Origin of the sequence: Arachnia propionica (assembly GCF_003932785.1) — a bacterium.
GTDB classification, from domain to species: domain Bacteria; phylum Actinomycetota; class Actinomycetes; order Propionibacteriales; family Propionibacteriaceae; genus Arachnia; species Arachnia propionica_B.
Genome location: NZ_RQYT01000001.1, coordinates 169,428 through 227,098, shown reverse-complemented (window position 1 = coordinate 227,098; position 57,671 = coordinate 169,428). Strand labels below are relative to the sequence as shown.

Annotated in this window: 53 protein-coding genes and 1 riboswitch (2 of these 54 cut by a window edge); of the genes, 41 read left to right on the top strand and 12 right to left on the bottom strand. The window is 69.3% G+C overall.

The features are described 5' to 3' along the window. The 11 genes in view from EII35_RS01045 to EII35_RS00995 are tightly spaced (at most 57 nt apart) and all read left to right on the top strand, a layout consistent with a single transcriptional unit that may run on beyond the window. Positions 1–497 carry the 3' portion of a helix-turn-helix transcriptional regulator gene (locus EII35_RS01045; protein ID WP_125226600.1) on the top strand. 172 nt of this gene lie to the left of the window's left edge, so only the last 497 of its 669 coding nucleotides appear in the window; its start codon lies beyond the left edge, outside the window; it ends in the stop codon at positions 495–497. 4 nt (positions 498–501) lie between these two features. Next, positions 502–1,941 carry a Fe-S cluster assembly protein SufB gene (gene sufB / locus EII35_RS01040; RefSeq protein ID WP_125226654.1) on the top strand — a complete coding sequence of 480 codons (1,440 nt, stop codon included), beginning with the start codon at positions 502–504 and terminating at the stop codon, positions 1,939–1,941. 38 nt (positions 1,942–1,979) lie between these two features. Continuing rightward, a complete protein-coding gene (locus EII35_RS01035; protein ID WP_260464964.1) occupies positions 1,980–3,149 on the top strand; it encodes a SufB/SufD family protein in 1,170 nt (389 codons plus the stop codon). Then, a complete protein-coding gene (locus EII35_RS01030) occupies positions 3,146–3,475 on the top strand; it encodes a non-heme iron oxygenase ferredoxin subunit (protein ID WP_125226599.1) in 330 nt (109 codons plus the stop codon). The genes EII35_RS01035 and EII35_RS01030 overlap by 4 nt, the downstream gene beginning before the upstream one ends. A 5-nt stretch (positions 3,476–3,480) precedes the next feature. After that, on the top strand, positions 3,481–4,239 hold the full coding sequence (gene sufC / locus EII35_RS01025; protein WP_125226598.1) for a Fe-S cluster assembly ATPase SufC: 759 nt from the start codon (positions 3,481–3,483) through the stop codon (positions 4,237–4,239). 23 nt (positions 4,240–4,262) lie between these two features. Beyond that, a complete protein-coding gene (locus EII35_RS01020) occupies positions 4,263–5,492 on the top strand; it encodes a cysteine desulfurase (protein ID WP_125226597.1) in 1,230 nt (409 codons plus the stop codon). Further along, entirely contained in the window at positions 5,489–5,929 is a 441-nt protein-coding gene (sufU, locus tag EII35_RS01015) for a Fe-S cluster assembly sulfur transfer protein SufU (protein ID WP_125226596.1), read from the top strand. Before EII35_RS01020 ends, sufU begins: the two co-directional genes overlap by 4 nt. Beyond that, positions 5,929–6,309: a metal-sulfur cluster assembly factor gene (locus tag EII35_RS01010; RefSeq protein ID WP_125226595.1), complete on the top strand. Its 381-nt coding sequence runs from the start codon at positions 5,929–5,931 to the stop codon at positions 6,307–6,309. The genes sufU and EII35_RS01010 overlap by 1 nt, the downstream gene beginning before the upstream one ends. 51 nt (positions 6,310–6,360) lie before the next feature. Continuing rightward, complete coding sequence (locus tag EII35_RS01005; protein WP_125226594.1) at positions 6,361–7,650, top strand: DUF308 domain-containing protein; 1,290 nt, start codon at positions 6,361–6,363, stop codon at positions 7,648–7,650. 57 nt (positions 7,651–7,707) lie between these two features. Then, positions 7,708–8,538 carry an alpha/beta fold hydrolase gene (locus EII35_RS01000; protein WP_221739640.1) on the top strand — a complete coding sequence of 277 codons (831 nt, stop codon included), beginning with the start codon at positions 7,708–7,710 and terminating at the stop codon, positions 8,536–8,538. Between the two features lie 38 nt (positions 8,539–8,576). Then, entirely contained in the window at positions 8,577–9,434 is an 858-nt protein-coding gene (locus tag EII35_RS00995; RefSeq protein ID WP_125226593.1) for a hypothetical protein, read from the top strand. On the opposite strand, the gene EII35_RS00990 is transcribed toward EII35_RS00995, so the two are convergent. From EII35_RS00990 to EII35_RS00980, 3 genes are read right to left on the bottom strand one after another with little or no spacing between them, the layout of a single operon-like run. After that, positions 9,378–9,680, bottom strand: coding sequence for a hypothetical protein (locus EII35_RS00990; protein WP_125226592.1), 303 nt, complete (start codon positions 9,678–9,680; stop codon positions 9,378–9,380). The two genes, EII35_RS00995 and EII35_RS00990, sit on opposite strands and share 57 nt — an antisense overlap. 10 nt (positions 9,681–9,690) lie before the next feature. After that, positions 9,691–10,953: an RING finger protein gene (locus EII35_RS00985; protein WP_125226591.1), complete on the bottom strand. Its 1,263-nt coding sequence runs from the start codon at positions 10,951–10,953 to the stop codon at positions 9,691–9,693. A gap of 22 nt (positions 10,954–10,975) precedes the next feature. Then, positions 10,976–12,157 carry an SHOCT domain-containing protein gene (locus EII35_RS00980; RefSeq protein WP_125226590.1) on the bottom strand — a complete coding sequence of 394 codons (1,182 nt, stop codon included), beginning with the start codon at positions 12,155–12,157 and terminating at the stop codon, positions 10,976–10,978. A 127-nt stretch (positions 12,158–12,284) separates the two neighbouring features. Between EII35_RS00980 and EII35_RS00975 the strand changes: the two genes are divergently transcribed. The 3 genes from EII35_RS00975 (at position 12,285) to EII35_RS00965 (ending at position 16,492) form a co-directional block, all read left to right on the top strand. After that, positions 12,285–13,883: an ABC-F family ATP-binding cassette domain-containing protein gene (locus EII35_RS00975; RefSeq protein ID WP_125226589.1), complete on the top strand. Its 1,599-nt coding sequence runs from the start codon at positions 12,285–12,287 to the stop codon at positions 13,881–13,883. A 97-nt stretch (positions 13,884–13,980) separates the two neighbouring features. Next, on the top strand, positions 13,981–15,408 hold the full coding sequence (locus tag EII35_RS00970) for a phosphoglucomutase/phosphomannomutase family protein (RefSeq protein ID WP_125226588.1): 1,428 nt from the start codon (positions 13,981–13,983) through the stop codon (positions 15,406–15,408). A gap of 106 nt (positions 15,409–15,514) precedes the next feature. Next, a complete protein-coding gene (locus tag EII35_RS00965) occupies positions 15,515–16,492 on the top strand; it encodes a YveK family protein (protein ID WP_125226587.1) in 978 nt (325 codons plus the stop codon). Here EII35_RS00965 and EII35_RS00960 read toward each other — a convergent pair. Together EII35_RS00960 and EII35_RS00955 are read right to left on the bottom strand one after the other, a co-directional pair. Continuing rightward, the gene (locus EII35_RS00960; RefSeq protein ID WP_125226586.1) at positions 16,473–17,852 is read right to left on the bottom strand and encodes an O-antigen ligase family protein; all 1,380 of its coding nucleotides are present in this window, start codon (positions 17,850–17,852) and stop codon (positions 16,473–16,475) included. The genes EII35_RS00965 and EII35_RS00960 overlap by 20 nt on opposite strands. Before the next feature lie 36 nt (positions 17,853–17,888). Then, positions 17,889–18,704: a putative RNA methyltransferase gene (locus EII35_RS00955; RefSeq protein WP_125226585.1), complete on the bottom strand. Its 816-nt coding sequence runs from the start codon at positions 18,702–18,704 to the stop codon at positions 17,889–17,891. A 38-nt stretch (positions 18,705–18,742) separates the two neighbouring features. On the opposite strand from EII35_RS00955, the gene fabG reads away from it, so the two are divergent. The 5 genes from fabG (at position 18,743) to EII35_RS00930 (ending at position 23,585) form a co-directional block, all read left to right on the top strand. Further along, positions 18,743–19,450 (top strand): 3-oxoacyl-ACP reductase FabG, encoded by a 708-nt coding sequence (gene fabG, locus EII35_RS00950; RefSeq protein ID WP_125226584.1) that lies wholly within the window; start codon positions 18,743–18,745, stop codon positions 19,448–19,450. 20 nt (positions 19,451–19,470) lie between these two features. After that, positions 19,471–20,241: an enoyl-ACP reductase FabI gene (gene fabI / locus EII35_RS00945; protein ID WP_125226583.1), complete on the top strand. Its 771-nt coding sequence runs from the start codon at positions 19,471–19,473 to the stop codon at positions 20,239–20,241. Positions 20,242–20,294: 53 nt separating this feature from the next. After that, positions 20,295–21,089, top strand: a complete 795-nt coding sequence (locus EII35_RS00940; protein ID WP_125226582.1) for an ABC transporter ATP-binding protein — start codon at positions 20,295–20,297, stop codon at positions 21,087–21,089. 82 nt (positions 21,090–21,171) lie between these two features. After that, positions 21,172–22,575: a class II fumarate hydratase gene (gene fumC, locus EII35_RS00935; RefSeq protein ID WP_221739639.1), complete on the top strand. Its 1,404-nt coding sequence runs from the start codon at positions 21,172–21,174 to the stop codon at positions 22,573–22,575. A 263-nt stretch (positions 22,576–22,838) separates the two neighbouring features. Beyond that, positions 22,839–23,585, top strand: coding sequence for an O-methyltransferase (locus EII35_RS00930; protein WP_125226581.1), 747 nt, complete (start codon positions 22,839–22,841; stop codon positions 23,583–23,585). Here EII35_RS00930 and EII35_RS00925 read toward each other — a convergent pair. From EII35_RS00925 to EII35_RS00915, 3 genes are read right to left on the bottom strand one after another with little or no spacing between them, the layout of a single operon-like run. Continuing rightward, positions 23,533–24,477, bottom strand: a complete 945-nt coding sequence (locus tag EII35_RS00925) for a bile acid:sodium symporter family protein (RefSeq protein WP_125226580.1) — start codon at positions 24,475–24,477, stop codon at positions 23,533–23,535. The two genes, EII35_RS00930 and EII35_RS00925, sit on opposite strands and share 53 nt — an antisense overlap. A gap of 10 nt (positions 24,478–24,487) precedes the next feature. Beyond that, entirely contained in the window at positions 24,488–25,891 is a 1,404-nt protein-coding gene (locus EII35_RS00920; protein ID WP_125226579.1) for an alpha/beta hydrolase, read from the bottom strand. After that, positions 25,888–27,063 carry a hypothetical protein gene (locus tag EII35_RS00915; protein ID WP_125226578.1) on the bottom strand — a complete coding sequence of 392 codons (1,176 nt, stop codon included), beginning with the start codon at positions 27,061–27,063 and terminating at the stop codon, positions 25,888–25,890. Before EII35_RS00915 ends, EII35_RS00920 begins: the two co-directional genes overlap by 4 nt. A gap of 48 nt (positions 27,064–27,111) precedes the next feature. Here EII35_RS00915 and EII35_RS00910 point away from each other — a divergent pair, with 48 nt between their 5' ends. Next, positions 27,112–27,900 carry a TrmH family RNA methyltransferase gene (locus EII35_RS00910; protein WP_125226577.1) on the top strand — a complete coding sequence of 263 codons (789 nt, stop codon included), beginning with the start codon at positions 27,112–27,114 and terminating at the stop codon, positions 27,898–27,900. Here the strand turns inward: EII35_RS00910 and EII35_RS00905 are convergent. Together EII35_RS00905 and def are read right to left on the bottom strand one after the other, a co-directional pair. Beyond that, positions 27,892–30,408, bottom strand: a complete 2,517-nt coding sequence (locus EII35_RS00905; protein WP_125226576.1) for an ExeM/NucH family extracellular endonuclease — start codon at positions 30,406–30,408, stop codon at positions 27,892–27,894. The genes EII35_RS00910 and EII35_RS00905 overlap by 9 nt on opposite strands. 89 nt (positions 30,409–30,497) lie before the next feature. Continuing rightward, complete coding sequence (def, locus tag EII35_RS00900; RefSeq protein WP_125226575.1) at positions 30,498–31,097, bottom strand: peptide deformylase; 600 nt, start codon at positions 31,095–31,097, stop codon at positions 30,498–30,500. Between def and EII35_RS00895 the strand changes: the two genes are divergently transcribed. After that, positions 31,096–32,058, top strand: a complete 963-nt coding sequence (locus EII35_RS00895; RefSeq protein WP_221739638.1) for a tyrosine recombinase XerC — start codon at positions 31,096–31,098, stop codon at positions 32,056–32,058. The two genes, def and EII35_RS00895, sit on opposite strands and share 2 nt — an antisense overlap. On the opposite strand, the gene EII35_RS00890 is transcribed toward EII35_RS00895, so the two are convergent. Next, a complete protein-coding gene (locus tag EII35_RS00890) occupies positions 32,053–32,955 on the bottom strand; it encodes a M23 family metallopeptidase (RefSeq protein WP_125226574.1) in 903 nt (300 codons plus the stop codon). The genes EII35_RS00895 and EII35_RS00890 overlap by 6 nt on opposite strands. Before the next feature lie 307 nt (positions 32,956–33,262). On the opposite strand from EII35_RS00890, the gene rpsB reads away from it, so the two are divergent. The 15 genes from rpsB (at position 33,263) to cobF (ending at position 47,967) form a co-directional block, all read left to right on the top strand. Beyond that, positions 33,263–34,105: a 30S ribosomal protein S2 gene (rpsB, locus tag EII35_RS00885; RefSeq protein ID WP_125226573.1), complete on the top strand. Its 843-nt coding sequence runs from the start codon at positions 33,263–33,265 to the stop codon at positions 34,103–34,105. Positions 34,106–34,136: 31 nt separating this feature from the next. Next, complete coding sequence (gene tsf, locus EII35_RS00880) at positions 34,137–34,946, top strand: translation elongation factor Ts (protein ID WP_125226572.1); 810 nt, start codon at positions 34,137–34,139, stop codon at positions 34,944–34,946. A gap of 97 nt (positions 34,947–35,043) precedes the next feature. Continuing rightward, the gene (gene pyrH, locus EII35_RS00875; RefSeq protein WP_125226571.1) at positions 35,044–35,757 is read left to right on the top strand and encodes a UMP kinase; all 714 of its coding nucleotides are present in this window, start codon (positions 35,044–35,046) and stop codon (positions 35,755–35,757) included. 34 nt (positions 35,758–35,791) lie between these two features. Further along, positions 35,792–36,346, top strand: a complete 555-nt coding sequence (frr, locus tag EII35_RS00870) for a ribosome recycling factor (protein WP_125226649.1) — start codon at positions 35,792–35,794, stop codon at positions 36,344–36,346. Then, complete coding sequence (locus tag EII35_RS00865) at positions 36,346–37,215, top strand: phosphatidate cytidylyltransferase (protein WP_125226570.1); 870 nt, start codon at positions 36,346–36,348, stop codon at positions 37,213–37,215. Before frr ends, EII35_RS00865 begins: the two co-directional genes overlap by 1 nt. A 1-nt stretch (position 37,216) precedes the next feature. Beyond that, positions 37,217–38,341, top strand: coding sequence for a dual-specificity RNA methyltransferase RlmN (gene rlmN, locus EII35_RS00860; protein WP_125226569.1), 1,125 nt, complete (start codon positions 37,217–37,219; stop codon positions 38,339–38,341). Positions 38,342–38,425: 84 nt separating this feature from the next. After that, complete coding sequence (gene gdhA, locus EII35_RS00855) at positions 38,426–39,763, top strand: NADP-specific glutamate dehydrogenase (protein WP_125226568.1); 1,338 nt, start codon at positions 38,426–38,428, stop codon at positions 39,761–39,763. A 69-nt stretch (positions 39,764–39,832) separates the two neighbouring features. Then, positions 39,833–41,008 (top strand): 1-deoxy-D-xylulose-5-phosphate reductoisomerase, encoded by a 1,176-nt coding sequence (gene dxr, locus EII35_RS00850; RefSeq protein WP_125226567.1) that lies wholly within the window; start codon positions 39,833–39,835, stop codon positions 41,006–41,008. Continuing rightward, positions 41,005–42,291 (top strand): M50 family metallopeptidase, encoded by a 1,287-nt coding sequence (locus EII35_RS00845; RefSeq protein ID WP_125226566.1) that lies wholly within the window; start codon positions 41,005–41,007, stop codon positions 42,289–42,291. The genes dxr and EII35_RS00845 overlap by 4 nt, the downstream gene beginning before the upstream one ends. Positions 42,292–42,440: 149 nt before the next feature. Next, positions 42,441–43,511 (top strand): nicotinate-nucleotide--dimethylbenzimidazole phosphoribosyltransferase, encoded by a 1,071-nt coding sequence (gene cobT, locus EII35_RS00840; protein WP_125226565.1) that lies wholly within the window; start codon positions 42,441–42,443, stop codon positions 43,509–43,511. Beyond that, positions 43,508–44,044 (top strand): bifunctional adenosylcobinamide kinase/adenosylcobinamide-phosphate guanylyltransferase, encoded by a 537-nt coding sequence (cobU, locus tag EII35_RS00835; protein WP_125226564.1) that lies wholly within the window; start codon positions 43,508–43,510, stop codon positions 44,042–44,044. The genes cobT and cobU overlap by 4 nt, the downstream gene beginning before the upstream one ends. Next, complete coding sequence (locus EII35_RS00830; protein ID WP_125226563.1) at positions 44,044–44,826, top strand: adenosylcobinamide-GDP ribazoletransferase; 783 nt, start codon at positions 44,044–44,046, stop codon at positions 44,824–44,826. The genes cobU and EII35_RS00830 overlap by 1 nt, the downstream gene beginning before the upstream one ends. After that, positions 44,823–45,785, top strand: a complete 963-nt coding sequence (locus EII35_RS00825; RefSeq protein WP_125226562.1) for a cobalamin biosynthesis protein — start codon at positions 44,823–44,825, stop codon at positions 45,783–45,785. The genes EII35_RS00830 and EII35_RS00825 overlap by 4 nt, the downstream gene beginning before the upstream one ends. Continuing rightward, positions 45,782–47,215, top strand: coding sequence for a cobyric acid synthase (locus tag EII35_RS00820; RefSeq protein ID WP_125226561.1), 1,434 nt, complete (start codon positions 45,782–45,784; stop codon positions 47,213–47,215). Before EII35_RS00825 ends, EII35_RS00820 begins: the two co-directional genes overlap by 4 nt. Then, positions 47,212–47,967: a precorrin-6A synthase (deacetylating) gene (gene cobF, locus EII35_RS00815; protein WP_125226560.1), complete on the top strand. Its 756-nt coding sequence runs from the start codon at positions 47,212–47,214 to the stop codon at positions 47,965–47,967. The genes EII35_RS00820 and cobF overlap by 4 nt, the downstream gene beginning before the upstream one ends. 16 nt (positions 47,968–47,983) lie before the next feature. Here cobF and cobN read toward each other — a convergent pair whose 3' ends face one another. Beyond that, positions 47,984–51,649: a cobaltochelatase subunit CobN gene (gene cobN, locus EII35_RS00810; protein WP_125226559.1), complete on the bottom strand. Its 3,666-nt coding sequence runs from the start codon at positions 51,647–51,649 to the stop codon at positions 47,984–47,986. A 30-nt stretch (positions 51,650–51,679) separates the two neighbouring features. Continuing rightward, a riboswitch (cobalamin riboswitch) is annotated at positions 51,680–51,786 on the bottom strand. Between the two features lie 58 nt (positions 51,787–51,844). Between cobN and purU the strand changes: the two genes are divergently transcribed. The 5 genes from purU to EII35_RS00785 all read left to right on the top strand — a co-directional run. Then, a complete protein-coding gene (gene purU / locus EII35_RS00805; protein WP_125226558.1) occupies positions 51,845–52,684 on the top strand; it encodes a formyltetrahydrofolate deformylase in 840 nt (279 codons plus the stop codon). Beyond that, positions 52,681–54,012: a hemolysin family protein gene (locus EII35_RS00800; RefSeq protein ID WP_395858208.1), complete on the top strand. Its 1,332-nt coding sequence runs from the start codon at positions 52,681–52,683 to the stop codon at positions 54,010–54,012. Before purU ends, EII35_RS00800 begins: the two co-directional genes overlap by 4 nt. Beyond that, positions 53,999–55,213 carry an aminoglycoside phosphotransferase family protein gene (locus EII35_RS00795; RefSeq protein ID WP_125226556.1) on the top strand — a complete coding sequence of 405 codons (1,215 nt, stop codon included), beginning with the start codon at positions 53,999–54,001 and terminating at the stop codon, positions 55,211–55,213. Before EII35_RS00800 ends, EII35_RS00795 begins: the two co-directional genes overlap by 14 nt. Positions 55,214–55,307: 94 nt before the next feature. After that, entirely contained in the window at positions 55,308–56,438 is a 1,131-nt protein-coding gene (locus tag EII35_RS00790) for a BMP family lipoprotein (protein ID WP_125226555.1), read from the top strand. Positions 56,439–56,593: 155 nt separating this feature from the next. Next, positions 56,594–57,671, top strand: the 5' portion of a protein-coding gene (locus tag EII35_RS00785) for an ABC transporter ATP-binding protein (protein WP_125226554.1). 470 nt of this gene lie beyond the right edge of the window; the window shows 1,078 of its 1,548 coding nt (coding positions 1–1,078); its start codon is at positions 56,594–56,596; its stop codon lies off the right edge, out of view.

Genomic DNA, 57,671 nt, shown 5'->3' with positions numbered 1-57,671 from the left:
GCGAGCAGCGGGTCTACGGCGGCCGTGGGCGCGGCCGTCCCTCCAAGGTGTTCTTCCTCACGGACGCCGGCCGAGCCGACTTCCACCAGGCCTACGACGAACTGGCCATCGTGGCCATCCGGCGCCTCATCGAGGCCGCCGGGCCCGAGGCCATGCACGAACTCGCGGCCGAACACGTTGACGAGATCGAGCAGCGCTTCCACGAGCTCCGGGCCGAGGACCCCTCCCTGTCGCCCATCGACGCCCTCACCCAGGCCCTCGGGGCCAACTACGCCCCGTCGATCAAGCCGGTCCGTTCCGGCGACCAGATCTGCCAGCACCACTGCCCCGTCGCCCACGTGGCGGCCGAGTACCCGCAGTTCTGCGAGGTGGAGACACAGCTCTTCTCCCGACTGCTCGGCAGCCACGTGCAACGGCTCGCCACCATCGCCCACGGCGACGGTGTCTGTACCACCCACGTCCCCAATCCCGTCATCCCGAGCAAGACTAGGAAGTGACCGTATGACGACCACCCACCAGGCCCCAGGACTTGGAGCCACGCAGGACGAGCACCTGGAGGCCCTCAGTGGCTACCAGTACGGCTGGCACGACTCCGATGCCGCCGGCGCCGCAGCCCAGCGTGGCCTGAGTGAGGCCGTGGTCGCGAACATCTCCGAGCTGAAGGACGAGCCCCAGTGGATGCGTGACCTGCGTCTCAAGGGACTCAAGCTCTTCGACAAGAAGCCCATGCCCACGTGGGGGGCCGAGCTCGACGAGATCGACTTCGACAACATCAAGTACTTCGTCCGCTCCACCGAGAAGCAGGCCCAGACCTGGGATGACCTGCCGGAGGACATCAAGAACACCTACGATCGGCTCGGCATCCCCGAGGCGGAGAAGGCCCGCCTCGTCGCCGGGGTCGCGGCCCAGTACGAGTCCGAGGTGGTCTACCACAAGATCAACGAGGAGCTGGAACGGCAGGGCGTGATCTTCCTCGACACGGACACCGCGCTCAAGGAGCACCCGGAGCTGTTCAAGGAGTACTTCACCACCGTCATCCCCGCCGGCGACAACAAGTTCGCCGCGCTCAACACCGCGGTGTGGTCGGGTGGCTCCTTCGTCTACGTGCCGAAGGGCGTCCACGTGACGATCCCGCTCCAGGCCTACTTCCGGATCAACACCGAGAACATGGGGCAGTTCGAGCGGACGCTCATCATCGTCGACGAGGACGCCTACGTCCACTACGTCGAGGGCTGCACCGCCCCCATCTACTCGTCGGACTCCCTGCACTCCGCCGTGGTGGAGATCATCGTGAAGAAGGGCGCCCGCTGCCGCTACACCACCATCCAGAACTGGTCCAACAACGTCTACAACCTCGTCACCAAGCGCGCCGTGTGCGAGGAGGGCGCGACGATGGAGTGGATCGACGGCAACATCGGCTCCAAGGTCACCATGAAGTACCCGGCCGTCTACCTCATGGGCGAGCACGCCCGGGGCGAGACCCTGTCCATCGCCTTCGCCGGCGAGGGGCAGCACCAGGACGCCGGGTCGAAGATGGTCCACTGCGCCCCCCACACCTCGTCGTCGATCATCTCCAAGTCCGTGGCACGCGGTGGGGGCCGCGCCTCCTACCGCGGCCTGGTCCAGGTCGAGGCCGGGGCACACCACTCCGCATCCTCGGTGAAGTGCGACGCCCTGCTGGTGGACAACATCTCGCGCTCCGACACCTACCCCTACGTCGATGTGCGGGAGGACGACGTGTCGATGGCCCACGAGGCCACCGTCTCCAAGGTGTCCGACGACCAGCTGTTCTACCTCATGTCCCGCGGCATGGAGGAGGACGAGGCGATGGCGATGATCGTGCGCGGCTTCGTCGAACCCATCGCGAAGGAACTCCCCATGGAGTACGCCCTGGAACTCAACCGGCTCATCGAGCTGCAGATGGAAGGTGCGGTCGGCTGAGCCCGGCCCCGAACAAGAAGACAAAGAGGAACAAGAAGTTGAGCACCACTGCTGCACCGAACGTGGCCGGCGCCGTCGAGACCGTCGCCTCCCACCTGCACCCCACCCCGTCCTGGGAGGTCGCCGATCACCCGAGGCCCACCGGGCTGGAGGAGATCTGGCGGTTCACCCCGCTGAAGCGTCTCGAGGGCCTGCTGGCCGAGGGGGGGACCCTGCCGGGGCTGACCTGGGAAGGAGAGACCCCGGAAGGGGTCGAGTTCACGCTCCTTCCCATCGACGAACTGCCGAAACTGGCGATCGAGCCCCCTGTGGACCGCGTCGCCGCTCTGGCCGTGGCCCGGAGCGCGGAGCTGGCGCTCATGCGCATCCCGGCCGAGACCGAACTGGAGCAGGCGAACGTCCACGTCGGCACCGGGAACGGAGGCGAGGCCGCCGAGGTCTTCGTGCTGGAGGTCGGGGCCAACGCCCGGGCCACCATCGTGTTCCACTACAAGGGATCCGGCTCCTACGCCGCCAAGTACGACATCCGGGTCGGCGACGGGGCCGAGATCAACCTCGTCTTCGTCAACGACTGGGAGGCCGACGCACGGCACGGTGGCCAGATCAGCCTCGAGGTCGGACGCGACGCCCGGGTGCGCACTGTCCAGGCCTCTCTCGGTGGGGACGTGATCCGGCTCCAGGAGAATGCCCGGTTCGCCGGGCCGGGCGGGGAACTCGAGCAGTTCGGCATCTACTTCGTCGACGCCGGACAGCACATCCAGCACCGCCTCTTCGTCGACCACAACGCGCCGAGGACCAAGTCCAACGTGGACTACCGGGGCGCGCTCCAGGGTGAGGGCGCCAACTCGGTGTGGATCGGCGACGTCCTGATCCGCAAGGTCGCCGAGGGCATCGAGACCTACGAGGCGAACAAGAACCTCGTGCTCACCGACGGCTGCCGCGCCGACTCGGTCCCCAACCTGGAGATCGAGACCGGCGAGATCGAGGGGGCCGGCCACAGCTCCACCACCGGTCGGTTCGACGATCTCCAACTGTTCTACCTGCGTTCCCGAGGCATCCCCGAGGCCGAGGCCCGACGTCTCGTCGTCCACGGCTTCTTCAACGACATCATCCGGCGCATCGGTGTCGCCGAGGTGGAGGAACGTCTGCAGGAGCAGGTGGAGAAGGAGCTGGCGCTGGCCGCGAAGCTGCTCGAGGAGCAGTCGTGACCTTCATCGCCGTCGCCGAGGTGGACGAGCTGGTGGATGACACCCCGCTCGCCATCGACGAGCACGAACTGGCCATCGTCAGGCACGAGGGCGAGTACTACGCCATCCACAACCTGTGCAGCCACGGCCATGTCGCGCTGAGTGAGGGCGACGTCGAGGGGGGCACCATCGAGTGCTATCTCCACGGCTCCCGCTTCGACCTGAGATCCGGGCAGCCGCTGTGCCTCCCGGCCACCGAACCCGTCCCCGTCTACCCGGTCAGGATCGCCGACGACCAGATCCTCGTCGACCTCGACCACCCCATCCCGAACATCCAGGAGTCCTGATACCCATGTCCAAGCTCGTCATCTCCGACCTGCACGTCGACGTCCTGACCGAGGAGGGTCCCAAGCAGATCCTCAAGGGCGTCAACCTCACCGTGAACCCCGGCGAGGTCCACGCCATCATGGGCCCCAACGGCTCCGGCAAGTCCACGCTCGCCTACTCCATCGCGGGTCATCCGAAGTACGAGATCACCTCCGGTTCGGTCACCCTCGACGGGGTCGAGCTCACCGAGCTGACCGTCGACGAGCGCGCCCGCGCCGGCCTCTTCCTCGCCATGCAGTACCCCGTCGAGGTGCCCGGCGTCTCGGTGGCCAACTTCCTGCGCACCGCCAAGACCGCGCTCGACGGTGAGGCCCCGAAGATCCGCACCTGGGTCAAGGACGTCGAGGCCGCGCTTGGCGGCATGCAGCTCGACAAGTCCTTCTCCGGACGTTCCGTCAACGAAGGGTTCTCGGGCGGCGAGAAGAAGCGGCACGAGATCGCGCAGCTGGAACTGCTCAACCCCAAGGCCGCCATCCTCGACGAGACCGACTCCGGCCTGGACATCGACGCCCTGCGCGTCGTCTCCGACGGCGTGAACCGGTACACCGCCCAGGGCGACCGCGCCGTGCTGCTCATCACCCACTACACCCGCATCCTGCGCTACATCGAGCCGACCTTCGTCCATGTCTTCGTCGACGGCCGCATCGTCGAGCAGGGCGGCAAGGAGCTGGCGGAACGGCTCGAGGTCGAGGGCTACGAGAACTTCGCCAAGCTGGCCCGCTGAACACCGAGGACGAGGTGAGGACGATGGGTTTCGACGTGTATGCGATCCGGGAGCAGTTCCCGGTGCTCAGCCGCACCGTCGGTGACCATCCGCTCGTCTACCTCGACTCGGCCAACACCTCGCAGAAGCCGCGCGCCGTCGTCGAGGCGATCAGTGAGCACTACCTCATGCACAACGCCAACGTCGCCCGCGCCATGCATCTGCTCGGGGCCGAGGCGACGGAGGCGTACGAGGGGGCCCGGGCCGCGATCGCGGCGTTCATCGGGGCCAGGCGCCCGGAGGAGGTCGTGTTCACGAAGAACGCCTCCGAGGCCCTCAACCTGGCCGCGAACACCCTCGGCTCCCGCCTGCGGGAGGGCGACGAGGTGGTGATCTCCGTCATGGAGCACCACTCGAACATCGTGCCGTGGCAGCTGGTGTGCGAACGGACCGGGGCGAGGCTCCGCTGGTTCGACGTCACCGACGAGGGCAGGCTCGACCTGGACGGCGACCCCGAACTCATCAACGAACGCACCAAGGTGGTCTCGATCACCCACGTGAGCAACGTGCTGGGCACCCGCAACCCCGTAGCGGAGATCGCCTCCCGAGCCCACGCCGTCGGCGCGGTCATGGTGGTCGACGCCTCGCAGTCGGCGCCCCACGAGCCCCTCGACGTGGCCGCGCTCGGGGCCGACCTGGTGGCCTTCACCGGGCACAAGATGTGCGGGCCGACCGGGATTGGTGTGCTGTGGGGCCGGATGGAGCTGCTGGAGAACCTGCCGCCGTTCCTCGGCGGCGGGGAGATGATCGAGGTGGTGGAGATGGAGCGCTCCACCTACGCCGATCCACCCCACCGGTTCGAGGCGGGCACCCCTCCCATCGCCCAGGCGGTCGGACTCGGGGCGGCCGTGAGGTGGCTGCAGGGTGTGGGCATGGCGGAGATCGCGGCCCACGAGCAGGAGATCACCGCCCACATGCTCGACCGGCTCACCTCGATCGACGGGTTGAGGCTGCTCGGCCCCACCGAGGCCGTCGAGCGGGGCAGCGCCTGCTCCTTCAACCTCGAGGGGATCCACCCCCACGACGTGATGCAGGTGCTGGACTCGCGCGGCATCGCGATCCGGGGCGGGCACCACTGCGCCCGGCCCCTGCACCGCAGGCTCGGGGCGCAGAGCTCCACCCGCGCCTCGGCCCACGTCCACACCACCCGCGAGGAGATCGACGCCCTCGCGGACGCCCTCGTGTTCACCAGGAACTACTTCGGAGCGCGATGAACCTCGACGAGCTCTACCAGACCATCATCCTCGACCACTACCGGGAGAAGCACCACAGCGGGCTCCGCGAGCCCTACGAGGTCGAGGTCCACCACGTCAACCCGTCCTGCGGGGACGAGCTGACCCTCAGGCTGCATCTCGACGGCGAGACCATCGCGGATGTCTCGTACGACGGGGAGGGCTGCTCCATCTCGCAGGCCTCCACCTCCATCCTCGGCGACCTCGTCATCGGCAAGGACGTCGACCACTTCTCCGGTCTCTACGACGAGTTCCTGGAGATGATGCACTCCAAGGGGACCATCACCCCCGACGAGGACCGTTTCGAGGACGCCATCGCCTTCGCCGGCGTCTCGAAGTTCCCGGCGCGCGTCAAGTGCGCCCTGCTCGCCTGGTCGGCCCTCAGGGACGCCGTCGCCCAGGCCTCCAAGGAGAACTGATGTACACACCGGAACCCCGCCCATCCGATCTCGTCAAGGACGAGCTGCCCGACGACGACGCCCCCCGCGCCCTCCCGACGGAGGAGGAGATCGAGGAGGCCATGAAGGACGTCGTGGATCCGGAGCTCATGGTCAACGTGGTCGACCTGGGCCTCCTCTACGGCGTCACCATCGACGAGGAGGGCAACGTCACCCTCGACATGACCCTCACGTCGCCGACCTGCCCGATGACCGACCGCATCGAGTACGACACCCGTTACGTCCTCGACGGGCTCGCCACCTCCGTGACCATCAACTGGGTGTGGCTGCCGCCGTGGACCCTGGAGATGATCACCGACGACGGCCGGGAGCAGCTGCGCGCCATCGGCTACAATCTCTGACCTGTCCTGCCGGGCACCGTGGGGTGCCCGAGTGGAGGAGGTGTGGGGCCCATGCCGTCGCCATCCGGTACCGCGACCACAGCGAGGGTTTTCCTCTGGCGCGGAGTCCTCTCCATCACCGTCGGGGCGTTGTTGATGCTCTTCACGACGACCCTCGCCGAGTTGGTCGTCAGGCTGTTCCTCCTGTACCTCCTGCTGTCCTCCGTCGTCGACGTCGTGCTGCGGCTGGTCGGTCGTCGCCGGGGTGAGGGGTCGGTGTGGGGGCCGCTGATCCGGATCGCCGTCGTGGTGGTGCTGGGCGGGTTGGAGTTCCTCTCCGCCATCCCGGTCCACCTGCTCGTGGTGCTGCTGGGAATCTATGAGCTGCTCATGGCCTTCATCAACGGGGTCACCTGGTTCATCCACCGCGACAACCGGGTCAGGCCGCGATGGCGTTACCTGTTCAACACCTGCTGGCTCACGGTGCTGGGGGTGGGGACGCTGCTCTCCCCGGTCGCGGGGACGAACCTCCAGCTGTCGTTGCTGGGGCTCTACCTCGTCATGCGTGGTGTGACGGACCTGCGTGACGCCATCACCTTCGACCACGAGTTCGAGGCGCGGAGGCGGGGGAGGAGGAACCGGGTCTCGCTCCCCATCGTCGTGGCGGCACTCGTGCCGCGCACGGCGCTGCGGAAGCTCAACGAGCTGCTGGCGGGCGACGAGGAGGACCCCGTCGCGGAGGGCGCGCCCCGGGTGCAGCGTCATGCCCCGACCCGGGAGGACGTGACCCCGGATCTCGAGGTGTTCATCCACGTGACCGAGTCCGGGTTCGGGGCGGTCGGACACGTGGACCTGGCCTACCGTGGCGCCGTCTGGTCCTACGGGAACTACGACGACCACTCGAGCCGCATGTTCGGGATGATGGGCGACGGGGTGCTGTTCACGGTGGAACGGGACAGCTACATCGAGTTCTGCAAGCGGGTGAGCGGGAAGACCCTGTTCGGCTACGGGATCGTCCTCGACGAGGCGCAGCGTGCCGCGGTGGAGGACCAGCTCGACTCGATCCGGGAGATGACCCTTCCCTGGGCACCCACGCCGGTGGAGCCGGGGAAGGAGACCTACGCCCACGACCTGGTGGCGCAGACCGGGGCACAGATGTTCAAGTTCCGCTCGGGCAGGTTCAGGACCTACTTCGTGTTGAGCACCAACTGCGTGCTCCTCGCCGACACGGTGATCGGCAGGACGGGCAGCGACATCCTGAACACCAGCGGGTTCATCGCGCCCGGGACCTATCAGGACTACCTGAACCGTGAATTCGCCAAACCCGGCAGCTTCGTCGTCAGCAGGGCCGCCTACCAGTGACCCCATCGGGTGCGCTCTCACGGTAATCTGGCTCCTGCCAGCAACGATACGGAGGCAATGATGCCGAAACTGACCACCCCCGACGGGGTCTCGCTCCACTACACCGACACCGGCACCGGACGGCCGCTCGTGCTCATCCACGGCTGGCCGCTGTCGGGGGCCGCCTTCGAGGCGAACGCGAAGGTCTTCGCCGACGCGGGCTACCGGGTCATCGCCTATGACCGCCGAGGCTTCGGCCGGTCCGACAAGCCGCAGGGGGACTACTCCTACACCACCCTCGCCGAGGATCTCGACGCGGTCATGAGCGGCCTCGACCTGAGGTCAGCGGTGCTGCTCGGCTTCTCCATGGGTGGGGGAGAGGTGGCCCGTTACCTCGCCACCCGGGGCTCGGGGCGGGTCGCCGGCGCCATCCTGTCCGGCTCGATCTGCCCGGCGCTGTGCATCACCGAGGACAACCCCGACGGGGCGATGCCGCTCGACGGTTTCCAGGGCATCGCCGACTCGGTCACGGCGGACCATCACGGTTTCGTCGAGCAGTTCTGCACCTGGTTCTTCAGCAACTCCGAGGGACTCACCGTCGACGCCGACACCCTGGCCGGGGCCGTGGCCATCGCCCGCCAGTCGGACCCGCACGCCGCGAGTGCCTGCGTCATGAGCTGGGCCACGGACCTGCGCGACGACTGCATGCGCATCGACGTGCCGCTGCTGGTCATCCACGGCGACGGCGACCAGAACGTCCCCCTGGCCAAGTCCAGCGCCCGCATGGTGGAGTACGCGCCGCAGTCGAAACTCGTCGTCATCGAGTCCGGACCCCACGGGGTCAACGTCTCCCACGCCGACCAGTGGAACCGGGCCGTCCTCGACTTCATGGACCAGATCGAGGGATGAGGATCCGACCCTGAGCGACGATCAGGAACGGGTGCGCCTTGGCGACGGATGACCTGTTCCCTCGCCCGCTGTTGGCGATGCTTGCGGCCGAACGGGTCCAAGGGGTTGAGATCCAGCGGTGGCAGGAGGCCTTGGGCGAGGTCATGGTGGAGGAGCTGCCGCCCATGGGGCCGGAACCCTTCGACCCTTGGGCCTGGCCGCAGCTGTCGGTCGATGAGGTGGTACCCGAACCAGTTCGGCGGGCATGGTCGCGCCCCTTCCAGCCCGCCTCCCAGGTGGAGCTGGCCACGGGGCCGCGCAAGGAGTTCCGACAGACGCAGCATCATCCAGTGGGGCAGGACGCCGTGAACTCCCGCTGGTGGACCACACCCGTCCACCAGGTCCCAGCCGCCGCTGCGGGTGAGGCCCCGCCGTATCGGATGTGCCTGAGGACGACGAGCGGGCCGTGGTACGGCGCACCGGCCGTGGAGTTCTGGGGAGCGGAGGACGCCTTCTTCGACCCGTGGCACCTGCTCGACCAGGAGGTGCCGTGGCGGCCGGTTCAGATGGGTTTCGCCCCGAGAGTCTTCGAGGTGGCCTCGGCCAAGGACTGGGTGCAGCTGGTCGAGGCGCAGCCGTGGTGGTTCCCGGAGGGCGGGGACAGCCTCCTGGGGGAGTGGTTCGCCGGGCACCGGGTCGTCGAACCGGACTGGGCGAGGGTGGCTCGCACCCACGACGCCGTCCACGTCACCCAGCTGGGCTACCTCGACTGTGCCTACGCTCCGATTCCCTGCCTGGGAGGGGGCACGACCCTGGCCGGGTGGGGGCCCGACGTCACCATCTGGCTCCGGGATCCCCGGTCAGGAGAACCAACCGAACCTGCCGCGGGCGGTGAGCCGCTGCCTGGGGTTGGCTGACAGCTGGCGCCCTTCCACCGAACTGTTACGGGTGCGACTGATGTGCCGGGAGTACTCGTCGTGCTGGACGATGTTCTCCAGCTCGATCCGGGTGCGGCTCTCGAACTGGTACGACTTGTCGGTGTTGCGGTAGCGGCGGTAGATGTAGGTGAAGAACATCACCGCCGACACCGGCCCGAGGGCCAGCGCGAAGAGACGCGGGTCCACGTCGCTCTCGATGAGGATCATCAGCTGCAACGGAATCATGGTGCACTCCTCACGACATCATCAACACGAACAACGTGACACCGATGGCGGTCCCCACCGCGAAGACCAGGAGGGTCATCAGGATCAGCACCGGCATGTTGATCGGGACCGAACCCATGACGTTGCCGTTCTGGCCGTTGACCGCGACGAAGTGCTTCAGCCCCTTGTCCTTCTGGTAGTACGAGTACAGCCAGATCGGCAGGTAGGCCGTCACCCAGCGCGACCCGTGGAGGTTGACGTGCTCGGTGTCCCACCGCACCCCCCGGTTGTACTGCCTGGTCATCTGGTCTGCCTTGGCCCGGGTGATGCTCAGCAACTTGTCGTTGACGACCCCGTTGAGTTCCGAGACGTTGACGTCGCGGGTCTCGCTGGTGAATCCCCGGAGGTAGTTCGGGTTGTAGCGCAGGGCTGATTTGACGTCGAACGGCAGGATCGCGTTGATGATGTTGTTGGTCTGCGACGGATCAGACATGTTGGCCCGCTCCGCATTCGACTCCAACAACAGGTCGTCGACGTTGAGGTCGAAGGAACGACCGACACTGTAGACGTCCGCGGCGTAGTAGGTGACGTAGGTGTTCTCGCCCTGTTTCTCGGTCCAGCGTCGCGTCAGGATCTCGCCCTCGCCGGTCACCGCACCGGAGGCATGGCCGTCGAAGACGAAGTACGGCAGGTACACCCCGACGACGTTCTCCGGCGCGAACTCACGCTTGAACCGCGGGTGGGCGTAGAACTTCCGCTCGTTCACGAACCCACGGATGATCTCGACGGCGTGCTCCTGCGGAACCAGGAAGGGCAGGATCGCGTCCGGGACCGCTCCGTTGGCGACCTGCGACCCCGCCGACAGGTAGGTGCGGCACCAGTGGCACCGGACCTGCCCCGTCTCGGCGGTGTTGATGACGACCTCCGCGCCGCAACCGGAACACTTGAAGGTCATCGTGGCCTGGTCGGCGACGAGGTCCTGGGCGGTGCGGGTCAGGTCGACGCCGCGCAGATCGCGGATGCCCCCGGTGAGGTCCACCTCGTCCTCGATGCGTGGCTCGTTCCACTGGGAGCGGCAGTTCGCACAGACCAAGGAGCGGTGGGCGATGACGTAGCGGATGTCGGAGGAACCACACGTCGCACACTTGATCGCGCCGCCCTGGGAGCCACGGTTCTCCGAGAGCTCGATGATGTCGGGCCCCTCGGGGCCCGGGGGCGGGGTGGGGGGCACCCCCGGGGGCTGGTTCGGTGGTGGCCAGTCCCCCGGAGGTGGGGTGAAGCCGGGCTGGTTCATGGTCAGGTACGTCCGTCGCCGGTCACAGACCGAGCAGGCGCTTCTTCAGCGCGTCGAACTCCTCCTGCGTGACGACCCCGGCGTCGAGGAGTTCCTTCATCTGCTTGAGCTTGGCGACGGGATCCTCCTCGGCGGGGGCCGCCTGCGGGGCTGGTGCGCCCTGTTGCGGTTGCTGCCCCTGCTGCGGGAATCCACCCAGCACGCCGCCCATCATCGGGACCCCCATGCCCATGCCCACGATGCCGCCGGTGCCGCCGTTCTCGCCTGCGGCCTGGATGCCGCGGGCCACCGACTGCTGGAGGAACGAACCGCCACGGTCCCCGCGCAGCGCATCGGCACGCTTGACGTCGGAGAGCAGGGCCTTGGTGTCCTCGTCGTACTCGATGGCGGCCAGGGCAACCCGCTTGATCTCGATACCGCGGCCCGTGAGCCACTGGTAGTTCTCCTCGAGGGCGGCGCTCAACGACTGGGCGAAGCCGACGGAGTCCTGCTGGATGCGGGTGATGCGGTTGCCCTGGGCGGGATCGTTGGTGTACTTCGAGAACGCCGCGGAGAGGGAGCCCACGACCTCGGTGAACAGCTGGTTGCCGACCGGGTTGTCCATGTCAGCCAGGTCGAAGGTCTCGTTGTTGGCGATGTGGTTCGCGGGAACGAGGGTGGAGACGAACAGGATCGGGTCCACGATCTGGAGGGTGTAGGAGCCGCGGGTCACGGCCCCGACCTGGGCACCCAGGTAGGCGTCATCCCAGTAGATCTCGGACTGGGTGCCGAACTTGTTGTCGGGGATCTCCTTGAGGTTGACGAAGAACACCTGCTGCTGCGAGCCGGGGCGGCCGCCGTACTTGAACCGCTCCCACGTGTTCTTCACGATTGAGCCCCAGACGCCGCCGTCGGCGAACACGGACTTCGCGTTGGGGTCGTCGCTGTTGAAGATGAAGCCGCCGGCCTCCGCGACGAAGCCGGTCATCCGACCGTCCTGGAAGGTCATGAGGCCGTATCCCTCGGGGACCACGATCTTCGACCCGTTGGAGATGAGGTTCTCCGATCCCTTCGTGTTCGAACCGCGTCCTGCGTTCCGCCCGGAGTTGACCCCGGGGAAGAAGGCGGCGGTGGCGGGGACCCCGCTGGGCACGGTGATGAAGTCCAGCCACTGGTCAGCGAACACTCCACCGAGAGAACCGGCGAACGCCTTGATGAAACCCATGTGATGCTCCTAGCTCCTGGGACCTGCGACGTCCCCCCACGGGGCGCGCACCCCTCCATGGTTCCACACCTGTGGCTCAACCGTGAGGACGGGGCGAATCGAGGTGTCGAAGGTAGACTTCCGCGTCGTGTTGCAGGTCAAGGACGTTGAGGTGCGTGCGGGGGCACGCCTGCTGCTGTCCCCGGCGACCTTCCAGATCGCGCCCGGTGATCGGGTCGGCCTGGTGGGGCGCAACGGGGCCGGAAAAACCACCCTCACCCGGATCCTGGCGGGGGAGGGGCTGCCCGCGGCGGGTCAGGTGACCCGCTCCGGTCAGCTCGGCTACCTGCCGCAGGACCCACGTTCGGGGGATCCGGACCAGCTGGCCCGCGACCGCATCCTCGGCGCCCGGGGCCTGGACGCCGTCATGGCGCGGCTGCGTCGGGCCGAGGAGGAGATGAGCCAGGTCGACGGGGAGGGGCGGGACAAGGCGATGGCCGCCTACGCCCGTGCCGAGAACGCCCTGCTCGCTGCGGGTGGCTACGCCGCGGAGGCGGAGGCCGCGCGGATCGCGGCCAACCTGGGCCTGCCGGAGCGGGTCCTGGGCCAGCCCCTCCATACGCTGTCGGGCGGCCAGCGTCGTCGCATCGAACTGGCCCGGATCCTGTTCTCCGACGCCGACACCCTCCTGCTCGACGAGCCCACCAACCACCTCGACGCCGACTCGATCACGTGGCTGCGCGGCTACCTCCAGACCTTCCCCGGCGGACTGGTGGTCATCTCCCACGACGTCGGTCTGCTCGACGCCGTCGTCAACAAGGTCTTCCATCTCGACGCCAACCGCGCCGCGCTGGACATCTACGCCATGGACTGGAAGCGGTACCTGGTGCAGCGGGAGACCGACGAGAAACGACGCAGGCGGGAGCGACTCAACGCGGAACGCAAGGCCGCGCAGCTCATGGCCCAGGCGGACCGGATGCGGGCCAAGGCGACGAAGGCCGTGGCCGCCCAGAACATGGCCCGGCGTGCCGAGCGCCTCCTCGACGGCATCGAGGGGGAACGCGCGGTGGACCAGGTGGCACGGATCCGTTTCCCGGACCCGGCCCCGTGCGGGCGCACCCCCCTCATGGCCCGCGACCTGTCCAAGTCCTACGGCTCGCTGGAGGTGTTCACCGCCGTCGACCTCGCCATCGACAAGGGGTCCAAGGTGGTCATCCTGGGACTCAACGGTGCCGGGAAGACCACGATGCTCCGCCTCCTGGCCGGTCTGGAGGACCCGGACGTCGGGGAGCGGGTGCTGGGGCACGGGGCGCGGCTCGGCTACTACGCGCAGGAGCACGAGACCCTCGACGTCGGCCGCAGCGTCCTGGAGAACATGGTCTCCGCCTCGCCGGATCTCGGGGACACCGAGGTCCGGAAGGTGCTGGGGTCGTTCCTGTTCACCGGCGACGACGTCGACAAGCCCGCCAAGGTCCTGTCGGGTGGTGAGAAGACCCGGCTGGCCCTCGCGATGCTCGTCGTCTCCGCCGCGAACGTCCTCCTGCTGGACGAACCGACCAACAACCTCGACCCCGCGTCCCGGGCCGAGGTGCTCGCCGCCCTGCGCACCTACGAGGGGGCCGTGGTCCTCGTGACCCACGACCCCGGGGCCGTCGAGGCGCTGGAGCCGGACCGGGTGCTCATCCTGCCCGACGGGGTGGAGGACCTCTGGAGCGACGACTACGCGGAACTCGTCGCCCTCGCCTGACGACGCGACTGCGCATTTCATGCAGTTTGCTCGTCCACTTGAACAGTCGATTGCTCATTCCTGTCTACGCTGAACGGAACGACCACAAGGAGGGGCGATGGTACGTATCAGGTTCGGCACCGGCGGTTGGCGAGCGATCATCGGGGATGAGTTCATCCGCAGCAACGTTGCACTGTTGTGCGGGGCGCTCGCGTCCCGCATCAAGGACGAGGGCAGGGCTGAACAAGGGCTGGTCATCGGCTACGACCGGCGTTTCCTGTCCGACGTGGCGGCCCAGTGGGCGGCCGAGGTGTTCGCCGGCGAGGGGGTGGCCTGCCGGGTCATCCGCCTGGATCAGGCCCCCACCCCACTCATCATGTGGACGGTCAAGAACCTGGGGCTGCCCTACGGGATGGCCATCACGGCGTCGCACAACCCCGCCCTCTACAACGGCATCAAGGTCTTCACCGAGGGGGGCAAGGACGCCGACGAGGAGATCACCCGTGACATCGAGGCGCGGATGGAGGCCCTCGAGGGCGAGCCGGAGCAGCGGATCGGACGCCTCGACTACGCCAAGGCCGTCGCCTCCGGGGCGGTGACGGAGATCAACCCGTTCAACGGCTACATCGACTCCATCATCGACCAGATCGACATGGAAGCCATCCGCAGGGCGGGACTGAAGATCGCCCTCGACCCGATGTTCGGCGTCTCCCGCACCTCGTTGCAGACGATCCTCATGACCGCCCGGTGCGAGGTCGACGTGATCCACGACCGCCGCGACACCCTCTTCGGCGGCCGGATGCCGTCCCCCAGCAGCGCCACCCTGGAATCCCTCAAGCAGTACGTCGTGCAGCACGGCTGCGCACTCGGCATCGCCACCGACGGTGACGCGGACCGGCTCGGGGTCATCGACGACAAGGGGCACTTCCTCCATCCGAACCAGCTGCTGGTCATCCTCTACTACTACCTGCTGCGGTACAAGGGATGGCGGGGCGACGTCGTCCGCAACGTCGCCACCACCTCGCTGCTCGACGACGTGGCCGAACTGTTCGGGCAGACGTGCCACGAGGTTCCCGTCGGTTTCAAGTGGATCTCCGGGAAGATGCTCGAGACCGGCGCGATCATCGGCGGCGAGTCCTCCGGCGGCCTGACCGTCAAGGGGCACATCTTCGGCAAGGACGGCATCTACGCGGCCTCGCTGCTGGTGGAGATGCTGGCGGTCGTCGGGAAGCCCATGAGCGAGATCTACGAGGAGATCACCGGACAGTTCCCGCCCCACCACATGGCGGAGACGGACCTCACCTTCGACCCGGAACGCAAACCGGAGATCCTCAGGACCCTCATGGAGGACCGCCTCCTGCCCGAGTTCAGCGCCGAGGTGGTGGACGTGTCCTACCGGGACGGCTGCAAGGTCCACTTCGCCAACGGATGGATCATCGCGCGCTTCTCCGGCACCGAACCGCTGCTCCGCATCTTCTGCGAGATGCCGAGCCTGGAGGAGGCCGAGCGGGCATGCGAGGAGTTCAGGTCGTTCCTCGGGTTGTGAAGTATTACGCTTTTATAACGAAGGAGCGCTAGGGTGTCCCTGTCACGAGCCGAAAGGCCAGTGACACACAACCTCACACTCCGCGTACCTCGTTCATTGGAGAACCATGACCCTGCGTGACCTCGCGTCCGTGTTCGCCAGGCACTGGCTCATCCTTGCGGGCTGCATCATCGCCGGTGGGCTCCTCGGCCTCGTGCTCGGACTCGGTGGCACCCCGACCCACACAGCCACCTCGCGGGTCTCCGTCGTGGCCGTGAACGCCGCGACCCCGGATGAGGCGGGGCGCATGACCAGCATGATCCGCTCCGAGATCACCCTCTACCAGGCGCTCGCAGCATCGACCCCTGTCGCCGAGCGGGTGGCGGTCCGGGTGCCGGGGACCACCCCCGAGGGCATCAGCGCGGCGATCTCCGCCACCGGGGCGGATCAGCTCCTCGTCATCCGCGTCACCCAGACGGATCCGGCGATCGCCAAGCGCATCGCCGAGGCCGTGGCGGACGAGGTTGCGCTGGAGATCGCCGAACTGCACCCGGTGCAGCCCCCCATCATCGAGGCCCGTCCCATCGACGCACCCGTCGTGGTCTCCTCCGACGGTTTCAGCACCCGGACCCTGGTCGTGGTGGGTGCGGTCCTCGGCCTGGTGCTCGGGGTCGCCATCGTGGGTCTGCTGGCCGCCTTCAGCCCGATCGTCGGCTCCGGGGCGGCGCTCACGGGGATCGACGGTGTCCACGTGCTCAGGGCTCGCCCGGATGCACTCGCCACCCGCCAACTGGCGGCTTTGCTGGGGCAGCGTCTTGACACGGCGGGAGGGTCCGTGGCCCTCGTCGGCAGCGGCCCGCGGGTCAACCTGGGGCCCTGGTCCTCGGGGGTGACTGAGGCTCTCGGGGCGCGACTCGACGCCATGACGGTGAGCGCCGACGGCCGGGACTCCGAACTCGTGGACTCCCTCGAGCGGGGAGCCGTGACCGCGCTCGTCGTGGATGCCCGCGACCCGCTGGTCGAGGTGCGGGAACAGGGCGCACTCCTGGTGGCCACGGGAGCCGACCTGGCCGCGATCGTGGTGGTCAGCGACTCCCGATCCTGACCACGGTGCGTTCCCAGGCGAGGTGACGTCGTTCGCGGCGTCGGCGGGCGCTCTGCAGCTGCAGCAACGTCGCCAGGGCGAGCCACCAGATGAGGCTGACCGGGAAGTTCTTCATCAGGACCGTGTCGAAGGCGAACCCCACCAGGGTGGCCACCAGCGCGGCCGCCAGGACCCGCTCGAAGGGGCCCCGCGCCGCGAACAGGCTCCACACCGTCACGACCACGACGCCGAGGAGGGCGATCGTGCCGACGAGACCCAACTCGGCCAGCACCGCGACGTACAGGTTGTGGGCGTGCGACAGGGTCAGGCCCCCCGGCATCTGCTTGTCGTAGTGGGCGCCTCCTTGCGGTACCACGTCTGCTTCAAAGCCGTACCACGGCCACAACACCCCGTAGCCCATGCCGTAGACAATGCGGGCGAAGGAGGCGAACGTCTGGTCGAGGCCGTAGGCCCAGGTCTCTGTCCTCCCGCCCCCGGTGGGGTCGAAGCCGCGCGTCGCCAGCAGCTTCATCGATATTGCTGCGAACACGAGGAACGCTGTCACGGTTCCCGCTGCGAAAAGGGGGAGCAGGCGAGGTCGCGATCGAACGATTCCGATCACCGTAGTCACGGTCACCAAGGCCATGAAGACGGCCAAGGTAATCAGTCCTCCCCTGGCTCCCGTCGCCAAGAGGTAGGCCAGATGAGCGAGGGCCCCAAGGGTTGAGACGACGGGGCGGTAGCCTTCCATCGCAGCGCCCAGGCACACCGCCACCCCGAGGAGGAGTGCGACGTGCAATACCGCGGCGCCGCCCACCCGGGTGGCGAGCCGACCATACAGGTCGTGGTTGAGCGCATCCCACAGCACCGCCAGCGGGGTGACGACGGCGCAGGCCTGCGCCAACCACCATGCGGTGTGGAGCAGCCGACCCGGGGGAACCAGTCGCACGGCGAGGACCGCGACCAGGAAGGTCATCGCGGCCGTCAGGAGGGGGCCGAACAGGAACAGCATCGGCACTCTGACGACCGTGTCCGGATCCCCCCAGGCCACGCTGACCCGTGGATCCGATGCCGGGATGGTCGCGGCGGCCCACCCGAGCAGGAACAGGAACGAGCCCCCCGCGACGATGAGGGCGCGGGAGGGGGGGTGTCGGGGAGTGGTGCTGCTGCCCTGCAGTAGGGTCGCGAAGCCCAGCACCGGCAGGACCAGGGCCAGCAGCAGGGTGAATGCGCTCAGTCCGGTGCGGCCCACCGGGGTCTCCATCACCGCGGCGCTCGCCACGAGGAGGACCACCGAGATGACGGCCAGCGCGATGGTGGTCCACCGGTCCCGGGTACGACGAACCGTCGACCGGGGGAGCTCGGGGGCGGGGCGAAGCACTCGAACAGTGTACGCGGGGACCGGCTCTCGACCGAGTCAGCGCTTCGGGCGGAAACAACTCACCGTGAACGCCGCTGTCGTCGCCACGTCCTCGGGGATCCCGTGGTCGTGGAAGGCGTTCGGTCCCATCCGGACCAGGTCGAGTGCCGCGTCGGCGGGCAGGGACAGCGGGTGCACCACGTCGGTGCGGGTCAGCAGGGAGAAGTCGGCCAAGGAGGCGTCGAGCCGGGCCAGCTTCTCCTGTTCGATGTCGAGCAGTCCGAAACGGGAGCGCAGCTCCGCGAGGTGCTCGGGTCGTGGGGTCACCACGACGAGAACGCCGTCCGGTGTGAGGACGCGGTGGAACTCGGCGGGGTTGCGGGGAGCGAAGACGCACAGCACCGCGTCGACCACCCCGTCGAGGAGGGGAAGGCCCGCCCAGGTGTCGGCGACGACGACGCCCAGCCGATCGTGACGTCTGGCCGCCCATCGACAGGCGGCCGGCGAGACATCGGTGGCCAATCCCAGGGCGTCCGGCTCGCCGTCGAGATGGGCGCGTAGATGATGGGCGGTCCCGGCCCCGAACTCCGCCACCCGGGAACGACCTGCGAGCGTCTCTCTGACGGCCTCGGTGAGGGGGCGGTACCAGCCGCCGGTGAGGAAACGATCCCTGGCCCCGACCATCTCCGGGGTGTCGGCGTTGTGCGGCGCGGCCCGTCGCGTCAGGTTGACGTGCCCCTGCCGGGCCAGGTCGAAACGGTGCCCCCGCCCGCAGCCGAGCACCCGGTCCATCAGCGTGAGGGGGGAGCGACACACCGGGCAGGCCAACCAGTCCACCACCAAAGCGAGCCCGGAGAGTTTGGAGGATCTCACAGCGCATGAGTCTAGGTGGCGCGCGATAGGTTGGGACCGTGCAAGACAAGCCAGTTGTTCTCGTGACCGGGGCGAATCGCGGCATCGGACGCGTCATCGCCGAACACTTCGTGGCTGCCGGGTACCCCGTCGCAGGCACCCATCGGGCCGGAGGTGAGGTGCCCGAGGGAGTGCTGCCCGTCGAGTGCGACATCACCGACCAGGCCCGGGTCGACGCGGCCTTCGAGCGGGTCGAGGCGGAGCTGGGTCCCGTCGGTGTGCTCGTGGCGAACGCGGGGGTGACCAAGGACACCCTGCTCGCCCGCATGTCCGACGACGACTGGGATCGGGTCATCGACACCAACCTCACCGGGACCTTCCGGGTGGTGCGGCGCGCCGCCCGCCCCATGACCCGTGCCCGGTTCGGCCGGATCATCCTCGTCTCCTCCGTCGTCGGGCTGCTCGGCTCGCCCGGCCAGGTCAACTACGCGGCGTCGAAGTCGGCGTTGGTCGGCATGGCCCGCAGCCTCACCCGGGAGCTGGGCGGTCGCAACATCACCGCCAATGTCATCTCGCCCGGATTCATCGAGACCGACATGACGGCGGTGCTGAGCGAGGACGTCGTCAAGAACTACACGGCCCGCATCCCCGCTGCCCGGCTGGGCCAGGCGGCCGAGGTGGCGCAGGCCGCGCTGTTCCTCGCCGAGGCGAGCTACGTCTCCGGCGCCGTCATCCCCGTCGACGGCGGCATGGGCATGGGGCACTGAACGGACAGGAAGGCAAGTCAATGGGAATCCTCGAGGGCAAGAACATCCTGGTCACCGGCGTGACCATGAACACCTCCATCGCCTACCACGTGGCGGACATCGCCATGGCTGAGGGCGCGAACGTGGTGGTGAGCAACCTGGGACGGGCGGTGGGGCTCACCCGGCGCGTCGTGGGACGCATGTCGAGCGTGCCGCCGGTGATCGAACTGGACGTCACCGATCCGGAGCACCTGTCGGCGCTTCCCGGCCAGCTGGGGGAGCACTTCGACGAGCTCCACGGCATCGTCCACTCCATCGCCTTCGCCAACCCCGAGCGGGCGCTCGGCGGGGCGTTCCTCTCCACCTCCTGGCAGGACGTCGGGATCTCGCTCAACACGTCCACCTACTCGTACGTGTCCCTGGCGATGGCGTGCCGGTCGATGATGAGGTCCGGGGCCTCGATCGTCGGCCTCACCTTCGACGCGAGCGTGTCGTGGCCGAAGTACGACTGGATGGGTGTGGCGAAGGCGGGACTGGAGTCCGCGAGCCGCTACCTCGCCCGATACCTGGGGCCGGAGGGCATCCGTTCGAACCTCGTGGCGGCCGGCCCGATCGACACGATCGCCAAGACCGCCATTCCCGGCGCGGACGAGTTCAACGACATCTGGGGTTCGCGAGCCCCCCTGGGCTGGGATGCCAAGGACGCGGTGCCGACCGCGAAGGCGGTCATCGCGCTGCTCTCCGACTGGTTCCCCGCCACGACGGGCGAGATCATCCACGTCGACGGAGGGCTCCACTCGACCGGGGCGTGAGACACCGCCGTGCCGTGCTGCGGTCCGTCGGACAGGGCGGTAACGTGGTCCGCATGACAGCGGTCGCGGAACTCGCAGGTGTGACGGTCAGACGAGGGCAGGCGGTCCTGCTGGAGGCCATCGACCTCCGGGTGAACGAGGGCGAACGCTGGGTCATCATCGGCCCCAACGGGGCGGGGAAGACCACGCTGCTGTCGGTGCTGTCGGGAAACCTGTACCCGAGCGACGGCGTCGTCGGCCTGCTCGGCGATGTGCTCGGGACGGTCGACGTCTTCGAGCTCCGGCCGAGGATCGGGCTCACCTCGTCGTCGCTGGTGGAACGGATCCCTCCCCACGAGCGGGTCCTCGACGTCGTGGTGTCCGCCGCCTGGGCCGTCGTCGGGCGCTGGCGCGAGGAGTACGACCCCTCCGACGAGGACCGCGCCAGGCAGCTGCTGGCGGACCTCCGGGTGGACCAGCTCGCGGACCGCACCTTCGGCACCCTGTCGGAGGGGGAGCGCAAGCGGGTGCAGATCGCCCGGGCCCTCATGACGGATCCGGAGCTGCTCCTCCTCGACGAACCGGCCAGCGGGCTCGACCTCGCCGGGCGCGAATCCCTCGTCGACACCCTGTCGGGTCTGTTCCTCGACGCCTGCTCCCCGGCGTCGATGATGGTGACCCATCACGTGGAGGAGATCCCGCATGGGATCACCCACTGCCTCCTCATGGCCGATGCCCGCATCGTCGCGGCGGGTCCCGTCCTGGCGACCCTGACGGCCGCCAACCTCAGCGCCACCTTCGGGATGGATCTCACGGTGACCCGCAGCGAGGACGGCAGGTGGAGCGCGCGGTCCACGACCAGGGAGTAGGCTTAGGGCCACCTGACCTGATTCAGCGGAGTCCTGGTTGTGGATTTCGCGCAGGGTCGTGTCCGACAGCGAAGGAGCACCTGTGACCACCACCCGCAACGAGACCGATTCCATGGGCACCGTCGAGGTCGCCACCGACCGTTACTGGGGAGCCCAGACGGAACGTTCCCTGCACAATTTCGACATCGGTCGGGACACCTTCGTGTGGGGGCGCCCCATGGTGCGGGCGCTCGGGATCCTGAAGAAGTCGGCGGCCCTGGCCAACGCGGAACTCGGGGAACTGCCCCGGGACATCGCTGATCTCATCGCGCAGGCGGCCGACGAGGTGATCTCCGGCGACCTGGATTCCCACTTCCCGCTGGTGGTCTTCCAGACCGGGTCCGGCACCCAGTCGAACATGAACGTCAACGAGGTGGTCTCGAACCGCGCCATCGAGATCGCCGGTGGGCAGCTGGGCTCGAAGAGCCCCGTGCACCCCAACGACCACGTCAACCGCGGCCAGTCCTCCAACGACACCTTCCCGACCGCGATGCACATCGCGGTGGTCCAGGAACTCGCCGCCATGTATCCCAGGGTCAGGCAGCTGCGCGACACCCTCGACGCGAAGGCCGCCCAGTTCCACGACGTCATCATGGTGGGGCGCACCCACCTCCAGGACGCCACCCCGATCCGGCTGAGCCAGGTGTTCTCCGGATGGGTCGCCCAGCTCGACTTCGCCCTGGAGGGCATCGAGTACGCCGACTCCCGTGCCAGGGAGCTCGCCATCGGCGGAACCGCCGTCGGGACGGGGCTCAACGCCCACCCGAGGTTCGGGGCGTTGACCGCCGAGAAGATCTCCGCCGAGACCGGCATCGCGTTCAGCCAGGCCGCCAACCTCTTCGCCGCGCTCGGCGCCCATGACGCGCTCGTCCTCGTCTCCGGGGCGCTGCGCGTGCTGGCTGACGCGCTCATGAAGATCGCCAACGACGTGCGCTGGTACGCCTCCGGCCCCCGCAACGGCATCGGTGAGCTGCTCATCCCGGAGAACGAGCCGGGCAGCTCGATCATGCCGGGCAAGGTCAACCCGACCCAGTGCGAGGCCATGACCATGGTCGCCACCAAGGTCTTCGGCAACGACGCCACCGTCGGTTTCGCGGGATCGCAGGGCAACTTCCAGCTCAACGTCTTCAAGCCGGTCATGGCGTGGTGCGTGCTCGAGTCGATCCGCCTCATCGGTGACGCCTGCATCTCCTTCGACGAGCACTGCGCCCAAGGTATCGAGCCGAACCTGGAGCGGATCGAGGCGAACCTCGCGACCAACCTCATGCAGGTCACGGCCCTCAACCGTCACATCGGCTACGACAAGGCCTCCAAGATCGCAAAGAACGCCCACCACAAGGGCATCTCGCTCAAGGAATCCGCCCTGGAGCTCGGCTTCGTCACCGAGGAGGAGTACGGCAGGTGGGTCGTCCCGGCGGACATGACCCAGCCCAGCGCCGACGAGTGATCTTGAACCGTCCTGGGTTTCGTTCCGGTGGTTCATGGGAGCGTCAGGATGGGCGGATAAGAGGGTGCGCGGATAGGGGGATCGTGACGAGGATCGTCACGGTGGCCTTCTGGCGAGGCGGACGACGAGGAGCGCACTGGATCGTGGCAGTCGAGGAGGTTCGCAGTCGGGGACACCGGGGCGACCGCAGTGGATTCGCCCATCCGCGTGCCCTCTGAGTTCGAGGGCTGACCTCCCCGGCGCCCGGGTGGCAGGATGAACTCATGAACGAGACCGATCCGCACCTCGACGTGACCCCGGCCCACCGGTACCCGGCTTCATGGGCCTGGTGTGCCGTCGACGACTACTTCGCCGAGGCGTTGGTCCATGAGGACGCCCCCTTGGTCGCCGCCAGGGAGTCCGGTGTGCACACCACCATGCCCCACGCCGAGGTGGCCCCCAACCAGGGGGCCTTCCTGGCGCTGCTCGCCGAGATCGTCGGGGCGAGACGGATCCTCGAGTTCGGCACCCTGGCGGGGTACTCAACCATCTGGATGGCGCGCGCCGTGGGGCCTGAGGGACAGGTGGTCACGCTGGAGCTCGAGGCGACGAATGCGGCTGTGGCCCGACGCAACTTCGAGCGGGCCGGGGTCGCGGACCGGGTCACCGTGCTCGAGGGACCGGCGGTCGAGTCGGCCCGAATCCTCATCGAGGAGGGCACTGCGCCCTTCGACCTCGTCTTCATCGACGCGGACAAGCCCAACAATCCCACCTATCTCGAGGCGGCCCTCCGGCTGGCCCGCCCCGGCACCGTCATCGTCATCGACAACGTGGTGCGCAACGGTGGCGTCACCGACGAGCGGTCGATGGACCGCTCGGTTCAGGGGGTGCGCGCCGTGGTGGAGGCGATCGCCGCACGGGGCGAGTTGACCGCGACGGCGCTCCAGACCGTCGGCGTCAAGGGATGGGACGGGCTCATCATCGCCCGCTTCGCCGGGCGTATCGCTGCGCGAGGACGGAACAGGCCATGAGCTGCAACATGTGGAACACCATGAGGGGGAAGACGATGAGACCGACCGCCTGACCGGCGAACAGGACCGTGGCCATGGGCACCCCCGTGGCCAGGGACTTCTTGGTGCCGCAGAAGACGATCGCGATCTCGTCGTCGCGGGAGAACCCCAGCGTCCGCGCCAGCTGCCGGGTGACCAGCAGCATCAGCCCCAGGAGGGCGAGGCAGATCGCCACCATGACGACGAACTCGCCCACCCCGACGCTCACCCCCGTGACGCGGAAGTCGGAGAAGGCGCCGAGCACGACGAGACAGATGACGCCCTGGTCCAGCCACTTCAGGCGGGCCCGGTGCCTGGCCATGAACTCGGCGGTCCACGGCCGGGAGGCCTGACCCAGCAGGAAGGGGAGCAGCAACTGGATCATCACCGCCACGAAGGCGCCCCAGCCGATCGGGGCGGAGCCGGAGGCCAGCAACGCCATGACCAGCAGCGGGGTCAGCACGACCCCCAGCAGGTTCGACGCCGTGGCGGATACGATCGCCCCCGCCACGTTGCCGCCCGCGATGGAGGTGAAGGTGATCGAGGACTGCACCGTCGACGGGACGAGGGTCAGGAAGGCCAGCCCCAACGCCACCCCCGGCCCGTACCAGGGCAGGTGCAGCAGCACGACACCGATCAGCGGGAACAGCACGTAGGTGCAGGCGAGGATCGTGCCGTGGAGCCGCCAGTGCCTCAGCCCCGCCCACGCCTCGGCGGCTGAGAGCCTGGCCCCGTAGCCGAGGAACAGCAGGAAGATCGCGACCTTCGTCACCCACGCCAGTACGACGGCTCCCTGCCCCGTCACGGGCAGGGCGAAACCGATGACGGCCGACAGCAGGATGAGCAGCAGGAACGGGTCCTTGGGCTTCCACACCCCGCCGAGACTACTCGTCCAGCCCCCTCGCCTGCGGCATGAGGTCGATGTGGTGGGTCACCAGATCCCAGACCGCTGGATCGTTGACGGGGGAGAAGTGCCCCACCTGGGGCAGGTCGACGTTGGTCGCCCCGTCGAGACGCGACCCGTTCGGGATGATCGGGTCACGTGTCGGCACCAGGGAGACGATGCGGTGGTCGACGGCGGTCGCCGCGGTCAGGGCCTTCAGCTTCGCACCCGCCGGGTCGAACAACGCCAGCGGGGTGCGTCGCAGCAGCGGGGAGCGGGCGAAACCCGCAGCGAGGTCGGAGCCGTTGAACGGGGTCGCGATCGCCACCATGCCCGCCAGACGCCCCGGCTCGTCGATGAGCATCCGTTTGCCGATGAGCCCGCCCTTGGAGTGGGCGACGATGACGGCGTCCCGCTCGTCCCCCAGGGCGCGGAAGGCGGCATCGGCGGCGCGTTCGAGGGAGCGGAGATTCCAGCCGAGGTCCGGGACGGTCAGGACCCGGTGGCCGCGGGCGCTCAGGTGGTTCGCGAGCCGCCACAGGTAGCCGGAACGCTCCAGCATCCCTGGCAGGAGCAGCACCACGCGTCCCGTGCCCGAACCGGCGCGGACCCGATGGCCCGGCCGCAGCCCGTGCGCCAGCTCCGAGACGACACCCCGCCAGCGCGGCCGCCACGCCGGCGTGGCCTCTCCTGCGATCACCGCCGTCGTCTCATCGGCGTGCGTGTGCATCATCTGGTGCGAGGCGCCGAAGATGGTGTGGCTGGTGGCGCCGGGATTGGCGGCCAGCAGCCGCTCCACCCACGCCGGCGGGGTGAGGGCGTCCAGTTCCCCCACGACCAGGGTGACCGGGCGGGTGACCTCCGCGAGTCGCGCGCTGAGCGGGTAGTTGAGCAGGGCCGGGACCATCTCCGCGACGTAGCGCGGGCCCGCCCGGAGGAAGGCGCGGGCCGAGGCGAACACCGACGGCGGTGTCTCGTGGAGCGCGGCCTGGGTGAAGCGCAGGACCACGGGCCCCAGACCGCTCTCCTCCTCGTTGATGACAGGGGCCAGCAGCACCAGCCGCTCCACGGCCGACGGGTCCTGGCGGGCCACGTCCGTGACGATCTGGGTTCCCATCGAGTGGCCGACCCACACCGCCGGGCCGATCCCGAGCCGCTCCGTCGCCCGGAGCGCCACCCGCGCGAATTGGGCGATGCGCAACCTCCGGTCGGGGTCCCGGGTCGGGCCGAAGCCCGGCAGATTCAGTGAGACAGCGGTGCCGTACCGGGCCAGTCGCTCCGCGAGGGGACGGAAGTAGTACGACGACATGCCGAGCCCGTGCACGAGCACGAAGCTGCGTTCTCCGGATCCGTGTACGCGCGCCACCACCTGGAGGCCGTCGATCTCCAACACCCGTGTCCTCATGACCCCATCCTCTCGGCCCGGGGGCGTCGACGTGAAATCTGCAGGCCCGTCGCGATGGTCGCCGGGACCAGGGCCAACACCCAGAAGAGCCACCACCACGGTTCCGGGGCGTCGTCGCCCAGTTCGGGACCCAGCTCCGTGCTCCGCGCCCAGGCGAGGAATGCGTCCCCGACGGGCAACAACCCGAATGCGTGGCCGCGGCCCCCGGGAAGCGGCAGCGGCATCCCGAGGAGATCGGCCTCCCGGTCGAGGGCTGTCGCCAGGCGGAGGTCGCCGTGGCGTCGGGCGGCGGCGAGCGCCACCGCCGAGGCACTCGCCGACACACCCATGATGAGGGGCCCGGAGTCGACGTCGCCGTCCCCGTCGTGGCCCTCCGGGTACTCGAGCACGCCCACCAGCCCGAGCCGCGAGGTCACGAAGTGCTCCTTGAAGACCCGCCACTCCGTCAGCGCCACCTCCGGATCGATGTCCGGGAGGAAGGTCTGGATGATGACCTGGGAGGTGCCGCGGGCCCGAGTTTCGCCGACCCGGTGGACCAGCAGGCCCGTGTCCGGGTCCCGTTGGCTCCGGGAGGCCTCGAACCAACGCCGGGTGACCTCCGGCAGCCCGGCGATGGGGGCCAGGTCATGGGCGCGGTGTGCCGCGGCCAGGGCCACCACGATGTCGCAGGGCCAGGCCTGGCCGGGGTAGGACGTTGGGAACGGGTCGGCCTCCAACGCCGCGACGATGGCCTCCGCCTGCGCCGTCACCTCCTCCCGGTGTTCGGCCATCCCGGTGAGGGCAGCCCGGTCGACCAGGAGCAGCAGCCGCCAGCCGTGCAGGAAGGCCCCGTGGGGGAGCGGCTCCGGGTGCCTCCCGAAACGTCGGGTCACCTCGGCGCGTCCCGTGGCCTCGATCGCCTGTTCCAGCACGGCGAGGTTCTCCTCCCGCGAGATCCCCTGGCGGGCCAGTGCCCCGGCGGTCAGCCCCGTCAGCGCCCAGGTGAAGAACTCCCCCTCAGGGAACAACGACTGCATCCCGCCAGCACTCGACGGCACCACCTGCCGCAGCCAGGCCAACTGCTGCATCACCACCTGCTCGTCACGGAGTCCCGGGAGTGTCGCAGCGGCCACATGACCGAGGGACAGGACGGAGACCAGACCCAGCAGGATGGAGACGACGGCGCGCAGCACGCGATGAGGGTAGCGACAAGCAGGATCACGGCCGCTAGGGTGCCTGCCATGCGCATCGACATCTCCGCCACCGAGGTCCCGGAACTGCGGGACTACGTGGCGCTCCGGGATTCGCAGCTGCGTCGCCGTCTCGAGGGGGAGCGGGGCATCTTCATCGCCGAGGGGGAGAAGATCATCCGCCGGGCCTTCGAGGCGGGGTGTCGACCCCGCTCCTTCCTCCTGGCCCCGCGCTGGCTACCCGGGCTCGACGACATCCTGGCCGCCACGCCGGAGGTTCCCTGCCTCGTCGCGAGCGAGTCGCTCATCGAGACCGTCAGCGGATTCCACGTCCATCGCGGGGCCCTCGCCGCCTTCGAACGTCCCGACGAGACGCCGTGGCCCCAGGTGCTCGATGCGCGCCGCGTCCTGATCTGCGAGGGCCTCGTTGACCACGCCAACACCGGATCCATCATCCGCGTCGCCGCCGCCCTCGGGTGGGATGCGGTCCTCATCTCCCCCGACGGCGCCGACCCCCTGTACCGCCGGGCCATCAAGGCCAGCATGGGGACCTGCTTCCAGATCGGATGGCGTCGCATGACCGATCCCGCCAGCGAGCTGCAGCAGCTGCGGGACCATGGCTTCACCCTCGCCGCGACCGCTCTCGCGCCGGATGCCGTGGAGCTGACCGACTACCGGGCCCCGGAGCGGCTGGCACTGATGCTCGGTTCGGAGGGGCACGGTCTGAGCCGCGAATGGCTCGCCCATGCGGACGTGACCCTCACCATCCAGATGGCGGCGGGCGTGGACTCCCTCAACGTGGCCGCTGCCGCCGCCATCTTCGCCCATTCCCTACGCTGAGCCTCCCGTGCGCGGCAGCCCCGGCCTGGTGTGCGGGTGGGTGGGGCGCGCCGTCGGGGTGGTTCCTGCACCCGTCGGCTGGCCGCTGGGCGCAGCCGTCGGGATGGTCGTCGGTGCCGTGGTGGGGGTGGCGGCCGACGGCGATGCCGTCGGGGCGGGCGACGACGGGGTCGGCACGCTGGGCTGAGGGGCCGGGCTCGGCGAGGCGGGCGGCGTCGGCGCGATGGGGGCGCCCAGTTGCAGACTCACGATGATCGGATCATGGTCGGAGGAGCGGAACGGGGTGGGGGTGAACAGGGCCGCCTCGGCGGGCTTCTTGAAGCTCATGTCGTAGTCGAAGATGTCCGACTCGTCGGCGTTGATGTGCCACGACCGGGTGTCGACGATCGACGCGGCGGCGGCCTCGTTCGCCAGGGCGTGGTCGAGGTACCCGGCCATTCCATCGAACACGTACGAGTAGGCGTTCTCGCCGCTGAACCTCTTCTCCATGTCCTGGAACCCGGCGGCGACGAGGGCCTGGATCGGGTCCTCGCGGTCGTAGGAGTTGAGGTCACCGATGATGACCGTGCGCGCCGCGCCCTGGCCGGTGGGATCCCCGCGCAGCCACTCGGCGAGCTGAGTCGCGGCCCTGGTCCTCGTCCGGTTGCAGTTGCCCTGACCATCGCCCTGGTCCGGGTCGCCGTCGCAGGCGGAGCCCTTGGACTTGAGGTGGTTGACGCTCACGGTCACCAACTCGCCGGAGCCCAGGTGCCGGAAGGTCTGGGTGAGGGAGTGCCGGTTCTTCCCGTCGGCGAAGTCGAGGGTCGCGAACGCCCCGACCGGTGCCACGGTGGCCGGCTTGTACACGAAGGCCTGGAAGATGGCATCCCCGCCGACGATGCCGGTGTTGACGGCGGCGAAGGTGCCGGCGCCGGCCTTCTCGTTGAGGGCGGCCACGAGGTCGTCCACGGCGGTGCCGTTGTTCTCGATCTCCATGAGCCCGAACACGTCGGCGTCGATCTCGGTCATGGCGGCCACGATCTTCGCCTTCTGCCGCTGGAACTCCTCGGGCGTGTCCGCACCGCGCGCCTTGGCGTTGTCGGAGGTGAGGGTGGTGAAGTAGTTCAGCACGTTGAAGGAGGCCAGCCGCAGATCGCCCTGCTTGGCCGGGACGGCGGGCCGCGGGTTCACCACGGTGTGGGTGGCGCCCTTCGTCGGCTGCAACTTGTAGGTGTTGTTCATGAAGGTCATGACCCCGGTCAGACCCGCCACCTGGTCGCCACCACGGAAGTGGTGGTCCGCGGTGAGCGGCGTGCCGTCGGGGTGGATGGCCGGCGAGGGGTTCTGGACCCCTCGACCGTCGTCGACGACGAGGCGGGCGGCCTTGTTCCGCTCGGCCACGGCGCGCGCCTCGTCGCCCGGGGCGGCGATGCCGGTCGGGGTCCACTGCCGCTCCGGTGCGTAGACGATCTCGCCGAATCGGTCGTAGTTGAAGTACTCCACGATGGTGAGGGCGGCCGGGAAGGTCACGAGCATCCCCTCATACCGTTCGGCGTCGGCCAGCGGGAGGGCGAGCTCCCTGGGGGTGGGCATCGTGAGGGAGGAGGTGGTGATCGGAGTCACCGTACCGGGGGTGATCTGGGTCTGCCCCTTGAACTCGGAGACGGTGCCCTCGACGCGGATGACATCCCCGACCGCGACGTCACCGATGCCGCGGCCATGGACGAAGATGCCGTCGCTCGTGGCGTCGTCGCCGTCCCCCTGGTCCTGGATGTGGACGCCGTTGAACTGGCCCTCGCCCTGGAAGTCGCCGACGACGATCCCCTCCACGACGACCTTGGTGCCCACGAGCGGGGACTGGTCACCGGGCCCCTGGACGGCGCCGATGCGGATCACGTCCGGTCCGGCCGGGGGAGCCGGGGGCTGGGGCTGTGGGTCGGCCGTGCACGTGAACGTCCCCAGGGTGGCGAGGTCGTCGATGGCCGTCGCGCTGAAGTCGACGGCAGGGTCGTAGGTGTCACCGGGGTCGGTGTCGACCGTGCAGCCCCGCTTGGTCAGCGTCATGTCCTTCGTCGAGATGCCGCCGCTCTGCCATGCGGAGCCGGGGTCGTGACCGACCTGACCGAGCGAGTCGATGACCCGGCCGTCGCGACTCAGGGTGAGGGCGTCGTCGCCGTTGAAGGAGACGACGTTGTTCGTGACAGCAGCCATGCCCGTCAACTCGGGCGAGGCCTTGGGATGGGCCACGAGGAGGTGGCCTCCCGCCGGGATCGTGAACGGGGCGAGGTCGAGCCGGCTGCGGGACGTGTCCGCCCCGTTGCTGAACAGGGCCAGTTCGTAGCCGCCCAGCTGGATCGGTGCGGCCGTCGGGTTGTGCAGCTCAACGGCCTTGTTGTTGCTGGATCCCTCGACGTAGACGCTGATCATGACATCCGTGGCGGGGGCGGCGGTGGCGGGGAGCAGGGTCCCGGGGAGGCAGACCAGGGTCAGGGCCAGTGCGGAACCGGTCAGAGTGCGCCAAGTGGTCATCGTTCACCTTCGACGTGGGTACTGCGACAAGCCCATCATGCTTCCCGCCGCACCGTTGGGGAAATCGGAAAGGATCCTCGTGGGAGGGGTCACTCCTGCGAGGGCAGGGGAGCGGACTTCGCCTTCGGGGAGACCGGCCAGTCGTCGGGGTAGCGCCACGCCAGATCAGCCACCTGCTCGTCGAGCTTGCGCCGGGCCCGACCGGAGATCCGATCCCCGAACACCGTGCCGTTGAGATGATCCGTCTCATGCTGGAAACAGCGGGCGAGGAGCCCGGTCCCCACGAGTTCGACGTCGTTGCCGAAGGCATCCTGCCCGCGACAGATCGCCTTGTCCGGGCGGGGCACGCTCGAATAGCCGCCGGGCCAGGACAGGCAGCCCTCCTCGGCCGGGTCGAGGTTGCGGTCCTTGCCCTTCGGCAGTTCGATGGTGGGGTTGCACACCACCCCGCGCTGGATCCGGTTGTCGCCGTCCGGGCACTCGTAGATGAACACGGCGAGACCGACCCCGACCTGAGTGGCTGCCAGACCCACCCCTTCGGCGGCACGCATGGTGGCGAACATGTCGCGGACGAGTTCGTGCAACTCCTCCCCGAACTCCGTCACCTCAGCGGTCCTGGCGTGCATCACCGGCGTTCCCCAGCGGGTGATGGGGCGGACCTTCCCGCCCGTGGTGAGGTCTTCGGACATGGAACTCCAGCCTTCCCGGATCGTCGTGCGCCCCCAAGTATGCACCGGTGGGACACTGGTGGGCATGGACGCCGCGTGGGAAGCACTCATCGCCGAGTACGGCCTGCACCTGCGGGCGGAACGTTCCCTCTCCCCGGCGACGGCCAGGGCCTACGACGCCGACCTGCGGGGACTGGCTGCCTTCCTGCCGGATCCGCCGGGGCGGGTCACCCTGACGCAGCTGCGTGACTGGTTGGCGTCGCTGCTGGAGCAGGGGGCGGCCACGGCGACGCTGCAGCGGCGGGTCTCCTGCCTGAAGGGCTTCTTCGCCTGGGCACACCACGAGGGACACGTTTCGGGCAATCCTGCGGCACGGCTCCGCACCCCGAGGCGGGCCCGCACCCTCCCGGAAGTTCCCACGCGTCGCGCCGTGGAGGAGTCGATCGCCTCCCTGGCTGAGGGGGCGGCGACGGGGGAGCCGCAGGCCCTGCGTGACCTCGCCCTCGTGGAGCTGCTCTACGCCAGCGGGCTCAGGGTGGCGGAGGCGTGCGACCTGCGCCTGGGCGACGTCGATCTCGAGCGCTCCACGGTGCGAGTCATCGGCAAGGGCGACAAGGAACGCACCGTGCCCATGGGGATCCCGGCGAGAAGGGCCCTCGAGGGGTGGCTGGCGGCCCGCCACCACGTGGCGACCCCCGCCAGCCCACCGTTGGTCTTCCTCGGTGCCCGCGGAGGCGCCCTCGACCCGAGGGTCGCGCGGCGCATCGTGCGTGACGCCACGACAGCGGGAGGACACTCGGTGAGCCCCCACGCGCTGCGCCACGCGATGGCCACCCATCTCCTCGCCGGAGGGGCGGATCTCAGGAGCGTCCAGGAGCTGCTCGGCCACGCCTCGGTCGCGACGACGCAGAACTACACGCACGTGTCGAACGAGCGGCTCCGTGCCGCGTTCGAACAGGCCCACCCCCGCGCGGGGTCATGACAGCAGGGTGGCGGGGTCGATGAGTTGCCCGTCCCGCCACGCCATCCAGTGGAGATGGCAGCCGGTGGAGTAACCGGAGTTCCCGACGACCCCCACGACGGCCCCGGCCTCGAGGTCGTCGCCGACCCGGACGTCGATCCCGGGCAGGTGCGCATACCCGGTCCTCAGCGACCCGTGCTCCACGATCACCCGGAAGCCGTAGCCGCCGTCGTGGCCCGCCGAGACGACGCGCCCGGCCCACGGCAGTCGGATCGGTGTGCCGCAGGGGGAGCCGAAGTCCACCCCGTCATGGAGCTTGTACACCCCCGTCACCGGGTGCACCCGCATGCCGTAGGGGCTGGTGATCGGTCCGGGAACCGGACGTCCCGCGCTGGGCAGGGGAACCGATGCCGGGGGCAGCCACGGTGGGGGACTCGGCCGGGAGCCGTTCGGGACCAGCCTCACCTCGGGGGTGGCGAGGTGGCGGAGCGGATCGTGGTAGATCGTGCCGTCGGTCAGCCCCCAGTGCAGGCAGAACTCGGGGGCGCAGTGGGGTTGTGCCGCCAGCCGGCCGATCTCCTGTCCCTCGGAGACGATGGTCCCCACCTCCAGCGAGCCCTCGACGGGGGTGTAGGTGGTGCGCAGACCGTTGCCGTGGTCCACCGACACCGACGGGCGTCCCGCCACCGATCCGGAGAAGTGGATCACCCCCGGCGCGGCGGCCCGGATCGGCTGCCCCACCTCCGCCCGCAGGTCGACACCACGGTGCCCGGCCGAGTACGGGGAGGTGCCGCCGTCGAAGGACCTCATCACCTCGCCGTCCACGGGCGGTGACAGGGTGAGCCCCTCCTCGGCCACGGCCCACGGCGCGGCCACCAGCAACAACCAGGCCGTGACGATCGCCAACAGTTTCCTCATACCCTCACTCTGGGCAGCCACGCACCCCAACGGTCATCCACGTCTGGATCTGTGGAGAACTGGTTGGACGCCCGCCCGGGTCGGCGCATAGGATTGGCCTGCAATCGGCATGCCCGATTGACATCGCATGCGCTTCAACGGGAGGACCGTCGGCAGCGGCGTGGTCCCGGACCAACCATCCGGGTGCCGGTGCCGGGCGCATCAGGCAGGGCCCCGCCGGGGTCCTGGGAACAACCACCTGCGTGGGCCCTCGGTCCACCCCGTCATCGGGTGGGCGGCCAGGCTGCCCACCGTGAAAGGAACGGCCATGGCCGTCGTGACCACCCGTCAGCTGCTCGAGTCCGGCGTTCACTTCGGACACCAGACCCGTCGTTGGAACCCGAAGATGAAGCGCTTCATCTTCACCGAGCGCAACGGCATCTACATCATCGACCTCCAGCTCTCCCTGAGCTACATCGACAAGGCCTTCCACTTCGTGAAGTCCACCGTCGCCCGTGGCGGTCAGATCCTGTTCGTCGGCACCAAGAAGCAGGCCCAGGAGGCCATCGCCGAGCAGGCCACCCGCGTCGGCATGCCCTACGTCAACCAGCGCTGGCTGGGTGGCATGCTCACCAACTTCCACACCGTCACCAAGCGGATCCAGCGCCTCAAGGAGCTCGAGGGCATGGATCTCACCGACTCGGCGACCACCGGTCTGACCAAGAAGGAACTGCTGCAGCTCGAGCGTGAGAAGACCAAGCTCGACAAGACGCTCGGCGGCATCCGCGACATGATCCGCACCCCGCAGGCCGTGTGGGTCGTCGACACCAAGAAGGAACACCTCGCCGTCGACGAGGCCCGCAAGCTGCGGATCCCCGTGGTCGGCATCCTCGACACCAACTGCGACCCCGACGAGGTCGACTACGCCGTCCCCGGCAACGACGACGCGATCCGTTCCGTCGCCCTGCTGACCCGCATCATCGCCGACGCCGTCGCCGAGGGGCTCATCGAGCGTTCCTCGGGGCGTGGCGGCGATGAGGTCGAGGCCGAGCCCATGCCCGACTGGGAGCGCGAGCTCCTGGCCCAGGGCGACGCCGCCGCCGAGGAGGCCCCCGCTGCGGAGGCCACCCCCGAGGCCGAGGCCGCCCCGGCCACCCCCGAGTCCAAGTAATCCGCCCACGACACCAGACGGGAAGTTCAAGATGGCAATCACTGCTGCCGACGTCAAGAAGCTCCGCGACGCCACCGGCGCCGGGATGATGGACGCCAAGAAGGCGCTCACCGAGGCCGAGGGCGATTTCGACAAGGCCGTTGAGCTGCTGCGCATCCAGGGCCTCGCCAAGGCCGCCAAGCGCACCGACAAGGAGGCCACCAACGGCATCGTGGCCGGTCGCGACGGCGTGCTCATCCAGTTCGCCGCGGAGACCGACTTCGTTGCCAAGAACGCCGAGTTCGTCGGCCTGGCCGACCGGATCGTCGAGGCCGTCGCCGCCAGCGGCGCAGGTGACGTCGAGGCCGCCAACGCCGCCTCGCTGGGCGAGGCCACGGTCCTCGAGGCCGTGCAGGGCCTGGCCGGCAAGATCGGGGAGAACCTCTCCCTGGTCGGTGTGGCCAACTACGACGGCACCACCCACCTGTACCTGCACCGTCGCGCCTCCGACCTGCCCCCGCAGGTCGGTGTGCTGGTGGAGTACACCGGCGGTGACGACACCCTCGCCCACCAGGTCGCCATGCACATCGCGGCCATGAGCCCGAGCCACGTCACCCGCGACGAGGTCCCCGCCGAGACCGTCGAGAACGAGCGTCGGATCGCGGAGGCCACCGCACGTGAGGAGGGCAAGCCGGAGGCTGCACTGCCGCGCATCGTCGAGGGGCGCCTCGGTGGCTACTTCAAGGACACCGTCCTGATCGACCAGCCCGCCGTCTGGGAGGACAAGAAGACCGTCGGTGACGTCCTCAAGGAGGCCGGCATGGAGGTCAAGCGATTCGCCCGACTGGCCGTCAGCGCCTGATGTCTGACAACGAGCGTGCCCCGCGGGGCACGCTCGTTTCGTATTCCGCCAAGGCGATATGGTGACACCAGGCCCAACCACAGGACAAGGGGACAGGATGAACAAGCCGTACCAGAGGGTGCTCCTCAAGCTCTCCGGCGAGGTGTTCGGCGGAGGCAAGCTCGGGGTCGACCCCGTCGTCGTCTCCGGGATCGCCAAGGAGGTCGCAGCCGTCGTCTCGCAGGGGACCCAGGTCGCGGTCGTCGTCGGCGGCGGCAACTACTTCCGGGGCGCGGAGCTGAGCCAGAACGGCATGGCCCGCGACCGGGCGGACTACATGGGCATGCTCGGGACCGTCATGAACGCCATCGCGCTCCAGGACTTCCTCGAGAAGGAGGGCATCGACACCCGGGTCCAGTCCGCCATCCACATGGCCCAGGTGGCGGAGCCCTACATCCCCCGGCGTGCCGAGCGGCACCTCGAGAAGGGGCGGCTCGTCATCTTCGGGGCGGGCTCCGGCATGCCCTACTTCTCCACCGACACCGTCGCCGCCCAGCGTGCCCTCGAGATCGGCGCCGAGGTGCTGCTCATGGGCAAGCAGGGGGTCGACGGGGTGTACGACTCCGATCCCCGGACCAATGCGCAGGCGAAGCGGTTCGACCACCTGACCCACGACGAGTTCCTCGCCAAGGACCTCAAGGTCGCCGACGCCACGGCCCTCGCCCTGGCCCGCGACAACTCCCTCAACCTCGTCTTCTTCAACCTGTCCGAACGCGGCAACATCGGCCGTGTCGTCCAAGGGGATCCCATCGGGACCCTCGTGTCCCGCTGACCCCATCCCATCCCACACAAAGGAGACCGGCATGATCGCTGATGTCGAGAAGGAAGCCCAGTCCAAGATGCAGTTCACCGTGGACCATGCACGGGAGGACCTGGCCACCATCCGCACCGGTCGCGCTCACCCCGCGATGTTCAACAAGCTCAACGCCGACTACTACGGTGCCCCGACCCCGCTGCAGCAGTTGGCAACCTTCACCGCGCCCGACCCCCGGACGATGCTCATCACCCCGTTCGACCGCAGCGCCATGGGCGCCATCGAGAAGGCCATCCGTGACGCGGATCTCGGGGTGAACCCCAGCAACGACGGCACCGCCATCCGTTGTGTCATGCCCCAGCTCACCGAGGAGCGGCGCAAGGAGTACATCAAGATGGCCAGGGCCAAGGCCGAGGAGGCCCGCGTCGCGGTCCGCAACGTCCGCCGCCATGCCATGGATCAGCTGAAGAAGCTGGAGAAGGACCACGAGATCAGCGAGGACGAGCTGAGTCGCGCCGAGAAGGCCATGGACGCCACCACCAAGAAGTACGTGGAGGCCGTCGACGAGCTGCTCAAGCACAAGGAAGCCGAACTCAGCGAGATCTGATGCCATCGCAGGATCCCGCGACGACGACACCGGCGCCGAGGACTGGCAGGAACCTGCCGGTCGCCATCGGCGTCGGTGTCGCCCTGATGGCCGCGATCGCGGTGGGCGTGCTGTGGGTGCCGTGGTTCTTCGTCGCCCTCTCCGCATTCGCGTTGAGCCTCGGGGTGATCGAGGTGCACCACGCCCTGCAGCGCAAGGGGATGCACGCCCAGCCGCGGACCATCGTCGCCGGGACCGCGATCAGCATCCTGGGTGGCTACGCCATGTCGGAGTTCCACCTCGGGCTGGCCCCCACGACCTTCGCGATGATCTGCGTGGCCGGGACCGTCGTGGCGTGCCTCGTCGCCAGGCTGTTGTTCCAGGAACCGGAGGGCTTCATCCGGGACATCGCCGCCAGTGCCCTCATCATCGCGTGGATCCCGCTGATGGGGATCTTCATCCCGCTGCTCATGACCCCCGACGACGGGGGACTCCGGATCGTCTCGGTCGTGGTGTGCATCTCCGCCTCCGACACCGGGGCCTACGCCGTGGGCTCCCTCATCGGGCGGCACCGGATGGCACCCAGGATCTCCCCGTCGAAGACCTGGGAGGGGTTCGCCGGATCCGTGGTCGTGGCCGGGATCATGGGCACGCTCTGCGCGGTGTTCCTGCTCGGAGCCCCGTGGTGGTTGGGCCTGGTGCTCGGGGTCACGATCGCCCCGGCGGCGACCCTCGGGGACCTCGTCGAGTCCCTGGTGAAACGGGACGTCGGCATCAAGGACATGTCCAACTTTCTCCCCGGTCACGGCGGGCTCATGGATCGGCTGGATTCACTGTTGTTCGCGGCGCCTGTAGGCTGGCTCGTCCTGCACCTTGGCCTCGGGGGATGACATGACCAGAAACCTGCCGCTCGTCTTCGACGCGCCGTCGCGCGGCAAGGCACCCACCCACTGGCTCGACCTCGACCCCGACGACCGGCGTGAGGCGATGACGGCGTTCGGGCTCCTTGGGTTCCGCGCCGACCAGGTCTCCCGCCACGTCTTCGACCGGCTGAGCGACGACGTCGCCGGGTGGACGGACCTGCCGGCCGCGATCCGGGAGGACCTCGCGCAACAGCTCTTCCCGGCCCTGCTCACCCAGGTGCGGCAGCAGACCGCCGACGGCGGACGGACCGTGAAGACGCTGTGGCGGTTGCACGACGGGTCGCTGCTGGAGTCCGTGCTCATGCGCTACCCGAGCCGCTCCACCCTGTGCATCAGTTCGCAGGCCGGCTGCGGCATGGCCTGTCCCTTCTGCGCCACCGGGCAGGGCGGCCTCAAACGGAACCTCTCCCGGGGGGAGATCCTCATCCAGGCCTTCGCGGCGAACCGGATGCTCACCTCGGGTCTGGTTCCCGGAACCACGGGGCGGCTCAACAACATCGTCTTCATGGGTATGGGGGAGCCCCTCGCCAACTACAAGGCGGTGCTCGGCGCCATCCGCACCCTCATCGCCCCGGTCCCCGCAGGGTTCGGCATGAGCGCCCGGGGGATCACCGTCTCCACCGTCGGGCTCGTGCCGCAGATCACCCGCCTGACGGCCGAGGGGTTGCCCGTCACCCTCGCCGTGTCCCTCCACGCCCCGGATGACGAACTGCGCAACGAGATCGTGCCCGTCAACAACCGGTGGCCGGTGAAGGAGGTCGTCGACGCCGCCTGGGAGTACGCCCGCGTCACCCGTCGCAGGGTCAGCATCGAGTACGCCCTCATGCGTGACATCAACGACCAGGTCCAGCGGGCCCACCTGCTGGCGGACCTGCTGAAGCGGCGTGGGGACTGGGGATGGGTCCACGTCAACCTCATCCCGCTCAACCCCACCCCCGGCTCGAGGTGGACCGCGTCCCGACGCGAGGACGAGGCGGCCTTCATCGCGACCCTGGAGCGACGGGGTGTGCCCGTCACGCTGCGGGACACCCGCGGCTCGGAGATCGACGGAGCATGTGGACAGCTTGCCGCGAAGGAGGCGTCCACGAACTGAGCTTTTCGTGGACGGATACGCGGAATCCCGCGAACCGCCATTACCATCTGCACGTCATTGTTCACTCGCGAACCAGGAGCGCCCATGGAAAACACCCTTGAATCAATCTTCGAGTCAGTGGTCGCCCGGAACCCCGGTGAGGTCGAGTTCCACCAGGCCGTCCGGGAGGTCTTCGAGAGCCTCGTCCCCGTCATCAAGAAGAACCCCTCCTATCTCGAGGACAAGATCCTGGAGCGGATCTGCGAGCCGGAACGTCAGGTCATCTTCCGCGTGCCGTGGGTGGATGACCAGGGTGAGGTCCAGATCAACCGCGGTTTCCGTGTCCAGTTCAACTCGGCCCTCGGCCCCTACAAGGGCGGGCTGCGGTTCCACCCGAGCGTCTACCTCGGGATCATCAAGTTCCTCGGCTTCGAGCAGATCTTCAAGAACTCCCTCACCGGCATGCCCATCGGCGGCGGCAAGGGCGGGTCCGACTTCGACCCGCGCGGCAAGTCGAACGCCGAGGTCATGCGGTTCTGCCAGTCCTTCATGACCGAGCTGCACCGGCACCTCGGCGAGTACACGGACGTCCCCGCCGGGGACATCGGCGTCGGTGGCCGGGAGATCGGCTACCTGTTCGGGCAGTACAAGCGGCTGACGAACCGTTACGAGTCGGGCGTGCTCACCGGCAAGGGCCTGGACTGGGGCGGTTCCCTCGTGCGCCGTGAGGCGACGGGCTACGGCACCGTCGTCTTCGCCGAGGAGATGCTTCGCACCCGCGGGGAGTCCTTCGACGGCAAGCGGGTCGCGGTCTCCGGTTCCGGCAACGTCGCGATCTACGCCATCGAGAAGATCCACCAGCTCGGCGGCACCGCCATCGCCTGCTCCGACTCCTCCGGCTACGTCGTGGACGAGGCGGGTATCGACCTCGACCTGCTCAAGCAGGTGAAGGAGGTCGAGCGGGGACGGGTCGCGGACTACGTCGCCCGTCGTGACAGCGCCAGGTTGGGCGAGAGCGGGACCATCTGGGACGTGCCCGTCGACGTCGCCCTGCCCTGCGCCACCCAGAACGAACTCAACGGGGACCAGGCGGCGACCCTCGTCCGCAACGGGGTGAAGGCCGTCGCGGAGGGGGCCAACATGCCCACGACCCCGGAGGGCATCCACATCTTCCAGGGGGCGGGCGTGCTCTTCGCCCCGGGCAAGGCGGCCAACGCCGGCGGCGTGGCCACCTCGGCGCTGGAGATGCAGCAGAACGCGGGTCGCGACTCGTGGAGCTTCGAGTACGCCGAGGAGCGGCTCACCGGCATCATGCAGAACATCCACGAGATGTGTGCGACGACGGCCGACGAGTACGGCATGCCCGGTGACTACGTGGTGGGTGCCAACATCACCGGCTTCATCAAGGTCGCCAACGCCATGCAGGCCTTTGGTGTCGTCTGAGAGGATGCGAATGGGGGGCGGGACGCGGTGACACGCGTCCTGTCCCCTCGGCATGACAGACTGGGCGCCGTGCGAAGAATTGTCCTGCTCGGGTCGACCGGCTCCATCGGTACCCAGACCCTCGATGTGATCGCGTCGCGTCGTGACCGGTTCGAGGTGGCCGCCCTGGCCGCGTCGGGCGGGAACCTCGCCACACTCGTCGACCAGATCGAGCGTTTCGCACCCGCCCGGGTCGCCCTCGCCCGTGAGGACGTCCTGCCGGGCCTTCTCGAGCAGTTGACCGCGCGCGGGATCCGGCATCCGGAGTTCCTGACCGGGGCGCAGGCCGCATCCCAGCTGGCCGCCCAGGACTGCGACGTCGTCCTCAACGCCATCACCGGGGCGGCCGGTCTGGGACCCACCCTCGCCGCCCTCGCCGCAGGCACCACCCTCGCCCTGGCCAACAAGGAGTCCCTCGTCATCGGGGGGCGGCTGGTCACCGAGGCGGCAGCGCCCGGCCAGCTCGTCGCCGTGGATTCCGAGCACTCCGCCTTCGCGCAGGCGCTGCGCGGCGGCCGGGCGGACGAGGTGAGGAGGCTGATCCTCACCGCCTCGGGTGGCCCCTTCCGGGGCCGGACCCGGGAGGAGCTCCGCGACGTCACACCGGAGCAGGCCATGGCCCATCCGACCTGGAACATGGGCCGTGTCATCACCATCAACTCCTCGACGCTGGTCAACAAGGGGCTGGAACTCATCGAGGCGGCCCTCCTGTACGGCGTCGACTACGACGACATCGTCGTCACGGTGCACCCGCAGTCCGTGGTCCACTCGATGGTGGAGTTCTGCGACGGCTCCACCCTGGCGCAGGCCTCGCCGCCGGACATGAGGCTCCCCATCGCCCTGGCGCTCACCTGGCCCGACCGCCTCGCTGACGCCGCCCGCCCCTGCGACTGGACGACGGCGGCGACCTGGACCTTCGAGCCGCTCGACTCCGGGACCTTCCCCGCCGTGGAGCTGGCCAGGCGGGCCGGACGTGCGGCGGGGACGGCCCCGGCGGTCTACAACGCCGCCAACGAGGTCCTCGTCGACGCATTCTGTGATGGCCGCATCGGATTCCTCGACATCCCGGACCTCATCGGACGCTGCCTCACGGAGCACCTCGCCACCGCCCACGTCGAGGACGGTGACCTGACGGTCGCCGCGGTGCTGGCGGCGGATGCCGCCGCCAGGGAGCAGGCGGCCCGACTCGTGGAGGAACTCTCATGACCCTGTTGCTGACGATCCTGCTCGCGATCGCGTTCTTCGTGCTCATCATGGCGTGCATCGCCCTGCACGAGGTGGGCCACTTCGTGCCCGCGAAGCTGTTCGGCGTCAGGACCACCCAGTTCTTCGTCGGGTTCGGCCGCACCGTGTGGTCCCGGACGAAGGGGGAGACCGAGTACGGTCTCAAGGCGTTCCCGCTGGGCGGCTTCGTCCGGATGCTGGGGATGTTCCCGCCGGAACGGCCGAGCGACCGGCCGAAGGGATGGCTCACCCGGATGGCGGATCGGGCCCGCTCCTACGAGTACGAGGAGATCACCCCGGCGGATGACGGTCGTCTGTTCCACCAGAAGCCGGTGTGGCAGCGCATCATCATCATGCTCGGTGGGCCGACCATGAACCTCCTCATCGCCTTCCTCATCTTCCTCGGCATCAACGTCTTCCACGGCACGTGGCAGTCCACGACGACGATCACCGTCGTCAACGACTGCATCATCCCCGCCGACCGGACACCGGCCACCTGCCAGCCCGGTGATCCGGAGACCCCGGCCAAGCGCGCCGGGGTGCAGGTGGGGGACCGGGTCGTGTCGTTCAACGGCGTGACCATCAACGACTGGACCCAGCTCGGGGACCTCATCCGGGCCAACGGGGCCGGTCCCGCCCGCCTCGTCGTCGAGCGCGACGGGAAGGTCGTCGAGTTGCCGGAGGTCGCGACGGTCATCCAGACGCTACCGGACCGGCTCAACCCCCGGGCGACGGTCGAGGCCGGATTCATGGGGTTCTCCCCCGACAGGGCGCTCATCAAGGGCGGCCCGGCGGAGACGGTGGATCAGATGTGGTTCTACACCCGCAGCTCGATGGCGGCCCTCGCAGCCTTCCCCGTCAACGTGTGGAACGTCGGCGTGGATCTCGTCACGGGACAGGAACGCGACGTCAACGGCCCCATCTCCATCCTCGGGGCCAGCCGCGTGGCGGGGGAGATCGCCACCGTGGAGGGGCTGACCACGAGCGACCGGATCGCCTCCTTCGCCGGCCTCCTCGCCAGTGTCAACCTGTTCCTGTTCATCTTCAACCTCGTCCCGTTGCTGCCGCTCGACGGCGGACACGTGGCGGGAGCCCTCTACGAGGCCCTGCGACGCGGGGTGGCGAGGCTGCGAGGCAAGGTGGATCCCGGCCCCGTCGACACCGCGAAGCTCCTGCCCGTGGCCTATGTCGTCGGTGGGTTCCTCCTCGTCACGGGCCTGGTGCTCATCCTGGCCGACCTCATCAGCCCGGTGAAGCTGTTCTGAGCCCTGCGGACGTGGGCTGGACGGGGGCTGCTAGCCTCATGGCTGCATCCGGGTGAAGCCGGTGGGAACCCGGCGCCGTGTCGGGGCGGCGTGCCGCTCGCTGGTCCGGTCGCCCCGGATGCGCCACCACTACCAGAAGGACGTGACCCATGGCGATGCCCGCCCTCACCCAGGCCCAGCTCGACCAGCTCGCCGAGAGGATCCAGCCCGTGGATCCCCAGTGGCTCCGGGCGGGCACGGACCGACAGAACGACCTCACCAAGCCCCCCGGCTCGCTCGGCGGTCTCGAGGAGATCGGCATCCGGCTGTGCGGTGTGGCGGGGCAGTGCCCGCCCCCCGTCCCGAGTCGGCCCCACGTCGTCGTCTTCGCGGGGGATCACGGCGTCTACGCCCAGCAGGTGACGCCCTGGCCCCAGGAGGTCAGCGTCCAGATGGCTGCGGGCATCGTCGTCGGTTTCGCGGGAGTGAGCGTCATCGCGCGCGCCCACGGGGCGAGGGTGACCGTCCACGACGTGGGCCTCCTGGCCCCGGCCGAGGGCTGCGTCGACCGGCGGATCGCCGCGGGGACGAAGGACTTCACGACCGGACCGGCCATGTCCCGTGACGAGGTGCTCACCGCCATCGCCGTCGGGATCGAGGCGGCGAACACCGCCATCGACGAGGGTGCGGACGTGGTGGTGCCGGGAGAGGTGGGGCTCGCCAACACCACCCCCGCCGCGGCCCTCACGGCCGCCATGACCGGGACCCCCGTCAGCGAGGTGACGGGGCGGGGAGCCGGTGCCGATGACGAGATGCTGCGCCACAAGGTCGAGGTCATCGAGCGTGGCCTCGAGGTCAACGGGATCACCGCCGACACCGATCCGGTGACCGTCCTCGCCGCCGTCGGTGGTTTCGAGCACGCGGCGATGGTCGGTTTCATCCTGGTGGCCGCGTCCCGAAGGGTCCCCGTCGTTCTGGACGGGGTGGTCTCCTGCGCGGCGGCGCTGGTGGCGAGGGCCATCGCGCCGGCCGTCACCGATTACCTGTTCGCCGGGCACGCGGGGGTGGAGCCCGCCATCCGGGTCGCCCTGGGCTCGCTCGGACTGCGCGGACTCGTGGATCTCGGTCTCCGGCTCGGGGAGGGGTCCGGCGGCGCGCTCGCCCTGCCCCTGGTCCGGGCCGCGGCACTCGTGATGAACGAGATGGGCACCTTCAGCGGGCACGGGGTGTCGAAGGCGTGAGGGACGTCGGGCTGGTGCTGGGCGGCACCCGATCCGGCAAGTCGACCTTCGCGGAGGGACGGCTCGCGGACGAGGAACGGGTCGTCTACGTCGCGACCTCCCAGCAGCGTCCCGATGATCCGGAGTGGGTGGAGCGGATCGCCCTGCACCGGGCCCGTCGCCCCGCCCACTGGGCGACGGTCGAGACCCTCGACCTCGCGACGGAACTGCTGCGTGACGATCCCGCGCCGCTTCTCATCGACTGCCTCGGCGTGTGGTTGACCCGCCTTCTCGACGACGGTTGCTGGGACCGCGACGAGGCAGCCATGGCCCGCCTCGAGGAACGGATCGGTGCCTTCCTCGACGCGTTGGAGCGGACCACCAGGCGGGTGCTGCTCGTCAGCAACGAGGTGGGCATGGCGGTGGTGCCCGCGACGAGTTCCGGCAGGCTCTTCGCCGACCAGCTCGGGCGGCTCAACATGAGGGTCGCCTCGCTCGCCGACCACGTGTGGTTGTGCGTGGCGGGCATTCCCGTCACGGTCAAGGGGACCTGATGCGTCCCGTCCGTTCCCTGCTCAGCTCCGTGGCCATGTACACCGTGGTTCCGGTGCGCCGTGAGGAGTGGCAGCAGCGCGACTTCGCGGACTCGTTGACGGCCTTCCCCTGGTTGGGGGCGCTGCTCGGGCTGGTGCTCGGTGGCCTCGGCTGGGCGACGGCGTGGGCGAGCGGTTCCACGCTCCTCGGGGCCTGCGTGGCGCTGGCCCTCCTGGCCCTCGTCACGGGGGCGATGCACCTCGACGGGGTGGCGGACGTGGCCGACGCCCTCGGTTCGAGGAAGCCGGCGGAGCAGGCCCGGGCCATCATGAAACGCTCGGACATCGGGCCCATGGGCGTCGCGGCCCTCGTCATCGTCCTCATCCTGGATGCGGCCGCCCTCGCCTCCCTGCCCGCCGGGATCTGGCCCGTCGTCGTGGCGGTCGGGCTCGCGGCCGGACGCACGACCCCGCTCGCCGCCACCCTCCCCGGCCTCGGCGAGGCCGCCGATCGGGGAACGCTCTCCGCCCTCACCGCGGGGACGAGTGGGCGGACCGGGCTGTGGGTCACGAGGCTGCTCGTCCTCGGGATCACGGTCGGGGCCACCTGGCCGTGGCTCGGTGTGTCCCGGGCCGTGGCCCTCGGTGCGGTCGTCGTCGCGGCCTGGCTTCTCGCCGCCGCGTGGCAGCGGCACCTGCTGCGCCGCCTCGCCAGGCTCAACGGTGACTGCTACGGCAGCCTCATCGAGCTGACCCAGGTTGCCGTGTGGCTGCTGGCCGCCATCGTGATGGGAGTGCTGTGACCGTCATCCATCGTGCCCTCGGGTTGGTGCTCGGCACCCTCGCCGACCAGATCCTCTCCGATCCGCGACGCCACCACCCCGTGGCGTGGTTCGGGTCGTGGGCCACGACGGTGGAACGGCGGACCTGGGCGGACGACCACCGGGCCGGGGCCCGGTTCACCGTCGCCGCCGTCGCCCCCGTCACCCTGGCCGCGCTCGCCGTCGAGGGGCTGTCCCGGCCTCGCCCCTGGGCGCAGGTCGCGACGACCGCGATCGCGACCTGGGCGGCACTCGGAACCCGTCGCCTCGCGGATGAGGGGGCCACCATGGCGCAGCGACTCGCCTCGGGGGACCTGAGCCTGGCGAGGGAGCAGCTCCCCAATCTGTGCGGTCGGGATCCCTCCCGACTCGACGCGGAGGGACTCGGCCGGGCCACGGTCGAGTCCATGGCCGAGAACACCAATGACGCCGGCGTGTGCACCCTGTTCTGGGGCGCGGTGGCGGGGGTGCCGGGGATCCTCACCCATCGCTGCCTCAACACCCTCGACGCCATGGTGGGCCATCGCAACGAGCGTTACGGCAGGTTCGGGAGCGCCGCGGCCCTGTCCGATGACGCCGTCGCCTGGATCCCGGCCCGCATCACGGGGGCCCTGGCCTGCGCCACCGCGCCGCTCGTCGGTGGGGATCGCCGACGGGCGTGGCACATCATGCGTCGCGACGGGGCACAGCACCCCAGCCCGAACGGGGGCTGGTGCGAGGCCGCGTGGGCGGGGGTCCTCGGCATCCGGCTGGGGGGCGAGAACCGTTACGGTGAACGGGTGGAGACGCGCCCCACCCTCGGGGACGGTCCACGCCCCGGACCGGCCGAGGTCCAAAGGGCCTCCCGGCTGGTGACCGCCGTCACCTGGGCGGCGACGGGGGTCGCGGTCGCGGCACTGGCCGCGCTGGGAGGCATGAGAGGAAGGGGACGACGACGGTGACGGGACTGCTCATCGCGGGGACGGCGTCGGACGCGGGCAAGTCCCTCGTCGTGACGGGGCTCGCCAGGGCGCTGCGTCGCCGGGGCATCCGGGTGGCGCCGTTCAAGTCGCAGAACATGTCGAACAACTCCATGGTGTGTTCCGACGGCGCGGAGATCGGCCGGGCCCAGTACCTCCAGGCGTTGGCCGCGGGGGTGGAGCCCACCAGCCTGCTGAACCCGGTGCTCCTCAAGCCGGGCAGCGACCGACGGAGCTTCGTGGTGCTGCGGGGACGACCGGCGGGAGAACTCGCAGCGGGGGAGTACGCCACCGGGCGTGCCCATCTGGCTCAGGCGGCCTTCGCGGCCTACGAGGAACTCGCCGCGCACCACGACCTCGTGCTGTGTGAGGGGGCCGGTTCACCCGCCGAGATCAACCTGCGCCCCGGGGACTACGTCAACTTCGGGCTCGCGGAGCGTTTCGACCTTCCCGTCGTGCTGGCGGCGGACATCGACCGCGGTGGGGCGTTGGCCGCCATCTTCGGCACCCACGGGATCGTCGCCGAGGCCGACCGGGCCAGGCTCGTCGGGTACCTCATCAACAAGTTCCGCGGGGACGAAGGGGTGCTGCGGCCCGGACTCGACGAGCTCAGCCGGCGCACCGGGCTGCGCAGCTTCGGGGTGCTGCCGTGGCTGGCCGACGTGTGGCTCGACGGGGAGGACGCCCTCACCATCGGGTCGCGGCCGCTGCGGCCCGGGACCGGGGTGCTGCGGGTAGCGGTGGTGCACCTGCCCCGCACCTCCAACGCCACGGATGTGGACGCCCTCGCGGCTGAACCCGGGGTGCAGGTCGTCGTCACCACCTCTCCCGCCGAGGTCCACGGCGCGGATCTGGTGGTGCTTCCCGGATCACGGGCGACGCTGTCCGATCTCGCCTGGCTGCGGGAGCGCGGCCTGGCCGAGGCCGTCACTGCGCGGGCGGCGGAGGGCAGACCCGTGGTCGGGATCTGCGGCGGCTACCAGATGCTCACCGAGCGGATCCTCGACGACGTCGAGTCCGGGGAAGGGGAGGCCCTTGGACTCGGGCTCATCCCCGGCGAGGTGCGGTTCGGGGCCGAGAAGGTGCTCGGACGTCCCACCGGGACGTGGCGGGGCGAACCGGTGGCGGGGTACACCATCCACCACGGTCGGGTGCACGCGACGGCGGGGGAGGAGTTCCTGGCGGGCCGCCGGGTCGGCGCCGTCTTCGGCACCATGTGGCACGGGGCCTTCGAGTCCGACGCGTTCCGGCGTGCCTTCCTCACCGAGGTCGCCGCGATCACGGGGAGCGACTGGCGGCCGGTGGAGGACGCCCCCGGGTTCGCCGCCCGCCGGGAGGCGATGATCGAAGGGCTCGCGGACGCGTGCGAGCACCATCTGGACGTCGATGCGCTGCTGGAGGTGGCGGGATGAAGGTCAACATCATCGGGATCGGGGCCGGGAGCCCGGCGCACCTGACCCTCGAGGCCATCGAGGCGATGCGCGAGGTCGACGTGTTCCTCGTCGCGGACAAGGGAGAGGTCAAGGCCGATCTCGTCGCCTCGAGGCGGGCCCTGTGCGAGGCCCACCTGGCGCCGGGCAGTTACCGCTTCGTCGCGGTCGACGACCCGGTGCGGGGGCCCGACGCGGAACGGGACCGGGCCCAGTACGAGGCGGGGGTGGCCGACTGGCACGCGGCCCGCGCCCGCAACTACGCCGAGGTGATGCGCGGGCTGGCCGCGGGCAGCGTCGTCGGGTTCCTCGTGTGGGGGGACCCGGCCTTCTACGACTCCACCATCCGCATCGTCGAACGCATCCGGGAGTTCATCGACGTCGAACCGCACGTCGTGCCGGGGATCACGGCCTTCCAGGCCCTGGCCGCCGCCCACGGGATCGTGCTGCACCAGGTCGGCGGGCCGGTCCACATCACGACGGGACGTCGCCTCGTCGACGAGTGGTCGCCGGAACTCGGCACCACCGTGGTGATGCTCGACGGCCACCTCGCGGTGCAGCGACTCGTGGACCGTGCCGGGGACTCCCGGATCTGGTGGGGGGCGAACCTCGGGTTGCCCTCCCAACAGCTCCGTTCCGGCCGGCTGGCCGAGGTCATCGACGAGATCATCGCCACCCGCGCCCGGGTGCGCGCCGACCATGGCTGGGTCATGGACGTCTACGCCCTGGGGTGAGGACGCGGGCGCTCCCTCACTCCTCCAGGTCGCCCTCCACCTCCAGGTAGAGCTCGTGGAGCTGGTTGATGAGTTCCGGATCCGGGTTCTCCCAGAGCCCGCGGTCCACCGACTCCTGGAGCCGCTCCACCATGTTCCGCAGCGCCCACGGATTGGCGTGGCGGAGGAACTCCTGGTTCTCCTCGTCGAGGAGGTAGGTGGTGGCGACCTTCTCGTACATCCAGTCGTGGACGACCTGCGCGGTCGCGTCGAAGCCGAACAGGTAGTCCACGCTGGCGGCCATCTCGAAGGCACCCTTGTACCCGTGGCGACGCATCGCGGCCAGCCACTTCGGGTTGACCACGCGGGCCCGGAACACCCGCGCCGTCTCCTCCGCCAGCGAGCGGGTCCGCACGGAGTCGGCGATCGTGGTGTCCCCGACGTACGCCTTCGGGGACTGCCCCGTCAGTGCCCGGACGGTGGCGATCATGCCGCCGTGGTACTGGAAGTAGTCGTCGGAGTCGATGATGTCGTGCTCCCGGGAGTCGACGTTCTTCGCCGCCACCTTGATCCGCCGGTAGTTGGCCTCCATGTCGTCGCGGGCCGGGATCCCGTCGAGGTCACGGCCGTAGGCGAAGCCACCCCAGTTGGCGTACACCTCGGCCAGGTCCTCGTCGGAGCGCCAGTTGCCGGACTCGATGACCTCGAGCAGGCCGGCGCCGTAGCTGCCGGGGGCCGACCCGAAGATCCGGGTGCGGGCGCGACGGTCGTCGCCGTGCTCCGCGAGATCGGCCGCGACGTGGGCGCGGACGAAGTTCCGGTCGGCGGGCTCGTCCTGGGCCGCGGCGAGCGCGACCGCGTCGTCGAGGAGCGTGACGACGTGCGGGAAGGCGTCCCGGAAGAAGCCCGAGATCCGCACCGTCACGTCGATGCGGGGACGGCCCAGCTCCTCGAGCGGGATGGGCTCCAGGCCGACGACCCGGCGGGACTGCTCCTCCCACAGCGGCCGGATGCCGAGCAGGGCGAACACCTCCGCGATGTCATCGCCGGAGGTGCGCATGGCGGAGGTGCCCCACACCGACAGGCCGACCGACGACGGGTACTCGCCCGTCTCGGCGAGGTACCGGGCCACGAGGTTCTCCGCCGCGGCCTGACCGGTCTGCCACGCCAGCTTGCTGGGGATGGCCTTCGGGTCGACGGAGTAGAAGTTGCGTCCCGTCGGCAGGACGTTGACCAGACCGCGCAGGGGGGACCCCGACGGGCCGGCCGGGGTGTAACCGCCGTCGAGGGCGTGCAGCACCGCGGGAATCTCCCCGCTCGTGGCGCTGAGCCGCGGCACCACCTCCGTGGCGGCGAAGTGGAGGGCGGCGCGCACTCCGGCCACGTCGACGCCGTCGCGCCCTTGGAGCGGGGCGACGATGCCGTCCACCGCGTCGGGGCTCCAGCCGTGCTCGGCGAGGGACTGCACGAGATGCCTGGCCTCCGCCTCGACGGCGTCGGTCTGCTCCCTGCCCACCGTGACGTCCTGCTGGTCCTCGGGCAGGCCGAGGGCCACCCGGAGGCCGGGGACACCGTCGGTGCGGCCGCCGAAGACCTGGTTGGCGCGCAGCACGGCCAGCACCAGGTTGACCATGCCCTCACCCTCGGGGGCCTGGGACAGGATGTGGAGGCCGTCGCGGATCTGGACGTCCTTGATCTCACACAGCCAGCCGTCGACGTGCATGATGAACTCGTCGAACTCGTCCTCGTCGGGGCGTTCCTCCAGCCCGAGGTCGAGATGCATCTGGGCGGCCTTCATCAGCTGCCAGATCTCGCCCTGCAACGCGGGGGCCTTCGCCGGGTCCATGACGGAGACGTTGCCGTACTCGTCGAGGAGCTGCTCGAGCCGGGAGATGTCGCCGTAGCTCTCCGCCCGCGCCATCGGGGGGATGAGGTGGTCGACGATCGTGGCGTGGGCGCGGCGCTTGGCCTGGGTGCCCTCGCCCGGGTCGTTGACGAGGAACGGGTAGATGAGGGGGAGTGAGCCGAGGGTCGCATCCGGGCCCGCGGCCGCGTCGAGGGCGAGGTTCTTGCCCGGCAGCCACTCCAGGTTGCCGTGCTTGCCCATGTGGACCACGGCGTGGGCGCCGAAACCCTCCTCCAGCCAGCGGTAGACCGCGAGGTAGTGGTGGCTGGGCGCGAGATCGGGGTCGTGGTAGATCGCGATCGGGTTCTCGCCGAAGCCGCGGGGCGGCTGGACGAGGATCACGACGTTGCCGGCCTGCAGCGTCGCGGCGACGATCTCGCCGTCCGGGTCGGTGGAACGGTCGACGAACAGCTGGCCGGGCGCCTCGCCCCACGCCTCGGTGACGGCCTCACGGAGCTCCTCGGGGAAGCGGGCGAACCATTCCCGGTACGTGGCGGCGGGGATCCGCACCGGCTGCCCGGCGAGCTGCTCATTCGTCAGCCACTCCTCGTCCTGGCCGCCGGCCTCGATGAGGGCGTGGATGAGGGCGTTGCCCGCCGTCGTGTCCGGGTGCTCCCCCTCCACCTCCGGCAGTTCCCCGGTCCCGGGGATCTCGCCGGGGGTGCCCAGGTCGTACCCGGCCTCCCGCATGGCACGGAGCAGCCGGATGAGCGAGACCGGGGTGTCGAGGCCGACGGCGTTGCCGATCCGGGCGTGCTTGGTGGGGTAGGCCGACATGACGATGGCGATGCGACGCTCCGCCGGGGGGATGAGGCGCAGCCTGGCGTGGTTGACGGCCAGGCCGGCGACGCGGGCGCACCGCTCCGGGTCCGGGACGTAGCGGGGCAGGCCGTCGTCGTCGAGTTCCTTGAAGGAGAAGGCGACGGTGATGATGCGGCCGTCGAACTCCGGCACCGCCACCTGGGTGGCGACGTCGAGGGGGCTCATGCCGTCGTCGCTGCTCTCCCACGAGGCGCGATCCCAGGTGAGGGTGAGGCCCTGGAGGATGGGCAGATCCAACTTGGCCAGCTGCTCGACGTCCCAGGCGTCGTCATCGCCGCCGGCGGAGGCGGCGGCCGGGGTGAGGCCGCCGGAGGCCTGGACGGTGGTGATGATGGCGTCGAAACCGGCGAGATGCTCGATGAGGCCGGGGTCGGGGTTGCGCAGGGATGCGGTCTGGATGGGGATGCCCACCCCACCGGCGGCGTCGATCGCATCCGCCAGGGCCGTGACGTGGGCGATGTTCCCGGCGGCGTGGTGGGCGCGGTAGAAGATGATGGCGATCCGGGGGCGACGGTGCCCGTCGGGGGAGTCGGTGGGGGAGTCGGGCCGGGGCAGTTCGCTCCACACGGGCAGCCGCTCGACCGGCTCGAAGCCCTCACCCGTGAGGAGGATCGTGTCGGCGAGGAAGGCGTGCACGTTGCGGAGGTTGTCGATACCACCGTGGACGAAGTAGTCGTGGGCCTGGGCGACGACGCCGACGGGCACGGTGGACAGCTCCATGAGGGAGGCGTCGGGGGTGTGCTGGCCGCCGAGGACCACCAGGGGCAGGCCGGAACGCTGGCAGGCGGCGAAGGTCTCGGGGAGCTGTTCCTTGCTGCCGAGGAAACGGAAGACCACGAGGTTGGCGGTGCCGAGCATCTCCTCCACCGCCGCCACCGTCATCTTGACGGGGTTGCCGTGGACGTAGTCGGCCCCGCTGGCGCGGGCGCTGAGCAGGTCGGTCTCGGTGGTGGTGAGCAGGGCGATGCGGGTCAAGGTCTGTCCTCCGTCTGGATCCGCGTCCGGGTGGTTGAGGTGCCCTGTGGATGTTCCTGACTTCGCTGTTGCGTCACAGTGGCGGGACCGTCCCGGAATCCAACCGGGTTCCAGAGCCTCAGGGCAGCCTCAGCCTAGCGGCTCCTCACCCGTTGGTGCAGGGCGCAGCGACGCCGATGCAATAGGGTTGCGCCCATGCAGGAACTCGTCATGACGCTCGACTGCCCCGATCGGCCGGGGATCGTGCACGCCCTCACGGGATCGATCGTCGCCGCCCGTGGCAACATCACGGAGCTCCAGCAGTTCAGCTCGCCGGACTCGGGACGTTTCTTCACCCGCATCGCCGTCGAGGGGGCATCGCTGGAGGGGCTTCGCGCCCGGGTCGCGGAGGTCGCCGACGGGCTCGGCGCCACCTTCCAGGTGCACGACGCCTCTCGCCCCACCCGCACCCTCGTGCTGGCGTCGAAGGCCGGCCACTGCGTCAACGACCTGCTGTTCCGGTGGCGGGCCGGTGAGCTGCCCGTGGACATCGTCGGGATCATGGCGAACCACGAGGTACTGGCCTCGATGGCGCAGTTCTACGGCATCCCGTTCACCCACCGGGTGGTCCTGCCCGAGACGAAGGCGGACTTCGAGGCGGAGGTGCTGCGGGTCGTCGAGGAGCAGCAGGTCGAACTGGTGGTCCTGGCCCGCTACATGCAGATCCTGAGCCCTGAGCTGTGTGAGCGGCTCGCGGGGCGCGCCATCAACATCCACCACTCCTTCCTGCCCGGGTTCAAGGGGGCCAACCCTTACCGTCAGGCGCACACGCGCGGGGTGAAGCTCATCGGGGCCACCGCGCACTTCGTGACGAGCGATCTCGACGAGGGCCCCATCATCGAGCAGAACGTCGTGCGGGTCGACCACACCATGAGTGTGGCGAAGCTCGTGCGCAAGGGGCAGGCCCAGGAGTCGCAGACCCTCGCCGAGGCGGTCAGGCTCTTCGCGGAGCACCGGGTCCTCAGCGACGGGCACCGGACGGTGATCTTCCGCTGATGTCGGTGGCAGGCGACATCGCGCTCATCGCGTTGTTCATCCTGATCGGGGGCACATTCGCTGCCGCCGAGATGGCCCTGGTGACCCTGCGGGAGTCCCAGGTCAAGCAGCTGGCCACCAGGGGCAAGCGGGGGCGCGCCATCGAGCGGCTCACGAGTGACCCGAACCTCTTCCTGTCCGCGGTGCAGATCGGGGTGACCCTGTCCGGGTTCCTCTCGGCGGCCTACGGTGGCGCGACGATCGCGGCCCGGCTGACCCCGGTGCTGGTCGGCTGGGGGCTGCCGGAGTCGGTGGCTGCGAGCGTGGCGCTGGTGGCGATCACCGTGGTGGTGTCCTACTTCTCCATTGTCGTCGGGGAGCTGAGCGCGAAGCGGCTGGCCATGCAGCGGGCCGAGGGGTACGCCCTGGCCCTGGCCCCGCTCGTGGCGGGGATCGCCGCGCTGGCCCGTCCCGTCATCTGGTTCCTCGGGGTGTCGACCGATCTCGTCGTCCGGGTCTTCGGCGGCGATCCCAACCGCGCCAAGGACGGCGTCACCGATGAGGAGCTTCGGGCCATGGTTTCGGTGTCGACGACGCTGGGCAAGGAGGAACGCAGCATCGTCGATGAGGTCTTCGACGCCGGCCAGCTCAGCCTCCGTGAGGTGATGGTGCCGCGGACCGAGGTCGACTTCCTGCCCGCGGACATGCCGCTCCAGCGCGCCTACAAGGAGGTGCGGGGGGCGCCGCACTCCCGTTACCCCGTCACCGACGGCTCCGTCGACAGGGTCATCGGTTTCTGCCATGTCCGCGACCTCATGGACCTCGACGAGTCCGCCCGGTCGGGGCAGCTCCGAACCATCGTTCGACCCGTGTTGAGCCTGCCCGAGACCGTGAAGCTGCTGCGGGCCCTCTCCGCCATGCGGGCGGCCCGCTCGCACATGGCGATCGTGCGCGACGAGTTCGGGGGGACCGCGGGGATCGTCACCCTCGAGGACCTCGTGGAGGAACTCATCGGGGACATCACCGATGAGTACGACGTCGACGACGCCTCGGGGCCGTCGCGTCTCGACCCGCTGAACCGGCTGGACGGTCTCGCCACGATCGAGGAGTTCGCCCAGCTCACCGGCCACGTCATCCCGGACGGTCCGTACGACACCGTCGCCGGCTACGTCATGGCGGTGCTGGGGCGCCTGCCCTGGCAGGGTGCCTCGGTGGAGGTCGGGCTGTCCCCCGTCGAGCCGGGCGAGGCCCCGGACGCGAGCACGACCTGGCGGTTCACGGTTGAGGAGATGGACGGCCGTCGAGCCGCCTGGTTGTCGGTGAGGCAGGTGGACGTTGAGACCCAGTGACGACGGATCCGAGCTCCTGACGGGCCCCGGGGCGGGACCGCTGCTCAGGGCGGCCATCGAGCACGCCGGGGGGAGACTTCTCACCTGGGCGCTGGAGCATGTTGACTCCAACCCCAACCAGTCGACCACCGCCACCTACCTCGCCCGCGTCGCCTGGCCGCACGGCGAGCGCACCGAGCTGCTGGGGGTGTCGGCCCGCCGCGGCAAGCTGTCGAAGTCCGACCGGGGGGCGGAGGTCTTCGCCGACGGGAATCGGGAGGTCGCGGTGTGGATCTACCCGAACGATCCCGACCTTCCCGGCCTGGCCCGCGTGGCCTACCCGCAGCGGCTCGCCGACCTGGTCAACGCGGCACGCCTCTTCCACGAACCCGTCACCGGGCAGGACCTGGAGCTCAACATCGTCGGCTACCGGCCCCGGCGGCGGGCCGTCGTCCGGTTCGCGGCGAAGGGCACCACCTACTACGTCAAGGCGATCCGGGGCAAGCAGTTCGAGGACACCCTCGCCAGGCACCGGCTGCTGGAGGCGGCCGGGGTTCCCTCACCGAGGGTGGCCTTCACCACGAGGGACAACCTCATGTTCCTGGAGGCCCTGCCGGGCCGTCCCCTCGCCAAGGCCATCTTCGACCCGGTGGATCCGTGCACGGCGGAGGAGCTCGTCGAGGTCCTCGACTCCATGCCGCGTTCGGTGACGCGCCTGGACCGGCGGCCGCCGTGGAGCGACGCCGTCGAACACTACTCGGAGGTGGTCGCCGCGGCGCTGCCGGAGGTCCGTGACGACCTGGACCGGGTCACCCGACGCATCCAGTCCGGCCTCGCCGGTGTCCCGCCGGGCCATGAACCCACCCACGGTGACTTCCACGAGGGTCAGGTCCACGTCGACGGGGGGCGCGTGGTGGGCATCCTCGACATCGACACGATCGGGCCGGGAAGCAGGGCCGACGACCTGGCCTGCCTCATCGCGCACCTGTCCACGATCCAACGGATGAACCGGGAGCAGGAGGCTCGCGTCCGTGACCTCCTCGCACGCTGGGTGCCGGTGTTCGACAGGCGGGTCGACCCGGTTGAGCTGAGGCTGCGCGCCGCCGCCGTCGTGATCTCCCTGGCAACCGGCCCGTTCCGTGGTCAGGAGCCCTTCTGGCAGGAGACCACCCGACGCATGGTGCGTTCCGCCATCGCTTTGGTCAATCAGGTTTCAAGCTGATAACGATTCGGCGCGGAGGTGGGATCGGGACACTCGCGCGGGGTATCGTCAATCGACCTCTCATCAATCACATCGAGCAGTCTGGAGTGTCCCTGTGACCAAGTCCCTCCTCAAGTTCGCCACCCTCGCCGCCGCTGGCGCCCTCGCGCTCACCAGCTGCGCCCAGGCCCCGACCAGCACCCCGTCGGGCAGCACCGCTGCGTCCGGTTCGGCCTCCGCCTCCTCCAGCACCGGCGGTGGCGAGGCCCCCACCGGTGACTTCAAGGCCTGCATGGTCTCCGACTTCGGAGGCTTCGACGACAAGTCCTTCAATGAGACCTCCTACAAGGGGCTTCAGATGGCCAAGGAGGAGCTCGGCGTCCAGACCGCCGAACTTGAGTCCCAGGCCGAGGCCGACTACGCGGGCAACGTCGCCGCCATGATCGATCAGAAGTGCAACATCGTCATCACCGTGGGCTTCGCCCTGGCCAAGGCCACCGAGTCCGCCGCGAAGCAGAACCCCGAGTCCAAGTTCGCCATCGTCGACTTCGGCTCCTTCGAGGGCGTCGACAACGCCAAGGGCCTCACCTTCAACACCGCCGAGCCTGCCTTCATGGCTGGTTACGTCGCCGCGTCGTTGACCCAGACCGGCAAGGTCGGAACCTTCGGTGGGGCCAACTACCCGACCGTCACCATCTTCATGGACGGCTTCGCCCAGGGCGTGGCCCACTACAACAAGGCCAAGAACGCCAACGTCGAGGTCCTCGGCTGGAGCCACGAGGCCCAGGACGGTCAGTTCATCGGCGGCAACGACCCCTTCGGTGACACGACCGGCGGCAAGAACACCGCCAACACCCTCATGTCCCAGGGAGCCGACATCATCCTGCCGGTCGCCGGTCCCGCGGGTCTGGGTGCGCTGGCCGCGGTGAAGGAGAGCGGAGGCAAGGTCAACGCCATCTGGGTCGACACCGACGGTTACGTCTCCGCCCCCGACTACAAGGACGTCATCATCACCTCCGTCGAGAAGGCCATGGACGTCGCCGTCTTCGACGCCATCAAGGCCGCCAAGGACGGTTCCTTCTCCGCCGAGGAGTACGTCGGGACCCTCGCCAACGGTGGAGTGAACCTCTCCGAGTTCCACGACTTCGACTCCAAGGTCTCCGCGGAGACCAAGTCGGAGCTCGAGGCGATCAAGGCCGACATCATCGCCGGAAAGATCGTGGTGGAGCTGCCCAAGCAGCAGTGAGCCACGGGTGACGCGACTCTGGAGGGGGTGCCCGCATCGGGCGCTCCCTCCACGTCCGTCACCCGCAATGCTCTCTTCCGGGTCCAGCCCGCCGAGCCGGACCACGAGGAGGAGAAGTGACGCTAGAGTGTGTGCGCCCCGATGAAGGAGGAGCCGTGACCCAGACGCCCCCGGTGCTGTCCCTGCGAGGCATCACCAAGCGATTCGGCGCCCTGACCGCCAATGACGACATCAGCATCGACGTGGTTCCCGGACGCATCCACTGTCTGCTCGGTGAGAACGGGGCCGGGAAGTCCACGCTGATGAACATCCTCTTCGGCCTGCTCACCCCTGACGAGGGAGAGATCGTCCTCGGCGATGAGGTGCTGCGGCTGGGTGATCCACGCCAGGCGATGGCGGCGGGTATCGGCATGGTGCACCAGCACTTCATGCTCATCCCCCCCTTCACGGTGGCGGAGAACATGGTGCTCGGCCACGAGCCGGGATCGTTCGGTCTCCTCGACGTCCGGCAGGCCCGGGAGAAGGTGAAGGAGCTCTCCGCCCGCTACCGGCTCCACGTCGACCCGGACGCCCTCGTCGAGGACCTCCCCGTCGGCATCCAGCAGCGCGTCGAGATCCTCAAATCGCTGGCGCTGGATGCGCGGTACCTCATCTTCGACGAGCCCACCGCCGTCCTCACCCCTCAGGAGATCGAAGAACTCATGGGGGTCATGCAGGCCCTTCGTGATGAGGGTCGGGCCATCGTCTTCATCACCCACAAGCTCCGCGAGGTCCGGCAGGTCGCCGACGACATCACGGTGATCCGGCGCGGCAAGGTGGTGGGCCGGGCCGAGCCGGACTCCTCGGAGGCCGACCTGGCCGCCCTCATGGTTGGTCGGGCCGTGGAGCTCAAGGTGGCCAAGGAGGAGGCCACCCCCTCGGCGGAGCGGCTCCGGATCCAGGACCTCGTCGTCACGGCTCCGTCCGGTTCCGTCGCCGTCGACCATCTGAACCTCGACGTGCGCGGCGGGGAGATCATCGTCATCGCGGGTGTTCAGGGCAATGGCCAGTCCGAGCTCGCCGAGGCGCTGCTCGGCACCACCACCCCGGTGTCGGGGACGATCACCCTCGACGGGGTCGACATCACCCGGATGTCTCCGGCGAGGACCTTGGCGGCAGGTCTGGGTTACGTCCCCGAGGACCGGCACCGGGATGGCTTCGTCGGCGATTTCTCCATCGCGCAGAACCTCGTTC

Coding starts and splice junctions, on each gene's coding strand:
- sufB (WP_125226654.1), top strand. CDS start 502: ATGACGACCACCCACCAGGCCCCAGGACTTGGAGCCACGCAGGACGAG.
- sufC (WP_125226598.1), top strand. CDS start 3,481: ATGTCCAAGCTCGTCATCTCCGACCTGCACGTCGACGTCCTGACCGAG.
- EII35_RS01020 (WP_125226597.1), top strand. CDS start 4,263: ATGGGTTTCGACGTGTATGCGATCCGGGAGCAGTTCCCGGTGCTCAGC.
- sufU (WP_125226596.1), top strand. CDS start 5,489: ATGAACCTCGACGAGCTCTACCAGACCATCATCCTCGACCACTACCGG.
- EII35_RS01010 (WP_125226595.1), top strand. CDS start 5,929: ATGTACACACCGGAACCCCGCCCATCCGATCTCGTCAAGGACGAGCTG.
- EII35_RS01005 (WP_125226594.1), top strand. CDS start 6,361: ATGCCGTCGCCATCCGGTACCGCGACCACAGCGAGGGTTTTCCTCTGG.
- EII35_RS01000 (WP_221739640.1), top strand. CDS start 7,708: ATGATGCCGAAACTGACCACCCCCGACGGGGTCTCGCTCCACTACACC.
- EII35_RS00990 (WP_125226592.1), bottom strand. CDS start 9,680: ATGATTCCGTTGCAGCTGATGATCCTCATCGAGAGCGACGTGGACCCG.
- EII35_RS00985 (WP_125226591.1), bottom strand. CDS start 10,953: ATGAACCAGCCCGGCTTCACCCCACCTCCGGGGGACTGGCCACCACCG.
- EII35_RS00980 (WP_125226590.1), bottom strand. CDS start 12,157: ATGGGTTTCATCAAGGCGTTCGCCGGTTCTCTCGGTGGAGTGTTCGCT.
- EII35_RS00970 (WP_125226588.1), top strand. CDS start 13,981: ATGGTACGTATCAGGTTCGGCACCGGCGGTTGGCGAGCGATCATCGGG.
- EII35_RS00965 (WP_125226587.1), top strand. CDS start 15,515: ATGACCCTGCGTGACCTCGCGTCCGTGTTCGCCAGGCACTGGCTCATC.
- fabI (WP_125226583.1), top strand. CDS start 19,471: ATGGGAATCCTCGAGGGCAAGAACATCCTGGTCACCGGCGTGACCATG.
- EII35_RS00940 (WP_125226582.1), top strand. CDS start 20,295: ATGACAGCGGTCGCGGAACTCGCAGGTGTGACGGTCAGACGAGGGCAG.
- EII35_RS00930 (WP_125226581.1), top strand. CDS start 22,839: ATGAACGAGACCGATCCGCACCTCGACGTGACCCCGGCCCACCGGTAC.
- EII35_RS00920 (WP_125226579.1), bottom strand. CDS start 25,891: ATGAGGACACGGGTGTTGGAGATCGACGGCCTCCAGGTGGTGGCGCGC.
- EII35_RS00910 (WP_125226577.1), top strand. CDS start 27,112: ATGCGCATCGACATCTCCGCCACCGAGGTCCCGGAACTGCGGGACTAC.
- EII35_RS00905 (WP_125226576.1), bottom strand. CDS start 30,408: ATGACCACTTGGCGCACTCTGACCGGTTCCGCACTGGCCCTGACCCTG.
- EII35_RS00895 (WP_221739638.1), top strand. CDS start 31,096: ATGGAACTCCAGCCTTCCCGGATCGTCGTGCGCCCCCAAGTATGCACC.
- def (WP_125226575.1), bottom strand. CDS start 31,097: ATGTCCGAAGACCTCACCACGGGCGGGAAGGTCCGCCCCATCACCCGC.
- EII35_RS00890 (WP_125226574.1), bottom strand. CDS start 32,955: ATGAGGAAACTGTTGGCGATCGTCACGGCCTGGTTGTTGCTGGTGGCC.
- rpsB (WP_125226573.1), top strand. CDS start 33,263: ATGGCCGTCGTGACCACCCGTCAGCTGCTCGAGTCCGGCGTTCACTTC.
- tsf (WP_125226572.1), top strand. CDS start 34,137: ATGGCAATCACTGCTGCCGACGTCAAGAAGCTCCGCGACGCCACCGGC.
- pyrH (WP_125226571.1), top strand. CDS start 35,044: ATGAACAAGCCGTACCAGAGGGTGCTCCTCAAGCTCTCCGGCGAGGTG.
- EII35_RS00865 (WP_125226570.1), top strand. CDS start 36,346: ATGCCATCGCAGGATCCCGCGACGACGACACCGGCGCCGAGGACTGGC.
- rlmN (WP_125226569.1), top strand. CDS start 37,217: ATGACCAGAAACCTGCCGCTCGTCTTCGACGCGCCGTCGCGCGGCAAG.
- gdhA (WP_125226568.1), top strand. CDS start 38,426: ATGGAAAACACCCTTGAATCAATCTTCGAGTCAGTGGTCGCCCGGAAC.
- EII35_RS00845 (WP_125226566.1), top strand. CDS start 41,005: ATGACCCTGTTGCTGACGATCCTGCTCGCGATCGCGTTCTTCGTGCTC.
- cobT (WP_125226565.1), top strand. CDS start 42,441: ATGGCGATGCCCGCCCTCACCCAGGCCCAGCTCGACCAGCTCGCCGAG.
- EII35_RS00830 (WP_125226563.1), top strand. CDS start 44,044: ATGCGTCCCGTCCGTTCCCTGCTCAGCTCCGTGGCCATGTACACCGTG.
- cobF (WP_125226560.1), top strand. CDS start 47,212: ATGAAGGTCAACATCATCGGGATCGGGGCCGGGAGCCCGGCGCACCTG.
- purU (WP_125226558.1), top strand. CDS start 51,845: ATGCAGGAACTCGTCATGACGCTCGACTGCCCCGATCGGCCGGGGATC.